At 65.7% G+C, this 56,793-nt stretch carries 44 protein-coding genes; 13 read left to right on the top strand and 31 right to left on the bottom strand.

Translation table 11 applies throughout. The annotated features are described in order from the left end of the window. The first annotated feature begins 224 nt into the window (after nt 1-224). The gene (locus ACMUOY_RS15170) at nt 225-2,039 is read left to right on the top strand and encodes a 3'-5' exonuclease (RefSeq protein WP_413893573.1); all 1,815 of its coding nucleotides are present in this window, start codon (nt 225-227) and stop codon (nt 2,037-2,039) included. A 30-nt stretch (nt 2,040-2,069) separates the two neighbouring features. Beyond that, nucleotides 2,070-4,550, top strand: a complete 2,481-nt coding sequence (locus tag ACMUOY_RS15165; protein ID WP_413893572.1) for an SIR2 family protein — start codon at nt 2,070-2,072, stop codon at nt 4,548-4,550. A 72-nt stretch (nt 4,551-4,622) separates the two neighbouring features. Here ACMUOY_RS15165 and ACMUOY_RS15160 read toward each other — a convergent pair whose 3' ends face one another. Beyond that, nucleotides 4,623-6,455 (bottom strand): glutamine--tRNA ligase/YqeY domain fusion protein, encoded by a 1,833-nt coding sequence (locus ACMUOY_RS15160; protein ID WP_413893571.1) that lies wholly within the window; start codon nt 6,453-6,455, stop codon nt 4,623-4,625. Nucleotides 6,456-6,601: 146 nt separating this feature from the next. On the opposite strand from ACMUOY_RS15160, the gene ACMUOY_RS15155 reads away from it, so the two are divergent. Continuing rightward, the gene (locus tag ACMUOY_RS15155; protein ID WP_413893570.1) at nt 6,602-7,051 is read left to right on the top strand and encodes a hypothetical protein; all 450 of its coding nucleotides are present in this window, start codon (nt 6,602-6,604) and stop codon (nt 7,049-7,051) included. 56 nt (nt 7,052-7,107) lie between these two features. Here ACMUOY_RS15155 and ACMUOY_RS15150 read toward each other — a convergent pair whose 3' ends face one another. The 8 genes from ACMUOY_RS15150 to ACMUOY_RS15115 all read right to left on the bottom strand — a co-directional run bounded on the left by ACMUOY_RS15150 (nt 7,108) and on the right by ACMUOY_RS15115 (nt 13,424). Further along, nucleotides 7,108-7,944: a LytR/AlgR family response regulator transcription factor gene (locus ACMUOY_RS15150; protein WP_413893569.1), complete on the bottom strand. Its 837-nt coding sequence runs from the start codon at nt 7,942-7,944 to the stop codon at nt 7,108-7,110. A gap of 11 nt (nt 7,945-7,955) precedes the next feature. Beyond that, nucleotides 7,956-9,503, bottom strand: coding sequence for a phytoene desaturase family protein (locus tag ACMUOY_RS15145; protein ID WP_413893568.1), 1,548 nt, complete (start codon nt 9,501-9,503; stop codon nt 7,956-7,958). 24 nt (nt 9,504-9,527) lie between these two features. Next, nucleotides 9,528-10,589: a sensor histidine kinase gene (locus ACMUOY_RS15140; RefSeq protein ID WP_413893567.1), complete on the bottom strand. Its 1,062-nt coding sequence runs from the start codon at nt 10,587-10,589 to the stop codon at nt 9,528-9,530. Next, entirely contained in the window at nt 10,586-10,891 is a 306-nt protein-coding gene (locus ACMUOY_RS15135) for a 2TM domain-containing protein (protein WP_413893566.1), read from the bottom strand. The genes ACMUOY_RS15140 and ACMUOY_RS15135 overlap by 4 nt, the downstream gene beginning before the upstream one ends. A gap of 117 nt (nt 10,892-11,008) precedes the next feature. Next, nucleotides 11,009-12,043 (bottom strand): alpha/beta hydrolase family protein, encoded by a 1,035-nt coding sequence (locus ACMUOY_RS15130; RefSeq protein WP_413893565.1) that lies wholly within the window; start codon nt 12,041-12,043, stop codon nt 11,009-11,011. A gap of 13 nt (nt 12,044-12,056) precedes the next feature. Further along, nucleotides 12,057-12,383: a 2TM domain-containing protein gene (locus ACMUOY_RS15125; RefSeq protein WP_413893564.1), complete on the bottom strand. Its 327-nt coding sequence runs from the start codon at nt 12,381-12,383 to the stop codon at nt 12,057-12,059. 48 nt (nt 12,384-12,431) lie between these two features. Then, a complete protein-coding gene (locus tag ACMUOY_RS15120) occupies nt 12,432-12,950 on the bottom strand; it encodes a DUF6622 family protein (protein WP_413893563.1) in 519 nt (172 codons plus the stop codon). A 60-nt stretch (nt 12,951-13,010) separates the two neighbouring features. After that, nucleotides 13,011-13,424, bottom strand: coding sequence for a DUF2306 domain-containing protein (locus tag ACMUOY_RS15115; protein ID WP_413893562.1), 414 nt, complete (start codon nt 13,422-13,424; stop codon nt 13,011-13,013). A gap of 217 nt (nt 13,425-13,641) precedes the next feature. Between ACMUOY_RS15115 and ACMUOY_RS15110 the strand changes: the two genes are divergently transcribed. The 4 genes from ACMUOY_RS15110 to ACMUOY_RS15095 are packed head-to-tail and all read left to right on the top strand — an operon-like array spanning nt 13,642 to nt 18,776. After that, the gene (locus tag ACMUOY_RS15110; protein ID WP_413893561.1) at nt 13,642-15,852 is read left to right on the top strand and encodes an efflux RND transporter periplasmic adaptor subunit; all 2,211 of its coding nucleotides are present in this window, start codon (nt 13,642-13,644) and stop codon (nt 15,850-15,852) included. A gap of 19 nt (nt 15,853-15,871) precedes the next feature. Next, nucleotides 15,872-16,675, top strand: a complete 804-nt coding sequence (locus ACMUOY_RS15105) for an ABC transporter ATP-binding protein (protein WP_413893560.1) — start codon at nt 15,872-15,874, stop codon at nt 16,673-16,675. Further along, nucleotides 16,672-17,904 carry an ABC transporter permease gene (locus tag ACMUOY_RS15100; protein ID WP_413893559.1) on the top strand — a complete coding sequence of 411 codons (1,233 nt, stop codon included), beginning with the start codon at nt 16,672-16,674 and terminating at the stop codon, nt 17,902-17,904. The genes ACMUOY_RS15105 and ACMUOY_RS15100 overlap by 4 nt, the downstream gene beginning before the upstream one ends. A 47-nt stretch (nt 17,905-17,951) precedes the next feature. Continuing rightward, entirely contained in the window at nt 17,952-18,776 is an 825-nt protein-coding gene (locus ACMUOY_RS15095; RefSeq protein WP_413893558.1) for an undecaprenyl-diphosphate phosphatase, read from the top strand. Between the two features lie 29 nt (nt 18,777-18,805). Here ACMUOY_RS15095 and ACMUOY_RS15090 read toward each other — a convergent pair whose 3' ends face one another. Then, entirely contained in the window at nt 18,806-19,612 is an 807-nt protein-coding gene (locus ACMUOY_RS15090; RefSeq protein WP_413893557.1) for an alpha/beta hydrolase, read from the bottom strand. 309 nt (nt 19,613-19,921) lie between these two features. Between ACMUOY_RS15090 and ACMUOY_RS15085 the strand changes: the two genes are divergently transcribed. The 3 genes from ACMUOY_RS15085 (at nt 19,922) to ACMUOY_RS15075 (ending at nt 25,909) form a co-directional block, all read left to right on the top strand. Next, complete coding sequence (locus ACMUOY_RS15085; RefSeq protein ID WP_413893556.1) at nt 19,922-22,507, top strand: OmcA/MtrC family decaheme c-type cytochrome; 2,586 nt, start codon at nt 19,922-19,924, stop codon at nt 22,505-22,507. 113 nt (nt 22,508-22,620) lie between these two features. Next, nucleotides 22,621-23,652 (top strand): DmsE family decaheme c-type cytochrome, encoded by a 1,032-nt coding sequence (locus tag ACMUOY_RS15080; protein ID WP_413893555.1) that lies wholly within the window; start codon nt 22,621-22,623, stop codon nt 23,650-23,652. 16 nt (nt 23,653-23,668) lie between these two features. Beyond that, entirely contained in the window at nt 23,669-25,909 is a 2,241-nt protein-coding gene (locus ACMUOY_RS15075; RefSeq protein ID WP_413893554.1) for an MtrB/PioB family decaheme-associated outer membrane protein, read from the top strand. A 90-nt stretch (nt 25,910-25,999) separates the two neighbouring features. On the opposite strand, the gene ACMUOY_RS15070 is transcribed toward ACMUOY_RS15075, so the two are convergent. From ACMUOY_RS15070 to ACMUOY_RS15060, 3 genes are read right to left on the bottom strand one after another with little or no spacing between them, the layout of a single operon-like run. Next, complete coding sequence (locus ACMUOY_RS15070; RefSeq protein WP_413893553.1) at nt 26,000-26,827, bottom strand: peptidase; 828 nt, start codon at nt 26,825-26,827, stop codon at nt 26,000-26,002. Nucleotides 26,828-26,872: 45 nt separating this feature from the next. Further along, nucleotides 26,873-29,482 (bottom strand): DNA mismatch repair protein MutS, encoded by a 2,610-nt coding sequence (gene mutS, locus ACMUOY_RS15065; protein ID WP_413893552.1) that lies wholly within the window; start codon nt 29,480-29,482, stop codon nt 26,873-26,875. Between the two features lie 10 nt (nt 29,483-29,492). Further along, on the bottom strand, nt 29,493-30,443 hold the full coding sequence (locus ACMUOY_RS15060; RefSeq protein ID WP_413893551.1) for an inositol monophosphatase family protein: 951 nt from the start codon (nt 30,441-30,443) through the stop codon (nt 29,493-29,495). A gap of 135 nt (nt 30,444-30,578) precedes the next feature. Between ACMUOY_RS15060 and ACMUOY_RS15055 the strand changes: the two genes are divergently transcribed. Then, the gene (locus ACMUOY_RS15055) at nt 30,579-31,379 is read left to right on the top strand and encodes an RNA methyltransferase (protein WP_413893550.1); all 801 of its coding nucleotides are present in this window, start codon (nt 30,579-30,581) and stop codon (nt 31,377-31,379) included. 10 nt (nt 31,380-31,389) lie between these two features. After that, nucleotides 31,390-32,163: a serine O-acetyltransferase gene (gene cysE / locus ACMUOY_RS15050; protein ID WP_413893549.1), complete on the top strand. Its 774-nt coding sequence runs from the start codon at nt 31,390-31,392 to the stop codon at nt 32,161-32,163. 30 nt (nt 32,164-32,193) lie between these two features. Here cysE and ACMUOY_RS15045 read toward each other — a convergent pair whose 3' ends face one another. The 3 genes from ACMUOY_RS15045 to yjgA all read right to left on the bottom strand — a co-directional run bounded on the left by ACMUOY_RS15045 (nt 32,194) and on the right by yjgA (nt 34,938). Then, nucleotides 32,194-33,540 (bottom strand): FecR domain-containing protein, encoded by a 1,347-nt coding sequence (locus ACMUOY_RS15045; RefSeq protein WP_413893548.1) that lies wholly within the window; start codon nt 33,538-33,540, stop codon nt 32,194-32,196. 87 nt (nt 33,541-33,627) lie between these two features. Next, nucleotides 33,628-34,218 (bottom strand): molybdopterin adenylyltransferase, encoded by a 591-nt coding sequence (gene mog, locus ACMUOY_RS15040; RefSeq protein ID WP_413893547.1) that lies wholly within the window; start codon nt 34,216-34,218, stop codon nt 33,628-33,630. A 48-nt stretch (nt 34,219-34,266) separates the two neighbouring features. Next, nucleotides 34,267-34,938 (bottom strand): ribosome biogenesis factor YjgA, encoded by a 672-nt coding sequence (yjgA, locus tag ACMUOY_RS15035; RefSeq protein ID WP_413893546.1) that lies wholly within the window; start codon nt 34,936-34,938, stop codon nt 34,267-34,269. 52 nt (nt 34,939-34,990) lie between these two features. On the opposite strand from yjgA, the gene pmbA reads away from it, so the two are divergent. Next, complete coding sequence (pmbA, locus tag ACMUOY_RS15030) at nt 34,991-36,388, top strand: metalloprotease PmbA (RefSeq protein ID WP_413893545.1); 1,398 nt, start codon at nt 34,991-34,993, stop codon at nt 36,386-36,388. Nucleotides 36,389-36,512: 124 nt separating this feature from the next. Here pmbA and ACMUOY_RS15025 read toward each other — a convergent pair whose 3' ends face one another. The 15 genes from ACMUOY_RS15025 to ACMUOY_RS14955 all read right to left on the bottom strand — a co-directional run bounded on the left by ACMUOY_RS15025 (nt 36,513) and on the right by ACMUOY_RS14955 (nt 56,638). Further along, entirely contained in the window at nt 36,513-36,959 is a 447-nt protein-coding gene (locus tag ACMUOY_RS15025) for a GatB/YqeY domain-containing protein (protein ID WP_413893544.1), read from the bottom strand. Between the two features lie 158 nt (nt 36,960-37,117). Further along, nucleotides 37,118-37,330, bottom strand: coding sequence for a 30S ribosomal protein S21 (gene rpsU, locus ACMUOY_RS15020; protein WP_006296472.1), 213 nt, complete (start codon nt 37,328-37,330; stop codon nt 37,118-37,120). A gap of 162 nt (nt 37,331-37,492) precedes the next feature. Then, a complete protein-coding gene (locus ACMUOY_RS15015) occupies nt 37,493-38,752 on the bottom strand; it encodes an NAD(P)/FAD-dependent oxidoreductase (protein ID WP_413893543.1) in 1,260 nt (419 codons plus the stop codon). A 42-nt stretch (nt 38,753-38,794) separates the two neighbouring features. Next, nucleotides 38,795-39,586, bottom strand: a complete 792-nt coding sequence (gene cobA / locus ACMUOY_RS15010) for a uroporphyrinogen-III C-methyltransferase (protein WP_413893542.1) — start codon at nt 39,584-39,586, stop codon at nt 38,795-38,797. Beyond that, nucleotides 39,583-40,488 (bottom strand): DNA-binding protein YbiB, encoded by a 906-nt coding sequence (gene ybiB, locus ACMUOY_RS15005; protein ID WP_413893541.1) that lies wholly within the window; start codon nt 40,486-40,488, stop codon nt 39,583-39,585. Before ybiB ends, cobA begins: the two co-directional genes overlap by 4 nt. Before the next feature lie 69 nt (nt 40,489-40,557). After that, nucleotides 40,558-43,470: a molybdopterin-dependent oxidoreductase gene (locus tag ACMUOY_RS15000; protein WP_413893575.1), complete on the bottom strand. Its 2,913-nt coding sequence runs from the start codon at nt 43,468-43,470 to the stop codon at nt 40,558-40,560. Nucleotides 43,471-43,472: 2 nt separating this feature from the next. After that, nucleotides 43,473-43,859, bottom strand: coding sequence for a nitrite reductase (NAD(P)H) small subunit (nirD, locus tag ACMUOY_RS14995; RefSeq protein WP_413893540.1), 387 nt, complete (start codon nt 43,857-43,859; stop codon nt 43,473-43,475). A 115-nt stretch (nt 43,860-43,974) separates the two neighbouring features. Then, nucleotides 43,975-46,452, bottom strand: coding sequence for an NAD(P)/FAD-dependent oxidoreductase (gene nirB, locus ACMUOY_RS14990; RefSeq protein WP_413893539.1), 2,478 nt, complete (start codon nt 46,450-46,452; stop codon nt 43,975-43,977). Nucleotides 46,453-46,454: 2 nt separating this feature from the next. Further along, nucleotides 46,455-47,291 (bottom strand): ABC transporter ATP-binding protein, encoded by an 837-nt coding sequence (locus ACMUOY_RS14985; RefSeq protein WP_413893538.1) that lies wholly within the window; start codon nt 47,289-47,291, stop codon nt 46,455-46,457. Continuing rightward, entirely contained in the window at nt 47,288-48,262 is a 975-nt protein-coding gene (ntrB, locus tag ACMUOY_RS14980; RefSeq protein ID WP_413893537.1) for a nitrate ABC transporter permease, read from the bottom strand. Before ntrB ends, ACMUOY_RS14985 begins: the two co-directional genes overlap by 4 nt. A gap of 26 nt (nt 48,263-48,288) precedes the next feature. After that, nucleotides 48,289-49,533 carry a CmpA/NrtA family ABC transporter substrate-binding protein gene (locus ACMUOY_RS14975; RefSeq protein ID WP_413893536.1) on the bottom strand — a complete coding sequence of 415 codons (1,245 nt, stop codon included), beginning with the start codon at nt 49,531-49,533 and terminating at the stop codon, nt 48,289-48,291. A gap of 318 nt (nt 49,534-49,851) precedes the next feature. Beyond that, the gene (locus tag ACMUOY_RS14970; RefSeq protein ID WP_413893535.1) at nt 49,852-51,375 is read right to left on the bottom strand and encodes a TolC family protein; all 1,524 of its coding nucleotides are present in this window, start codon (nt 51,373-51,375) and stop codon (nt 49,852-49,854) included. Further along, nucleotides 51,368-54,523, bottom strand: a complete 3,156-nt coding sequence (locus ACMUOY_RS14965; protein WP_413893534.1) for an efflux RND transporter permease subunit — start codon at nt 54,521-54,523, stop codon at nt 51,368-51,370. The genes ACMUOY_RS14970 and ACMUOY_RS14965 overlap by 8 nt, the downstream gene beginning before the upstream one ends. 12 nt (nt 54,524-54,535) lie before the next feature. Beyond that, on the bottom strand, nt 54,536-55,774 hold the full coding sequence (locus ACMUOY_RS14960) for an efflux RND transporter periplasmic adaptor subunit (protein ID WP_413893574.1): 1,239 nt from the start codon (nt 55,772-55,774) through the stop codon (nt 54,536-54,538). A gap of 216 nt (nt 55,775-55,990) precedes the next feature. Beyond that, entirely contained in the window at nt 55,991-56,638 is a 648-nt protein-coding gene (locus tag ACMUOY_RS14955) for an ANTAR domain-containing response regulator (RefSeq protein ID WP_413893533.1), read from the bottom strand. Between the last annotated feature and the right edge of the window lie 155 nt (nt 56,639-56,793).

Genomic DNA, 56,793 nt, shown 5'->3' with positions numbered 1-56,793 from the left:
CAATCCGCTTCAGAAAGCACGCCCTCTCGCCTGACCTCCATCAGAATGTTGCGTGCCACCCGAAACAGAAGAGAACCGAAAAAACTGCCCAACCCCATCGCGAAATGGTCATCAGTCGCTATCAAAGTTGATAGTCCGCGTGGACCCCCGGTCGTGCCTGTTTCAACCCCGTTACGTTTCTTGGCATGATGCGGCCCAGGGAATGACAACAAGAGAGACGGGCGATGGCCACATTGATACCGGCATTGGGGAGTTGCGTTTCGCGCATGACCAGCGGCGAGAGGCGCGTGGCGGAACGGCTGGAGCAAAAGCTCGATGCGGACTACCTGCTCTGGTACGACGTGGCCGTGGGCCCGCGGCACCAGCATCCTGACTTTGTGGTGATGCACCCGCGCCGGGGCATCCTGATCCTGGAGGTGAAGGACTGGCGGCTTTCCACCCTCATCCAGGCCAACCCGCAGACCTGGGACATCCACACCGAAACCGGCCCCAAAACCCTGCCCAGCCCGCTGGAGCAGGCGCGGCAGTACGCGCACCAGGTGGTCCACGCGCTGGAACGCGACCCGCAGCTCGTGCAGCCCGCTGGCCGCCACCAGGGCAAGTTGGCGTTTCCGTGGAGCTACGGCGTGGTGCTGCCCAACATCACCCGCGCGCAGTTTGACAAGGCCGAGCTGCACCACGCGCTGGAGCCGCACCGCGTGGTCTGCCAGGACGAAATGCTCGAATCGGTGGAGCCCGAGGCGCTGCAAAGCCGCCTGTGGGACATGTTCCCCTTCATGATGGGCGGCGTGATGTCGCTGCCGCAGCTGGACCGCGTGCGCTGGATCATGTTTCCCGAGGTGCGCGTGCCCACGCAGGACGCGCTGTTTGACGAAACCGACGCCAACGCCGAGCTGCCCAGCATCATGCGCGTGCTCGACCTGCAGCAAGAGCAGCTGGCGCGCAGCCTGGGCGACGGCCACCGCGTCATCCACGGCGTGGCTGGCTCGGGCAAGACCATGCTGCTGGGCTACCGCGCCGAGCACCTGGCCAAGGCGGCCACCGCGGCCAGCAAGCCCGTGCTCATCCTTTGCTACAACGAACCGCTGGCCCGGCAACTGGCCAGCGTGGTGGCGGCCAAGGGCATTGCCGAGCGCGTGCACGCGGTGCACTTTCACAAGTGGTGCTACGCGCAGCTGAAGGCATACGGGCAGGAGATGCCCGCCAACAACCAGTCCGTCACCGACAAAATGGCCGAGATGGTGCAGCTCGTCATCACCGGCGTGGACCGCCGCCAGATCCCCAGCGGGCAATACCAGGCCGTGCTGATCGACGAGGGCCACGACTTTGCGCCCGAATGGCTGAAGCTGGTGGTGCAGATGGTGGACCCCGCCACCAACAGCCTGCTGGTGCTGTATGACGACGCGCAAAGCATCTACGAGCGTGCGCAGAAGAAGAACTTCAGCTTCAAGAGCGTGGGCATCCAGGCACAGGGGCGCACCACCATCCTCAAGATCAACTACCGCAACACCAGGCAGATCCTGCAGACCGCCAGCCTGGTGGCTGCAGACCTGCTGACCGCCGAAGACCAGGATGACGACGGCGTGCCCCTGCTCAAGCCCGTGAGCTGCGGGCGCGAGGGCGAAGCGCCCATCATCATCCGCCTGCCCACGCTGCGCGAAGAAGCCTGGCAAGTGGCCGACCTGCTGGCCGCCGCGCACCAGGAGGGCCATGCCTGGGGTGACATGGCCGTGCTGTGCCGCCATTACAGCGAGATGGACCTGTGCGCCGACGTGCTGCGCCGCCGGCACCTGCCGCATCAGGTGCGCAAGCGCGCGGGCGACTTTGACCCCGCCGCCGACACCATCAAGATCATGACCCTGCACGCCAGCAAGGGGCTGGAGTTCCCCGTGGTGGCGCTGGTGGGTGCGGGCCACATGCCCGCCGAGGGTGAAGACGAGCGCGAGGAAGCGCGGCTGTTTTATGTGGGGGCTACGCGGGCGACGCAGCGGTTGGTGATTGGGGCGAGTGGGGACGGGAAATTCGCTGCGCGCGTATAGGCAAAACGCAAGCCTTGATCCCGATTTCTAATGGATGATTTCTATATTGCAAATCTTGGAGGAACTATGCCGGTCAGTCTTTTGGAGTTAATTGGCGATATTAATCCGGGGCAGACTGTCCTTGTTTTCGGAGCAGGTGCTTCGGTTCCTTCAGGTGCGCCATCGGTTGCTGATTTGGTGCAGGATATATCTCAGGAATTCAGAATTGAATCCGGTGGGTTGAATTTGCGAGAAATCTCGGGGTTGGCTGAGCAAAAACGCAGTCGGCAGGATGTGATTTCTATTGTGCGTAAGCGTTTTTCCGGCTTGCGTGCTAAGGGTTCAATATTGAACCTGCCTTTGTATGGATGGAAGTCGATATTCACGACAAATTATGATGAGATAGTAGAGGATGCCTATAAGCGTGCCGGACGCTCTATCAAGGTGTTTTCTTCGAATTTTGATTTTACAGTTCAGTCGGATCCAAATGCGGCAAAATTATTCAAGATTCATGGAACGATTGACAAGGATGTTGTGGATGGTAGTCTTTCTCGAATTATAATCACGGATGGAGATTACGATTTAACCGAAGAGTATCGTGAGGTCTTGTATGATCGCTTAAAGGCGGATATATCGCCGGGTGTGCGTGTTTTGATAATTGGTCAATCTTTGGCTGATCAGGATTTAAGAGATGTTATACAGCGAAGTATTGCAATCAACCAAAAAATGCACAATCAAGGAAGGATTGGTTTGCTGTTGTACGAGCGAGATGAAAACAGGGCACAACTCTTGGAGAGTCGAGGTGTGCGGGTCGCTTATGGAGGCCTTGATGATTTCATTGCAGCGTTAGCCTTGAAGGCCCAGGATCATGCCCCTGCTCAATCTCGGTCCGGAGATCTTCTGGATTCGCAGGTCGTACTGCGACCCGGGACTAAGTCAATTGATGACGAGTTGAAGCCCGAGCAGGCTAACGCAAGTGCTGTTTTTAATGGGTGGCCTGCAAACTACAGCGATATCTCGGGCGGTCTTACGTTTGACCGTGTTGTTGCCGGTGAGATTACCGAGTACTATTCTGATTCAGAAAAATTTGTGGCCGTACTTTTAGGTGCGAGTGGAGTCGGAAAGACAACGGCCGCCCGCCAAGTGCTCTTGAAATTGCGTGGGAGAGGATACGATTGTTGGGAGCATAAAGGAGAACACCCGCTAAATGAGAGGGCATGGGTGGAGATTGCAAAACGGCTGAAAATCCAGTCTAAGATGGGCGCGCTCCTAATAGATGACGCGCACACACATTTGTACGAAGTGAATGAGCTGGTTGATCGTTTGGCTTCTGAGGGGTGCACAAACTTCAAGTTGATTTTTACCTCGACGCGCAGTCACTGGGGGCCTCGAGTTAAGACGCCGACCATGTTCTCCATGGGGAGTGAATTTTATATTTCGCAGCTTAGTTCAAAGGAGATCGATAACTTGCTAACTCTGGTGGAGACTGTTCCGGAGTTGCGCTCACTTGTCGAATCAGGTTTTGGCGGCTTTTCTCGGTACGAGAGGCGGCGACGGTTGATAGATCGCTGTGAAGCGGACATGTTTGTTTGTATGAAGAATATTTTCGCCTCGGAAAAATACGATGACATCATCCTGCGGGAATATGGAACCTTATCTGTCGATAATCAGGATATATATCGATATGTTGCTGCAATGGAGTATGCTGGCATTCGTGTGCATCGACAATTGGTGATGCGAATACTGGGATTGCAGGCTAATGCAATATCTGCTTTGCTCTCAGGCCTTGCGGATATCATTACTGAGTATGATGTGAATCCTCGCGAGGGTGTTTATGGATGGCGAGTTCGCCATAATGTAATTGCAGGAATTGTTGCAAAGTATAAATTTTATGATCTTGATAAGTTGATCGAATTGTTTGGACGTGTGATAGATCATATATCGCCTACATTTGATATTGAAATCCGCACCATTCGTGAGTTGTGTAATATCGAATCGGGTTTGTCTGTGATACCGGATAAATCTGTCCAGAATCAGTTGCTGCGGAGAATGATGTCTATAGCTCCGGGGGAGCGTGTGCCTCGACATCGGTTGATAAGGAACTTAATCGATCTCGGGGAGTTTGAGAAGGCTGAGTCTGAAATTAGAATATTTGAAAAGGACTTCGGGAAGGAGGCTCCAACGGCGCGGTACCGAATTCTCCTAATGATAGCTCGTGCGACTGAAACGCCTGGCCTTGCTCAAGAGGATCGCATGGTGATACTGCAACAGGCAAGGGAATTGGCAAGCGGTGCTGTTGTGCGATACGAGACAAATAAGTATGTACTCGGTGCCTACTGTGAGCTTGGCATTGAGACCTTTAAATTGACGGGGTCACATGAGGTATTTGATGAGGCAATGAAATTGCTAAAGAGAGCAGAGTCTCGGGTTGGTGATCCTGATGTAACGAAAATGGTTGTGCGCTATCAGAGGAGAATTTCTGGTCAATCGGTAGTTGATCGGGATTCGACGGGCTTGAGTGGGGGGAAGTAGCTCTTGAGATGAAAAAAAGGCCTGCAATTTGAGTGATTGCAGGCCTCTAATTGGGTGGTGGCTTATTACTTATTACTTCCCCCACGAATCCTTCAACCCCGTCACCCGGTTGAACACCGCCTTGCCCCCCACCCCGTGGTCCTGGCGGTCGGCCACGAAGTAGCCGAAGCGCTCGAACTGGAACTTCTCGTCCGGCCTGGCGGCGGCCAGTGAGGGCTCGACGTAGGCGGTCACCACTTTCAGGCTGTCGGGGTTCAGGCTTTCCAGGAAGTCCTTGCCGCCGGCGTCGGGCTGGACGTCCTTGAACAGGCGGTCGTACAGGCGCACTTCGGCCTGCACGCCGTCGGCCACGCCCACCCAGGTGATGGCGGCCTTGGCTTTCACGCGGTCGGCGCCGGGGGTGCCGCTCTTGGTGTCGGCAATGACCTTGGCGTGCACTTCGGTGACTTTGCCGTCGGCATCCTTGGCGCCCACGCCGGTGCATTCGATGACGTAGCCGCCTTTCAGGCGCACGATGTTGCCGGGGAACAGGCGCTTGTAGCCCTTGGGTGGCACTTCTTCAAAGTCTTCGCGCTCGATCCAAACCTCGCGGCCGATCTTGAACACGCGCTCGGGCGGTGGGGTTTGCCCTTCGGCCAGGGCGCTGTGGGGCAGGGCCGGCTGGATGCAGTCTTCCAGGTAGGCGTCGCTGCCAAAGACTTCGCCCCAGTTGGTCAGCACCAGTTTCACCGGGTCCAGCACGGCCATGCCGCGGTGGGCCTTGTTTTCCAGGTCTTCGCGCAGGCAGCCTTCCAGGGTGCTGTAGTCGATCCAGCTGTCGCTCTTGGTCACGCCGATGCGCTCGGCAAACAGCTGCAGCGCCTCGGGCGTGTAGCCGCGCCGGCGCAGGCCCACGATGGTGGGCATGCGCGGGTCGTCCCAGCCGCTGACCTTCTGGTCGTACACCAGCTGCGCCAGCTTGCGTTTGCTGGTGATCACATAGGTGAGGTTCAGGCGCGCAAATTCGTACTGGCGCGGGTGCGGCTGCGCCAGCAGGCCGCCTTCGCACAGGCGGTCGAGCAGCCAGTCGTAGAACGGGCGCTGGTCTTCAAACTCCAGCGTGCAGATGCTGTGGGTGATCTGCTCCAGCGCGTCTTCGATGGGGTGGGCGTAGGTGTACATCGGGTAGATGCACCATTTGTCGCCGGTGTTGTGGTGGGTAGCCCGGCGGATGCGGTAGATGGCCGGGTCGCGCATGTTGATGTTGGGGCTGGCCATGTCAATCTTCGCGCGCAGCACCATCGCGCCGTCCTCGTAGTGGCCGTCGCGCATGCCGCGGAAGATGCGCAGGTTCTCGGCGGGGCTGCGGGTGCGAAAGGGGCTGTCCACACCGGGCTTGCCGAAGTCGCCGCGGTTGGCGCGCATTTCTTCGGGCGTCTGCTCGTCCACGTAGGCGTGGCCGGCTTCGATGAGGTACTCCGCCGCGCGGTACATGAAGTCGAAGTAGTCGCTGGCCTGGTAGAGGTGGTGCTCGGTCTGGCCGTTGAAGGTGGAATCCCAGCTGAAGCCCAGCCACTGCACCGCGTCGAGAATGGAGTTGACGTATTCGGTGTCTTCCTTCTCGGGGTTGGTGTCGTCAAAGCGCATGTGGCACACGCCGCCGTAGTCGCGCGCCAGGCCAAAGTTCAGGCAGATGCTCTTGGCATGGCCCACGTGCAGGTAGCCGTTGGGCTCGGGCGGAAAACGGGTGCGGATCTTCGCCGGGTCCGGCACGCCCGTGGCCTGGTGGGCGGCGTCGCCCGGGCTGCCGGCCCAGTGGCGGGTGGCATAGGTGCCTTTTTCCAGGTCGTTCTCGATGATCTGGCGCAGGAAGTTGCTGACTTTGGGGGCTTCGGCGGCGGTGTTTTTGTCGGTGGGGGCGCTCATGGGTTCATTTTAGGGGGCGGGGGGCCGGCGTTACATCTGGCAACGGCCTTCACGCAACAGAAGCCAACCAGATCGTAGGGTGCCGCGTTAGACCGGTACGCCCACCTGCCATCCTGTCGGTGGTGCGCAATTTCCAGGAGACTGACATGCGCTTCAACCTTCTTTCTTCCCTTCGCCGCCAGGGCGTCCGCGCCGGCATGATCGCGGCGGTCGGCGTCGCCGCATGGGCGGCCGCCGGCGCAGCCCAGGCGGGCAGCAATGTGTACTGGTCGGTGGGTGTCGCGGCACCCGGCGTGCAAGTGGGCGTGGCCAATGCGCCGGCCGTCTACGGTGGCTCGGTCTATGGGGGCCCCGTCTACGGCGCGCCGGCTTATGTGCAATCGGCGCCGGTCTATGTCCAGCCGGCTCCGGTTTATGCGGCGCCTGCGCCGGTGTACTACCGCCCGCGCGTGGTGGCACCCGTGGTCTACCGCCCGGTGGTGCGGCCGTATGCCTACGGCTATCGCCATCACCAACACGGCCCGCGCCCGGTGCCTTATTACGCCCCCGGCGCCTATGGGGTGGGCCCGGCCGCCACGGTGGGCTATGGTCCCTGAGCGGCGCGCTCGCTGAATAGCCCGCAGCGGGCCCGGTGAATGCCGGGCCGATTGCTTTACATGGCGCGGAACAGGTGGGCGTACAACCGGCTGACGGCCAGGCGCTCGGGCCGCCCGCGCAGGCTCAGGCTCAGCTTTCCGGCCTCGTCGCGGGTCACGGTATCGATCAGGCTGGCCCGCACCACGGTGCCGCGGTGGATCTGCCAGAACACCTGGGGGTCCAGCTGGGCGATCAGCTCCTTCAGCGGGGTGCGGATCAGGTATTCGGCACCGGCGGTGAGCACGCGCAGGTACTTGTCGGCCGCCTCGAAATACAGCACCTCGTCCACCGGCACCATGCGGATGGACGCGCCCAGTGCACCGGGCAGGCTGGCGGCGATCACGCTCAGGCGCGGTGCGGCGCCGCCCCCTTCGGCCGCCAGCAGGCCACGCAGACGCTCCAGCATGGGCTCCATGGCTGCTTCAGTTTCGATAGCTGAAACTGACCGTTTCGCGCTGGCTTTGCGCAATTTTTCCACTGTTTTTTGCAAACGGGCGGCCTGCACGGGCTTGAGCAGGTAGTCCACGGCCTGCGCCTCGAAGGCCTGCACCGCGTATTCGTCGTAGGCGGTGACAAACACCAGCGCCGGAAAGGCACGGTCCGGCGCGTCGGCCGGTGGCCACTGGTCGGCCAGCTCGGCGGCGGCCTCCAGCCCGGACAACCCCGGCATGCGGATGTCGAAAAACAGCACGTCGGGCGCCAGCGCCATCGCCTGCTTCACGGCCGACAAGCCGTCGCCCACGCTGGCCACCACCTTCAGCTCGGGCCAGGCCCGCGCCAGTTCGGCCTGTAGCGCGGCGGCCAGCAGGGGTTCGTCTTCGGCGATCAGGGCGGTGGGGGCGGGTGCGTTCATGCGGCGGGCCTTCAGCGGGACATCTGTTTCCACAGGCGCGGCTCGATCGAGGCCGCGGCCATGAAGCCGCCCATGGCCGCGCCCTGGATGCCCAGGCTGGTCACGTCCTGCCCGCCCAGAAACAGGCCCGGCACCGGCGTGCGCACGTGCAGCGCGGGGTCGAGCAGGCGCTCGGGCGTCATGCGCAGGCCGTACATGGCGCCGCGCGGGGCGTTGGCGTAGGCGGCGTGCGACAGGGGCGTGGCCAGCTCGTGGAACACGATGCGGTCGGCCAGCGCGGGGAACAGGCGTTTGAACTGTGCCAGCAGGCGCTCCTCGATCCACGACTTGGTGGCTTCGTAATCCTCGGGCCGCGCGCCAAGGTGCGAATCCTTCCAGCGCTCGAACACCTCCCAGCCGCAGGGCGCGAGCAGTTCGGCCGTGAAGCCGCCGCTGTGCGCCGGGTCGTTGACCGAGCCGAAGGAGACGAACACCGAGGGCGCGTCGGTGTCGGTGGGGTCGTTCCAGTCCAGCGCGTCGGGCCCGGCCGGGGTTTCGTAGATCCAGTGGTTGGCGCCGTTGATGCCCGCATCGCGGATGTCGCCCTCAAAACCCAGAAACAGCGCCACGTAGGTGCCGCTGGGCTTGAAGGTGGCGATTTCGGCCTGCCAGCCGGGTGCGGCCTCGCGCGGCAGGGCTCGGGCCGTGTTGGCCGCACCCATGGCCGAGACGATGGCCGGCGCGCGCTCGACCTCGCCCGACTGCAGCCGCACGCCGCAGGCGCGCCCGCGCTCCATTTCGATGCCGGCCACGGTGGCCGAGGTGCGCAGCTCGCCGCCGGCGGCCCGGACGGTGGCGCCCAGGCTTTCGGCAAAGCGCTGCGGCCCGCCCACCGGGTACCAGGCGCCGTGGGTGTAGCTGCCCAGCACGGCGGCGTGAAGCATCAGCGGCGCCTCGACCGGGGGCAGGCCGTAGTCGCCGCCGCGCGCGGCCAGCAGCTGGCGCAGGATGGGGTTCTTGATCTCGGCCACGGCCTGCGCCACGGTGGTTTTCGCGGCCTCACGCAGCGCACCGCCGCGCACCCAGCCCATCAGCGTGGCGGCCGGCCTGGGCAGGCCATGCAGGGGGTAGGCTTGCATGGCGGCGCGGGTGGCTTTGCGGAAATCCTGCGCGTAACGCTCCAGCGCGGCAGCTTCTTCCGGAAACAGCGCCTTCAGGCGCGTGATGTTGTCCGACTCCGGTGCGCCAAAGCTGAAGCTGAACTCGCCGCCCGGCTGTGACGGATCGTTCAGGCGCACGGTGTCGAAGTGCTTGGGCAGCGGGGCAAACTGCAGGCTGCCGTCGCCCAGCCAGCCCAGGAGCCGGCCAAAGCTGCCTGCCGCGCCGCTCTGCGGGCCGACACCGCCGATGTAGTGCAGCCCGGTGCCGAAGCGAAAGCCCTGCCGCTCGAAAGTCTGTGTCATGCCGCCCAGCACGAAATGCTGTTCCAGCACCAGCACACGCAGGTCGCAGCGGGCCAGCGCGGCGGCGGCGGTGAGCCCGCCGATGCCGGAGCCGATGACGATGGCATCCCAATCCATGATGAGCGTCCCTGTGGTGGTGTCTTAGGTGGCGGGGTTCGGTGCCGGAAGGTGGATGCGGATCACCGTGCCCTGTCCGGGCGCGGACTGCAGATCCACCTGGCCGCGGCCGTCGTAGGCGGTGGCCACGCGCTCGCGCACCTGCGCCAGGCCGAAGCGGCTGCCACCGGTGGTGGCCGGCGCAGCGGGGTCGAAGCCCGCGCCGGTGTCGGCCACTTCCAGCAGGAGGCCGGCGCCTTCAGCTTGCGCACGCACGGTGATGTGGCCACCGTCCACCTGGGGCTCCAGCCCGTGGCGGATGGCGTTTTCCACCAGCGGCTGCAGCAGCAGCGGCGGAACGGGCACGTCGCGCAGCGCGTCGGGCAGTTCCAGCGTGCTGCCCAGGCGCGGGCCCATGCGGATGGCCATCAGCGCCAGGTAGTCTTCCAGCCGCGCGAACTCGGCCGACAGCGGGTGGGCGGTGGCACGCGAGCCGCTGAGCGTGGCGCGCAGGTAGCGGTTCATGTGGTCCAGCATGATCTGGGCGCGGGGCGGGTCGATGCCGATCAGCGCGCGCAGGTTGGCCAGCGTGTTGAACAGCATGTGCGGCTCCAGCTGCGTCTCCAGCAGCTTCAAGCGCGCTTCGCTGGCCTGGCGGCCGGCCTCCACCATCTTGCGTTCCAGGTAGGCGCTCTTGCTGGCCGCATAGAAGTAGTAGCTGCCGACAACGCCGGCCAGCACGGTGATCAGGATCGAGTTGCGCAGTTCCACCGCACGGTCCACCGGCGGCGCGCCGGCGTACCAGCCAAACGTGCGGCAGCCGAGGTCGGCCAGCGCATTGCCCAGCAGATAGCCCACGGCGATGCCACCGGCCACCAGCAGCGGCCCGGCCACGCCCGAGGGCCAACCGGTTTCCGCCGCTGAGGGAAACAGGTGGCGGCCGAGGTCGATGATCGCCCAGGTGAACAGGCCGATGGCCAGCGAATAGGCCACCGGCGGCGCCCACGGCCGCTCAGGCATGAAGATGACCTGCAGCGTGGCCACCCCCAGGCAGAAGGCCATGACCTGCAGCAGATGCTGCAGCTTGGAGATCAGGTCGATTTTCACGGCGTGCCGCCAGGGCCCTGCTGGCGCTGCAGGCGCTCGCGCTCCTTTTGCACCAGGCGCTCGCGCAGGCCGCCGCCGGTACCCAGCATGAAGACCGAAATGCCGTGCAGCGTCAGGCCCAGGCCCCAGCCCAGCAACGGAAATACCGACCACGGGCGGCTGCCGAAGCCGTAGTGCGACATCCCGAAAAACACCAGATTGACCAGCACATAGACCGTGGCGTGTACGTACCAGCCGAGTTTGGCGCCGGCGCGTTTGCGTGCCAGCCGTTCGAGTTGTTCGGGGGAGAGGGGAGAGGTCATGGTGGGCTTCTTGGAAGGGTGCGGATGATTCTAGGCGGCCAGCAGGGCAACGAGGAGAAAGAGCGTGCTCAGCATGATCGTGGCCTTGCGGTCGGCCTTGTAATCGGTTGTGAGTCGTCAGGGCAGCAGATGCAGGCGGAAGAACGAGGCGATCTGGCGGTCGACCTCGGGAAGCTGGCTGCGGCTGAAGCCCGGCGGATCGGCGAGCAGCTGGCCTTCCACTTCGCCCAGCACGGCGGCTGGCGGCAGCGGCGACAAGAGGATGCTGTGGCCGCCATCCGGCAGGTGGGCGATCCACACACATGGGGTGCACGCGCGCAGCACGGCATCGCTGTGCCAGCGCGGCATGAGCCAGCGGTCGCGGCCGGCGGTGACCAGGCCCAGCGGGATGCGCGGCTGGGCCAGCGATGCCGGGTCGAAGTCGGCCGCAGCTGGTACGCCGGCCACCGCGGCGGCGATGCGCGGGTCATGGTGTTCGACCAGCGTCTCGTCGTCGAAGCGCTGGCGCAGCACGCCCATGGCCACTGACGTCTTCATGCCATCGAAAAGGCCGCCGTTCAGCAAGGTGAACGTGCCGACGCAGGCATTGAAGTCCTCGGAGATGTGGGCCTCACAGTGCCGCAGAAAGCGCGCGGATGACCAGCGGCCGCCGGCCAGGCTCAGCGCCGTGTGGCCGCCGGCGGACTGGCCCACGACCCCCACCTTGTTCAGGTCCAGCAGCGGCGCAAACCGTGCGTCCCGCGCCACCGCATCGATGGCGCGCGAGACCTCCGCGGGCCGCTGTTTCCAGCTTTCGGGGCCGGGTGCGGAGGTGTCCTTGTAGTTGTCGCCGCGGTGCTCGGGCAGGGCGACCATGAAGCCGGCGTCGACCAGCGCCTGCGCCAGGTCGGTGTGGACCCAGGGGGCGCCGCCGGAGCCGTGAGACAAGACGATCAGGCGCCGGTTGCCGGCGATGGCCCGGCCATTCCAGGCCACGCTGGGGTTGAACGGCCCGCGCGCCACGGGGGCGGCCGGGCTGTCGGACGCATAGAACACCGTCACCGGGCCGTCGCCCTTCAGGCCGGGCAATTCCGTCAGACCCATGCTGGCGTGGGCCAGGGTGCCGAGCAGCGCCAGGATGGTGGCGAGGCAGGAGCGAAGGCGGGCGTGCATCATGAATTCCGGTTTACCAGGGGTCGCGCTGGCTGGACAGGCGGGCCCGCTCCTGGTCGATCAGCCGTTGCTGCAGCCCGCCGCCGCCCAGTGACAGCCACACACCGAGGCCGTGCAGCAGCAGACCCAGGCCCCAGCCCAGCGCGGGGAATATGGCCCAGTTGCGCCCGGTACTGAACGAGACCAGCATCAGCACGGTGTTGACGGCCAGGTAGACCATCGCGTGCACATACCAGCCCATGCGGGCACCGGCGCGCCGGCGGGCGGTGGCTTCCAGGGACGCATCGTCGCCGACAAGGACAGTGCGCGAGGGCAGGGCGGAAGCGTGAAGGTGTGACATGACGAAGCTCCTTTCAAAGAATGGGGAAGAACTGGTGCGGTGGATCGATCAGGCCGGGTTGGCCAGGAGTTGGCGCTCCTGCGCCATGGCCAGGCGCCACAGGCGGGCGGCACGGGCCGCGAACACGCCGCTGAAGGCGCCGTACAGCGCGCTGACCGGTAGCGCAAAACTCATGTCGTTCGCCTGCACAAGGTGCATCCCCAGCGCAACGCCGACCGCGTACTTGGTGAAGAAGATGCCCATCATCAGCGCCAGCGGCACGGCGCTGCCGGGCACGGTGAAGCGGCGGCTGGTCGCGTCATAAACCGTGCCGGCGGGTACGGGACGGTTGAACAGGATCAGGAGCACGGCAACCGCACCGGCCATCCAGGCGAACAGGGCGGTCGGCACAGCGGAGAAGGCGGACACCGTGCCGTAGAACGAGAAGGCGGCCATGCCGACGGCCAGCAGGGTGATGCGCGACAGCCCGAGCCGACGGGTCAGCAGCTGGTTGAGGCCGAGCCAGAGCAGGGCGGCGAACAGGGCGAAGACCCACTTCGGGGTGTTGGCGAGGATCTGGAGCAACATGAGGATTCCTTTGAGGGGTTGACGGGGTGGTTTAGGACAGGCGAGCGGGTGCTGGCGGATTCAGGTCAGACCCAGCCACTGGCCCCAGACCAGCTGGCCGAGGTAGCGCGAGGGCAGCAGGGTGAAGACGCCGGCGCCGATGCAGGCCTGGAAATACAGCCTCTGCATGGTCTTGCGATGGCCAACGATGTTCTTTTTGGCCAGAAACCAGAAGGCGCCGAACAGGCCAAAGAGCGTGACCGGCACCAGCAAGTGGATCGGGGTGTAGCCGGCGAGGTTGGGCAGGCTGAAATCGCGGATGAACAGCGCCGAGATGGCCGTGGCCAGCATCAGCGTGACCCAGGCGTAGCCGAAGGCTCGGTGCAGGCGGGGCCGCTGGGCGGCGCCCTTGCGCGCCCACAGGGCGATGGGGCCGGTGACCAGCGCGCCCAAGGCAGCGGTCATGTGGATGGCGATGACGGGGGTGAGTTGCATGGTGGGCTCCGGTTGGGTGTTCATTGGGGCGATGGGCGAACTGTGCCGGCCGCCGCGGCTTGCGGCCATCGGGATGCGACGAAATGCGCCGAGGCGGCGCGAAATGCGGGAAACGGGCGCCAGTTGACCGGATGGCGGCCGCGGATTTGCCGGTTCTTTACACAGACTGTCCCCGTGGGCCATGGCGCAGGGAGGCAGCTTTCCTACAATCGTTGGCATGAAAAAGACTTACCTGATCGCCGGCGCGGTGGCGCTGGCGCTGGCGGGCGGCGGCGCCTGGTGGTGGACCCAGCGCGACAGTGCGGCGGACGTGCAGTACCGCACCGGCAAGATCGAGCGCGGGTCCCTTCTGGCCACCGTGTCGGCCAGTGGCGCGGTGAATCCGGTGACCCAGGTCTCGGTGGGCACGCAGGTGTCGGGCCAGATCAAGGAGCTTTACGTCGATTTCAACTCGCTCGTCAAGGCGGGCCAGCTGATCGCAGTGATCGATCCGGAGACCTTCGAGTACCGCGTGCGCTCGGCCCAGGCCGACGTGGATGCCGCGCGGGCTGCGGTGATGACGGCGCAGGCCAACGCGCTGGCCAGCCGCGCCAGCATCTCCCGCGCGCAAGTCGACCTGAACGAGGCCCAGCGCGACTTCGATCGCAAGCAGAGCCTGGTGGAGAAGCAGTTCATCGCCCAGAGCGAGGCCGACAAGGCGCGCGCCCTGGTCAACACCACCACGGAGTCGCTCAAGCTGGCGCAGGCGCAGGCCGGCGTGACCGAGGCCCAGATCAAGACCGCCCAGGCCAACGTGGCCCAGCGCGAGGCGGCGCTGGCCCAGGCCCGGGTGGACTTGCAGCGCACCCGCATCACCTCTCCGGTGGACGGCATCGTGATCAAGCGCGCCATCGAAAAGGGCCAGACGGTGGCCGCCAGCCTGCAGGCGCCAGAGCTGTTCGTGATCGCCCAGAACCTCAGCGACATGCAGGTGGACGCCAGCATCGACGAGTCGGATGTGGGCCGCATCCGCACCGGGCAGAAGGCCTCCTTCACGGTGGATGCGTTTCCGGGCCAGACCTTCGAGGGCTCGGTGCGCCAGGTGCGCAAGGCGGCGCAGAACGTCGCCAACGTGGTGACCTATGTCGCGGTGGTGGGTTTTTCCAACGTGGGCGATCGCCTGGTGCCCGGCATGACGGCCAATGTGCGCATCGTGACCGAGTCGCGGGAGAACGTGCTGAAGGTGCCCAACGCAGCGCTGCGGGTGCGCATCGCCGGGGTGGAGCCGGCGGCGCCCGCCCAGGGCGCGGCATCGGGCGCCTCGGCACCCGCGTCGACCAGCACCGGCAGCGCCGGCGGCTGGACCTGGTTCAGCCAGGCTGTGGCCCAGCCGGCTGGTGGTGGCGGCGGTTTTGCGGCACTGCGCGAGCGCCTGGTGAGCGAGCTGCAGCTCGATGCCGACCAACAGGCCAGGCTTGACGCGATCAGCGCCGAACTGCGGCCGAAGTTCATGGCCCTGCGCGATCTGCCCGAAGAGGAGCGTGCGGCGGCCCGGGAGAAGGTCAGCGCCGAGATGCGCAGCAAGATCACCGCCATGCTGACGCCGGCACAGAAGAGCAAATACGAGGCCCTGCAGGCCCAAGCCGCCTCGTCCGGTCCTCGTCCGGCCGCGCAGGCCCCTTCGGCGAGCGCGGCAGTCGCTTCAAAAAATATAGCTAATAGTGACCAATCGGCGCTGGGAAGTGGCAAAAAAGATCCAAAAAATGCGCCTGTAGCGGCTGGAACGCCTCCCGTCAGCGCCGCCAGCGCCCCGGCAACGGGCTCGCAGGCCCCTGCCGCGCCGCTCGCGGCTGGCACGGTGCCTGCGGCGCCGGCAGCTCCCATGGCCGCCGCCCCCGCCCCCGGCGCGAACGCAGCCAGTCCGGGTGCTGGCGCGGCGCCGCCCGCTCCCGCCGCACCGGGCGCCCCCGGCGCCAATGCGGCCACCGAGTTCCGCAACCGACTGGTCGCCGAGCTGGCCCTGACGCCAGCCCAGGTGGAGAAGGTCGATGCCATTTATGCCGAGTCCAGGCCGAAATTCGCCACGCTGCGCGACCTGCCGGCCGAGGAGCGGCCCAAGGCCCGCGACCGCATCATGGCCGACATCCGCGCCCGCATCGGCGATGTGCTGACCCCCGAGCAGAAGCCGAAATATGCCGCGCTGGTGGCGCAGGCCGCCAGTCGGCAGAACACGCGCGGACGCATCTACCTGCTGGGCGAGGACGGCAAGCCCGTGGCCTACAACGTGCGCCTGGGCATCACCGATGGCACCAGCACCGAGCTGATCGTGCCGGCAGGTTCGCCCGAGGCCACCGTGCTGAAGGAAGGCGCCGTGGTCATCACCGGCACGGTCACGCCGGGGTCCGCGCAGCCGAAGCCGGCCACGACCGGCCCGCGCATGCCGTTCTGAGCACAGCGAATTGCACGCCATGCCCGACGCCACGCCGCCACCGAACGCCCTCGCGAAGCCCGCTGCGGGCACCCCGCTGATCGAGGCGCGCGACCTGGTCAAGACCTACACCATGGGCGACATGACGGTGCATGCGCTGCGGGGCGTCTCGCTGGACATCGACGCCGGCGATTTCGTGGCCATCATGGGGGCATCCGGCTCGGGCAAATCGACGCTGATGAACATCCTGGGTTGCCTGGATCTGCCCACCTCCGGCGAATACCGGCTGGCTGGCGAGGAGGTGGAGGGGTTGGCGCAGGACCAGCTGGCCTCCATCCGCAACCGCCGCATCGGATTCGTCTTCCAGCAGTTCAACCTGTTGCCGCGCACCAGCGCGCTGGAAAACGTGGAGCTGCCGATGGTCTATGCCGGCCTGAAATCGGCCCAGCGTCGCGCCATGGCGATGGCGGCATTGGAGCGCGTGGGCCTGGGCGAGCGCGCCGGCCACACCCCGTCCGAGCTTTCGGGCGGGCAGCAGCAGCGCGTGGCCATTGCGCGGGCGCTGGTGAACAACCCGCCGCTGATCCTGGCCGACGAGCCGACGGGCGCGCTCGACACCCGGACCAGCGAAGACATCATGACGCTGCTGACCGAGCTCAATTCGCAGGGCATGACCGTGGTGATCGTTACGCACGAGAGCGACATCGCCGCCTGGGCGCGGCGCAAGCTGGTGTTTCGCGACGGCCAGATCGTCGAGGACGTGCGGCAGCCGGGCCATCGCGGCGGGATCGCGGAGAAATTGGAGTCTGACCCCAATTTATGGGCTCAGGGAGCCGCGCCATGAATTTCTTCGCCCCCTTCCGCATTGCCCTGCGCGCGCTGGCTGCCAACACCCTGCGCTCCATCCTCACCATGCTGGGCATCATCATCGGCGTGGCGGCGGTCATCACCATGATCGCTGTGGGCAGCGGCGCCACCCAGCGCGTGCAGGAGCAGATGAAGGGCCTGGGCTCCAACATCATGCTGGTCATCCCCGGCGGCATCACGGCCGGGGGCGTGCGCCTGGGTGCGCAGACCGGCCAGGGCCTGACCGAGGAAGACGCGCTGGCCATCGCCCGGGAGGTGCCCGAGGTGCAGGTGGCCGCGCCGAGCTCACGCACCGGCGCGCAGGTGGTGGCGGGCAACACCAACTGGAGCACCTCGATCTTTGGGACCACCAACGACTACCTCGAAGCGCGCGAATGGGCGCTGTCGGACGGGCGGGCTTTCGACGCCGCCGACATCCAGGGATCGGCCAAGGTGGCCATCATCGGCCAGACCGTGGCGCGCGAGCTGTTCGGAGATGTGGATCCGCTGGACCAGGTGATCCGGGTCAAGAAGATCCCTGTCACCGTCATCGGCGTGCTGTCCAAGAAAGGGCAGAACTCGATGGGGCAGGACCAGGACGACGTCGTCATCGTGCCGATCTCCACCTACCGCAACCGCATCCAGGGCGGTACCGGCGGCAAGCTCAAGCGCATCGGCTCCATCAGCGTCAAGGTGCGTGAGGGCCATAGCATGAAGGCCGCCGAAGAGGGCATCAAGGAGCTGCTGCGCCAGCGCTTCAAGGTGCAGCCGGGCGCGGAAGACCCGTTTGCCATCCGCAACCTGACCGAGATCCTGCAGGCACAGGAGGCGTCCAGCCGCATCATGACGCTGCTGCTGGCTGCCGTGGCCGGAATCAGCCTGGTGATCGGCGGCATCGGCATCATGAACATCATGCTGGTCAGCGTGACCGAGCGCACCCGTGAGATCGGCCTGCGCATGGCGGTGGGCGCACGGGGCCGTGACATCCTGGCGCAATTCCTGATCGAAGCGGTCACGCTGAGCCTGATCGGCGGCGCCATCGGCGTGTTGCTGGGCGCCATCGCAACCTGGAGCGTCGGGCAGTTTGCCGGCTGGCAGGTCAGCATGAGCGTGAGCTCGATCTTCCTGGCGGCGGGGTTCTCGGCCTTTGTCGGCGTGTTCTTCGGTTTCTATCCTGCACACCGGGCCTCCAGGCTGTTGCCGATCCAGGCGCTGCGCTACGAGTGAGTATCGTCACCGGGCGGCGATAATCCCCGCTCTTTTCAGGAGCGCGCGTGGATATTGTTCTGCTGGTCAAAGCTGCCGTGATGGGTGTGGTCGAGGGCTTGACCGAATTCCTGCCGATTTCATCCACGGGCCACCTGATCCTGGCGGGCGCGCTGTTGGGCTTCGACGACGAGAAGGCCAAGGTCTTCGACATCGCGATCCAGACCGGCGCCATCCTGGCGGTGATCATCGTGTACTGGAAGAAGATCCACGACACGATCGTGGCCCTGCCCACCAGCCGGCAGGCGCAGCGCTTCACGGTCAATGTGCTGATCGCTTTCATTCCCGCGGTCATTCTCGGGCTGCTGTTCGGCAAGGCGATCAAGGCGCACCTGTTCACACCGGTCGTGGTGGCCAGCACTTTCATCATCGGAGGCTTCATCATCCTGTGGGCCGAGAAGCGCCCGCAAAGCGCCGCGCGGATCCAGAACCTCGACAGCATGACGCCGCTGGATGCCCTCAAGGTCGGGCTGGTGCAGTGCCTGGCCATGATCCCCGGAACCAGCCGCAGCGGCGCCACCATCATTGGCGGCATGCTGCTGGGCCTGTCCCGGCGCGCGGCCACCGACTTCTCGTTTTTCCTGGCGATTCCCACGCTGATCGGCGCCGGCGCCTACAGCCTGTACAAGGAGCGCGCGCTGCTCTCGATGGCCGACCTGCCGCTGTTTGGTGTCGGCCTGCTGTTTTCGTTCGTGAGTGCCTGGATCTGCGTGCGCTGGCTTCTAGGCTACATCTCGACCCACAACTTCGTGCCCTTTGCCTGGTACCGCATCGCCTTCGGGCTGGTGGTGCTGGGCACGGCTTGGAGCGGCCTGGTGAGCTGGGCCCCCTGACAGGGTGCCAATCTTTCAGGGGCGCGGGCTCAGCGCGCTTCGAAGCCGCGCAGCGAGGCCTCGATGGCCGCCGCCGTGGCCAGCGGCTTCTCCATCGGAAAGAGGTGGCTGCCGTCGAGCATCATGACGCGGCCCTTGACCAGTTTTTCGGTCAGGCCCATGCCCACCTGCTGCATTTCCAGCGACTGGATGCCACCAATGAAGGCCACCGGGCATTTCAGCGGGTGGCGCCGGATCAGCCGGTCCAGGTTGTCGGGCAGGGTGTTGTAAATCTGCGTCTCTACCTCGCGATCGAAGGCCAGCACGCGCTTGCCCCCGTCGTCGCGCATGCCATGGTTCACATAGTCGGCCAGCACCTGCGGATCCCAGCGCGCAAAGGCCTTTTTGTGGCGGAAATGTTCCAGCGCCGCTTCGCGATCCGGCCAGCTGTTGCGCCGGGCCCGGCTGACGCGCCCCGGTGACACCGAACCGACCAGTTGCGTGCGCTTCATCACCGCCATGGTGGAGGCGCGCCAGCCTCCCAGGATGGGGGAATCAACCAGCAACACGCCACGGGCCAGTTCGGGATGGCGGGCGGCGGCCATCAGGCTCAGGAAGCCGCCCAGCGAGTGGCCGACCAGAAAGGCGGGCTCGCCTGCCTTGTCCACCTCGCGACGGGTGAAATCGGCCAGTTGCTGCACGAGGTGCGGCCAGTTGTCCGTGACCGGGTAGGCGGGGTCATGGCCGAACCTTTCGACGGCTTTTACCGTGAAGCCGCGTTGGCGCAGGCTCTTGAACAGCACACGGTAGGTGCTGGCGGGAAAGCTGTTGGCATGGGAAAACACGATCAGGGGCATGTTGTCAATCCATTCGGTTCAGGCGTTCTTGAAAAGCAACAACTTTTACGTTGGGGGGGGCTCCATTGATTTTTCTCAATGAATTTGGAAATGGCCTGTTTTAAGCGTAACCTTGCAACCCGTAAGGTTTAAGCTTCCGTCCCAAGTGTAAATGGCGTGGTTCTGGCGTTCAGGTGGTGGCAGATCGGTCACCACCCCGTGTGGAACGAGGGCCAGGTGCACACAGGCAGGCTTTGACTTTCGACGACAGGCATGTTTCGGGTTTCGGCAGGTGCCCCGGGTTCATCCGGGTAAAAAGGAGAAAAAGTGATGATCTCATTGACCCGGTGGGGCTCGGCAGCGCTGGTAGCGTTCGCCATGGCCGGTTGCGGTGGTGATGGCGGCGGCGATGCGCCGGTAACGCCTCCAACGGCTTCCGTCAAGGAACAGATCAGCGCGGCCGCCGCCGTGCCGGCGAATGACACGGCGAGCAATTCGTCGTCGGCGTTCACCGTCGTGCAGGGCGCCGGCGTAACCGCTGTGACGGTTCCCGCTTCGGCGAGCCCGACGACGGCTGCTAGTCTGACCAAGGTCAATTTCTCCGTTTTCTCCGATGGCAAGGTCGTCAGCAACCTGGCCACGTCGAACGTCAGTTTTGCCATCGCGAAACTGGTCCCCGGCACCAATGGAAATCCGGACCAGTGGGTGAACTACATCTACCGGACGGAGTCGACCTCCACCGCGCCCAACAACGTGGGCAACGGCCCGAACAGTACGCCGGCCATGGCCACCGCGACCCAAGCCACGACGGACGCCAAGATGAGCACCACGACCCTGGCTTCTCTGGGTCTGGCGTCGCAGCTGGTTTACAACGCCGACGGGTACTACTCCTATGTCTTCGCGACCGATATCAGGGATCCGAAAAAGACGAATGGCGTCGTATTCGAGCCAGACCGCACCCACCGGGTCGTCATTCAGCTGAGCTACAAGAACGCGTCCGGTGAAACAGTCCTGGTGAATCCCTACATCGACTTCACGGTGGATGCCGCCGGCAAATCGGTGTTCGTCACCGATCCCTCCAAGACCCGCAAGATGGCCGATGTGACGTCCTGCAATGGTTGCCACGACAAGCTGGCGCTGCATGGCGGCGGCCGGGTGGATACGCAGTACTGCGTGATGTGCCACAACCCGGGCACCGTGGACGCCAACAGCGGGAACAACCTCAATATGGCCACGATGATCCACAAGATCCACGCGGGCAAGCTGCTGGCGAATCCGGCTACGCTTGGTGGCGAGGACTACGTGATCTGGGGCTACAACGCCAGCAAACATGACTACGCCGAAGTCGGTTTCCCGCAGGACCTGCGCAATTGTGCCAAGTGCCACACGGCCTCCAATCCGAACACGCCGCAGGGCGACAACTGGAAGACCAAGGTGTCCAAAGAGGCCTGCCTGACCTGCCACGCCAGCAAGCCCGGCTCTGCCTGGAACACCGCACACACGACCTATGTCGGTGGCGGCAATCCGCTGGCCATGACCAACGCCCAGTGCGTGGCCTGCCACAACCCGACGTCCAACCCGACGCTGTCGCCGGAGCGCGTGCACTGGAACCAGAACGAAGAGAACGCGGCCAAGTACAAGATGAACATTGAGGACGTCACCTACACGCAGTCCGCGACCCCGAATGGCACGAGCACCGTGACGGTCAAGTACTTCGTGTCCGATCCGACCAATAGCAACAAGGCGTACGACCTGACGGTATCTGCGACCGGAACGGCGTGCTCCGGTTCTGGCGCCAGCATCAGCTGCAATACCACCACGACGTTTGGCAACCTGCGCTTTTACCTGGCCTATCAGAACATGGCCGGTCAGTACCAGGCGGTGACCGAGTTCTCGGCCTACAACAATGGTGGTAATAGTGCCAACGCCTATGCCTACAAAGGCACCAACGATGGCACGAACCACTACACGGTCGCCATTACCATTCCGGCCAATACCACGTATACGGTTGCACCATTTGGAACGGCGCGGGTGGTCAGCATTGGCCAGATCAAGGAAGTGAAGCTGCAGGCCAAGTCGGCAGCGGATCCGCGGCCGCCGGTGGTTCCGACCACGCTGATCAACACAGTCATGCAACACACCTACAAGGATGTGGTGCTGGGCAACGGAAGCCTGCAGCCGCGCCGGGTGATCGTGTCGAACGACAAGTGCAACGTCTGCCACGGGGCGCTGGGAACGACGGCCGGCTCTAACACGCCGGGCATGGACAACGCGTTCCACAGCGGCGCCCGCAACACGGTGGAATCCTGCGTGGTCTGCCATGATCCGAACCGGTCTTCTTCCAGCAACATGATGACCAACGGACTGACGCTCAATGGCGGCCTGTATGAGCCCTACCAGTTCAAGCGCATGATCCATGGCATCCATGGCAATTCGAAGCGGCTCTATCCGTTCACCCATGCCAACAAGGTGGTTGGAGCGTTCTGCAACCCGGCCAATCCGCTGTCGAAGGCGCCCATCTGTGATCCGAACCTGGTGCTGGCCAGTGGTGTGGAGAACTACGGTGCTGAAGTCGCGTATCCGCAGGTCGGCCTGAACTGTGACGCCTGCCACGTCAATGGTTCCTGGAAGCAGGATCTCGGCACGCTCGGTTCTGTGGTCTTCAAGCCGACGGTCGTCGGTGGCACCGCCACCACGTCGGATCCGAATGCCTGGCTCGTGATTTCGCCGAAGGCGGCGACCTGCACGGCCTGCCACGATTCGAGCAATGCCATCGGCCACGTGACCAGCTTCGGCGGGTCCGCGTTCGGTGACAAGAGCCAGGCTCAAGTGGGTGCGCTGCCCCGTGAGACCTGCAACGATTGCCACTCGCCGGGCGGCTTCAAGGGTGTGGACATCGTCCACGGCCAGAAGTAAGTTCAGGCATGGTCCGAATCACGGGAGGGCTTTTGCGGGCCCTCCCGTTTTTTCGTGACGGGTCTCAGTGACGGAGTTCGGTCAGAGGTCGTTCTAATTACCAGGGGTTTGGAATGCGAATCAAGCGTTTGTGGGTCATTGCTGGGCTTTGCCTGCTGGGGCTGGCCGGGCCTGTTTCCGCGGTCACCGCGCGAGACGCATCGGCAGAGTGCGTGAGTTGTCACGACGAGGAAGACCTGCCGGACAACAGCCAGGGTCCTCATGCCCCGTTCACCCGCAAGCCGCCGATGGCGGCGGCGGCCCAGCAACTGGCGCAACGGTCCATGGGCGACGCGACCAATGAACGCACGCCCACCTGCATCACCTGCCACGGACCCAGTCCGACCCACGTCAAGAAGCCCGAGGGCGTGAAGGACCGGCCGGCGCCGGATCGAATTTATGGCAAGAAGACCACGCTGAGCGCCGAGCAGCGCAGTGCCGTCTGCCAGGATTGCCACCAGAAGGGCCCCAAGCAGATGCTCTGGACCGGCAGCCGGCACCAGAATGAAGACCTGGCCTGCAACAGCTGCCACAAGGTCCATACCAACAAGGACAAGGTGTTCTCCAAGGTCGAGCAGGCCGATGTGTGCTTCACCTGTCACAAGGCACAGCGCACCCAGATCAACCTGATTTCCCGCCACCCGATCCCCGAGGGCAAGATGACCTGCTCCGACTGCCACAACGTGCACGGATCGGTCGGGCCTGCACTCGCGAAGAAGGACAGCACGAACGAGACCTGCTACACCTGCCACGCCGGCAAGCGCGGGCCGTTCGTGAACCAGCATGAGCCAGTGGCTGAGAACTGCGCCACTTGTCACAACCCGCACGGCAGCGTGATCCCGGGGATGCTGGTGTCACGGCCGCCGATGCTGTGCCAGTCCTGCCACACGCCGCACGTGGCCGGTGGCGTCGGCGCCTTGGGTGGACAACCCGGCGTCTATACCAAGGCCCCTGGCCAGGTCCAGCCCTTGATCACCAACACCACCAGTGGCAAGAACGTGGTGCAACTGTGGCAGGGCCGCAGCTGCATGAACTGCCACACGCAAGTGCATGGCTCCAACAATCCGTCGGCAACCAACCCGACGCCGCAGCTGCTGACGCGGTGAACCCGGGAGAGCAATGATGACAATTTCAGATTCCTCGTTCAACTTCCGGCGCACGGTCATTGCGATGGCGGTGTTTGCCTTCATGGCTTCAGCCTTCGCGCAGGCCACCGACGAAAAGGCCAAGGAGGCCGCCAAGCCCGAACCCGGTGAAGTCAAGACCACGCAGTCGTCGGTCACCCTGGGCCTGGGCGGGGTCGGCGGTGGCGCCGGCAATCGATCGATTTACAACCAGTACAACGCACTCGGCCTGAACAACAACAACCCCTCGGCCGGCATCCTGGGTTTCGACTACAGCGTGCGCGACCCGGAGGCGATGACGCTGTTCAAGTTCCGCGGTGCCAATCTGCTGGACGATTCCCGCGAACTGGGGCTGAGCCTGACCGAGCCCGGCGAGTGGCGACTCAAGGCCTCCTATGGGGAACTGGTCCACACCAACCCCTATACGATCAACACCGGGGTGGTGGGGGCGGGTTCCACGGCACCGCAGGTGGTGTATCTGCCCGGCGGGGTGGGCAGCGGATACAACACCCACCTGCAAACCAAGCGCTCCAATGTGGGTCTGGGCTTCAGCAAGTGGATCGACAACGCGCTGCAGATTGAGGTGGATTTCAAGACCGAGAAGCAGGATGGTTCGCGACCCTTTGGCATCGGCATGAACTGCCCGTCGCCGGTCGCCCCAGGCTGTCAGGGCACCACGGGCATCGCAGCAGGCTGGGCCACACTGATGCTGCCGCAGGCGGTCAACTCGAACACGAGCCAGATCGACGCCCGGGTGAACTACTCGATGGACAAGCTGCGACTGAGCGTGGCGTACTACGGCTCGTTCTTCCAGAACAACAATCCGACGCTCAACCCGTCGGTTCCGGGCAGTCTGAACAATCCGCTGGGGACGCTCTTGCCGTTGAGCGCCGGATTGCAGCCGCTGCTGAACTTGCCGGTGGCACAGGAGCCCGACAACCGGTTCAACCAGCTGTCGCTGACGGGCACCTACGACCTGGCCGAAAAGACCCGGGCGTCCTTCAAGCTGTCGTATGCGAACACCACGCAGAACCAGAACTTTGCTGCGTCGGGGCTGAGTGGCGCGCCGGCAGGAGTGACCAGCCTGGGCGGCAACGTCAACACCACGCTGGCATGGCTGGGAATCACCTCGCGGCCGATCCCGAAGCTCACGCTGCAGGCCGACATTCGTTACGCGGACCGCGACGACAAGACGCCCGTCGCGCCCTACGTCATGGCGGGCTCTTCGGTCTATACCAACCAGCAGCTGCCCGAACAGAAGGTCTCCGGCAAGCTGCAGGCGATCTACCAGTTCTCCAGGGAGTACCGGGGCACGATCGGGGCCGACTATGTCGGCATCGACCGCGGGATCTACACGCCCACGAGCCGGGCCGGTGGCATCAGTGCATTGCGCCAGAACACCGACGAGACCGGCCTGTACGCAGAGCTTCACAAGGTGATGTCGGAGACCTTCACCGGATCGATCCGCCTCTCCGGCAGCCAGCGCGATGGCTCCAACTGGCTGAAGCCGAATCCCGGCGCGGGCGTGACCGAGGTTTCCGATCCGTCCACCGCATTCAGCTCTTCGGCGATCTTCTCGCCCACGCTGGCCGACCGGCGGCAGGAAAAGATCAAGCTCTATGGCAACTGGCAGCCTGATGAAAAGCTGGCCCTGCAATTCACTGCCGAAGGCGGCACCAACAAATACACCATGCCAACCGCGTATGCCTTGCAGAACACGCGCTTGAGCCTTTACAGCGTCGATGGCACCTACGCGATTTCGGACAACTGGAACCTCACCGCGTACGCCTCCTGGGGACAACAGACCCAGAACCAGGCGCGCCCCGCCGGCTCCGTCATGGCATTCGAGACCACCAACACCTCCGCAGGCCTGGGCGTGACCGGCAAGCCCACCAGCAAGCTGGAAGTGGGCGGAACGCTGTCGTACGTCAACGAAAAGAGCGTGTATGCCCAGTCGCTGGAAACCTATGCCGGCGCCGACAGCGCCGCGCTGCTGGCCGCCACTGGCGGCTTGCCGAGCATCACGTTCCGCCAGACGGCGCTGAAGCTCTTTGGCAAGTACGACCTGGACAAGAACAGCGTCATCGGCGCCAACCTGGTTTACGCCCGCGTGCTGTCAAACGACTGGGCCTGGGGCTGGAATGGAACGCCCTATACGTATGGCGACAACACCACGATGAGCCTCAACCAGAACCAGTCGATGACCTACGTCGGCGTGACCTACACGTACAAGTTCTGACGCCCAAATCCGTCCGACGCAAAAAGGCCCGAAGCCAGCCAAGGCGTCGGGCCATTTTTTTGAGGCGCACCGGGCGTGTCCGGCGCGGCCTCAGATCAGCTTTTCCTTGGGTGAGGTGATCTTCTTCAGCGGCTTGTTGCGCGCCGACGCCACCATCAGCGGCACCTCGGTGGCGCCTCCGTCCCAGGTCGGGTCCTCGATGCTGTCGAACACCTCGCGCAGCTTCTGGCCCCAGCTGCCGTGCAGCATCTGGAAGTAGGGGTTCTGGTCGTCGATGCACATCACGCGGTCGGTATGGAACTTGTCCGCCTCATAGACCACCATGTCCAGCGGCAAGCCCACCGACAGGTTGGACTTGAGCGTGGAGTCCATCGACACCAGCGCGCACTTTGCGGCTTCGTCCAGCGGGGTGTCCGGCGTGATCACCCGGTCGAGCACGGGCTTGCCGTATTTGGATTCGCCGACCTGGAAGTAGGGTGTCTCCGGCGTGGCTTCGATGAAGTTGCCCGGCGAATAAACCTGGAACAGGCGCATGGCTTCGCCCTGAATCTGGCCACCGAAGATCAGGGACACATTGAACTCCACCCCCGAGGCCTTGAGTGAGGCCGCATCCCTGTCGTACACATGGCGCACGGCGGCTCCCAGCACGCGGGCGGCGTCGAACATGCTCTTGGCATTCCAGATCGTGATGGGGTCTCCGCCTTCGTGATCCTTGATCTGCTCGACCTGCAGGATTTCGCGCACAGACTGCGAAATGCTCAGGTTGCCCGCCGACAGCAGCACCATGAAGCGGTCGCCCGGCTTTTCATAGACGATCATCTTGCGGAACGTGCTGATCTGGTCGAGGCCGGCGTTGGTGCGCGAGTCGGAGAGAAACACCAGGCCGGCGTTGAGTTTGATGGCGACGCAGTAGGTCATGGCTTCTTGATCCTTGATGCTTGGGATGGGTGTGAGGCGCAGCCCTCAGGGGCTGAGCTTTTTCAGTGCGTAGAGGATGTCCAGCGCCTCGCGCGGGCTCAGGGCATCCGGGTTGATGTCCGACAGGCGGGCCTCGACGGCGCTGGGTGGGTGTGCTGCGGACTCGGGCGGTGCCGCGAACAGATCCACCTGGGATCGGCTTGCACTGGCGCCGGACTCCAGCGCTGCCAGGGCGTGGCGCGCATGGTTCAGCACAGGTGCTGGCATGCCTGCCAGCCGGGCGACCTGGATGCCGTAGCTGCGGCTGGCCGGACCGGCCTGGATTTCGTGCAGGAACACGATATCGCCCCCGGCCTCCGCCGCGCTCACGTGCACGTTGACGGCCGCGTGGTGGCTTGCCGGAAATTCGGTGAGCTCGAAGTAGTGCGTGGCAAACAGCGTGAAGGCCTGCGTCTTGTCGTGCAGCTGGGCCGCAATGCCACTGGCCAGCGCGAGGCCGTCGAAGGTGGAGGTGCCGCGGCCCACCTCGTCCATCAGCACCAGGCTCTGCGGTGTGGCGCTGTGCAGGATCTGCGCGGCCTCGGTCATCTCCAGCATGAAGGTGGATTGCGCGTTGGCCAGGTCGTCGGCCGCGCCGATGCGGGTGTGGATGGCGTCGATCGGTCCGAGGCGGCAGGCCGTGGCGGGTACGTAGGAGCCCATGCTGGCCAAAAGCACGATCAGTGCCACCTGGCGCATGTAGGTGCTCTTGCCGCCCATGTTGGGGCCGGTGATGATCTGCATGCGCTGGCGCGGCCCCAGCGACGTGTCGTTGGCGATGAAGGCGCCGCCGGAGAGTTCGGCCAGCCGCGCCTCGACCACGGGGTGGCGACCCGCGCGAATCTCGATACAGGGCTCGCGGACGAACTGCGGTGCGCACCAGTTCAGTGTCAGAGAACGCTCGGCCAGCGCGCACAGGGCGTCCAGCGCCGCGACCGCGCGGGCGAGCTGGGTGAGTGCCGGCACGAAGGCCTGCAGGCGGTCCAGCAACTGTTCGAACAACCACTTCTCGCGCGCGAGCGCACGTTCCTGTGCGCTCAGGGCCTTGTCTTCGAACGCCTTGAGCTCGGGTGTGATGAAGCGCTCGGCGTTTTTCAGGGTCTGGCGGCGGCGGTAGTCGTCGGGCACCTTGTCCAGCTGCCCCTGGGTGACCTCGATGTAGAAGCCGTGCACCTTGTTGAACTGCACGCGCAGGTTGGCGATGCCGGTGCGGGCTTTTTCGCGGGTCTCCAGGTCGAGCAGGAAGCTGTCGCAATTGGTCTGGATGGCGCGCAGTTCGTCCAGCTCGGTATCCAACCCGGCGGCGATCACACCGCCGTCGCGCACCAGGGCGGCCGGTTCTTCGAGCAGCGAGCCCGCCAGGAGGTCCGCGCAGCCCGGTGGCGGGGTCAAATCGCGGGAAATATCGGTCAAAAAGGCACCATCCCATCGTGGAATGGCCATGACGTGCTCTGCTTTTTGTAGTGTCTGGCGCAGCGCCACCAGCTCGCGGGGGCGCGCCTGGCGCAGCGCGATGCGCGCGGTGATGCGCTCCACATCGGCGCTGCCCTTGAGTTGCGCGCGCAAGGTATGCCAGGGGCCGGCGCCGCGGTCGCCGCGCAGGGTGGTGATGGCGTCCAGCCGGGCGATGGCCTGGGTGCGGTCGCGAGCGGGCTCCAGAAGCCAGCGCTTGAGGGTGCGGCTGCCCATGCCGGTCATGCAGGTGTCGAGCAGCGAAAACAGCGTCGGTGAGTCCTCGCCGCGCAGGGTCTGCACCAGCTCGAGGTTGCGCCGGGTCGTCGCCGGCAGGTCGATCAGTGCATCGCTGTGCTGCACCCGCAATTGCTGCACGTGCGACAGCGCGCGACCCTGCGTGTGCTCAGCGTAGGCCAGCAACGCGGCGGCGGCGCCATGGGCGTGCGCCAGATCCGCGGCGTTCCAGGCGTCCAGACTCGCGGCGCGCAATTGCTCGAGCAGCTTGCGCTGGCCCAGCGCGCCGTCGAACTGCCATTCAGGCCGCTGGCTCAAAGTGAGGTTGCGGTTGACCGCCTTCAGCGCTATCAGTCGCTGCTCGAAGGTGGGCGTGACATCGGCGCTGTAGATCAGCTCGCTGGGGTTGATGCGAGCCAGCCAGTCGTCGAGTTCGTCAGGCGCGCATTCCGACAGGTTCAGCTCGCCCTGGGTCACGCTCAGCCAGGCCAGCCCGCAGGCGTTGCGCGGGGCCTGGTGCACCGCCAGCAGGATGGACTCGGTCTTGTCCGACAGCAGTTCGCTGTCCGTCAGGGTGCCGGGTGTCACGACGCGCACCACCTTGCGCTCGACCGGGCCCTTGCTGGTGGCCACATCGCCGACCTGCTCGCAGATTGCCACCGACTCGCCGTGCTTGATCAGGCGTGCGAGGTAGCCTTCCATCGAATGGAAGGGAACCCCGGCCATCACCACCGGCTGGCCGGCCGACTGGCCGCGGCGGGTCAGGGTGATGTCCAGCAGGTGCGAGGCTTTTTCGGCGTCGGCGAAGAACAGCTCGTAGAAGTCGCCCATGCGGTAGAACACGAGCGTGTCCGGGTGTTCCGCCTTGATGGCCAGGTACTGGGCCATCATGGGGGTGTGGGCGCTCAGATCGAGCGTGGCTGCCATGGCGCGAGGGTCAGAACGGGGCGTCGTCGTCCTTGGCCAGGCTGCCCGACTCGGCAGTGTCAGGGCCTTCTTCATCCCGCAGCTCGCTGGCTCCGTCGGCTGCAGAGGCCGGTGCAGCGGCCTCGCGCACGGCCGCTTTGTCGCCGGCACTGGCGAACTTGCTGTATTTGCCCAGGATGCTGACCAGCTGGCCGTAGACGCGGGGTGTGCCCGCCAGGCATTCCTTCTGCTCCAGGAAGTCGGCCTCGCCAGTGAAATTTCCGACCAGGCCGCCGGCTTCGGTGACCAGCAGGGAGCCGGCCGCCACATCCCAGGGCTGGAGGCCGGTTTCGAAGAAGCCGTCGGCATAGCCAGCGGCCACGTAGGCCAGGTCCAGCGCGGCCGCACCCGGGCGGCGCAGGCCGGCCGTGCGCTGCATGACGTCGCCCATCATCTGCAGGTACGCATTGAAGTTGTCGCCCTTGCGAAACGGAAAACCCGTGGAGATCAGGCACTCCTGCAGCCGCGTGCGCTTGCTGACCCGGATGCGGCGCTCATTCAGGTAGGCGCCGCGGCCCTTGGTGGCCGTGAAGAGGTCGTTGCGGCTGGGGTCGTAGATGACGGCCTGCTCGACCTTGCCGCGCACGGCCAGCGCAATGCTGACGCAATAGACGGGGAAGCCGTGGATGAAGTTGGTGGTGCCGTCCAGCGGATCGATGATCCAGACGCAATCCGCATCCTTGGCTCCATGCTGGCTGCCCGATTCCTCGGCCAGGATCCCGTGGTCGGGATAGGCGGTGAGCAGGGTTTCGATGATCGCCTTTTCGCTGGCGTGGTCGACTTCGGTGACGAAGTCGTTGACCTGCTTCTGCGAGATACGGACCGCTTCGACGTCAAGCGCGGCGCGGTTGATGATCGAACCGGCGGACCGGGCGGCCTTGACGGCCACGTTGAGCATGGGGTGCAGGTTGGGGGACGACATGAATTGTTAACCTTGCGGGACAGAGCGTGGGTTCTGTCCTCAGCGGATTGAAGAGCTGGGGACCATCCCGGCGATGCGGGCGGCGACAATAGGGCGATTTTACCCGCCCGGCCCACCTGACGCCCCGTTCACGCCATGCAAACGCGATTTGTCCTGATCCAGACCAGCCACGCCGGCAACGTGGGGGCGGCAGCCCGCGCCATGAAGGTCATGGGTTTTGACGACCTGGTGCTTGTGGCGCCGCGCTGGGCCAACGTGCTGCGGCGCGAAGAGACGATCCAGCGCGCTAGCGGGGCGCTGGATGTGCTGGAAAAGGCCCGCATCGTCGCCACGCTGGACGAGGCGCTCGACGGCATGACGCACCTGTGCGCGACCGCGATGACGCCGCGCGATTTCGGCCCGCCCACGGTGGCGCCACGCCCGCACTTCGAGTCGCTCGCATCGCAAGCCCGCGCCGGCGCGCCAGGGCAGGGCGTAGCCTTCTTGTTCGGCTCGGAGCGGTTCGGCATGCAGAACGAAGACGTGTACCGGTGCCATGTCGCCCTGAGCATTCCCACCCATCCGTCCTTTGGCTCGCTCAACCTCGGTGCAGCCATCCAGGTGATTGCCTATGAGTGGCGCCTGGCCCTGGGGGCCTATCCGGTGCAGGCCGCCACCGCGGCGCCGCAGGCGGCGGATGCGCAACAGGTTGCCGGACTGCTGGCGCACTGGGAGCAGTCGCTCGTCGACATCGGCTTTCTCGATCCGGCGGCACCCAAGAAGCTGATGCCGCGGCTGAACCAGCTGTTCAACCGGGCTGGCCTGGCGCAGGAAGAAGTCCACATCCTGCGTGGTATTGCCCGGGCGATGAGCCTCACCGCAGCGCGGGCGCACGAGCCAGCCGCCACGGCCGCTGACAAGTCCGTACCGGGCGAGGTGGCGGGCGCCCCGCGATAGACTTGCGCCCATGTTTTCCCGCCTTCGCTCCGATATTCAGTGCATCCTGGACCGTGACCCGGCCGCGCGCAGCACCTGGGAGGTGCTGACCTGTTATCCCGGCCTGCATGCCTTGCTGCTGCACCGGCCGGCGCACTGGTTCTGGACGCACGGTCTCAAATGGCTGGGGCGTTTTACCTCGCACGTGTCCCGTTGGCTCACCGGCATCGAAATCCACCCGGGGGCGGTGATCGGGGAGCGGGTGTTCTTCGACCACGCAATGGGCGTGGTGGTGGGCGAGACGGCCGAGATCGGTGACGGCTGCACGATCTACCAGGGCGTGACGCTCGGCGGTACTTCGCTCTACAAGGGCACCAAGCGCCACCCGACGCTGGGCCGCAATGTCGTGGTGAGTGCGGGCGCCAAGGTGCTGGGGGGCTTTCTGGTGGGCGACGGCGCCAAGATCGGCAGCAACGCAGTGGTGATCAAGCCGGTGCCTGCAGGGGCCACTGCGGTGGGCATCCCGGCTCGCATCATCCCTTCGAAGGCGGGTGAAAGCGCCGATGTGACGCCGACCCAGGAAAAGTTCTCGGCCTACGGCATCACGCTCGAAGACGATCCGCTGTCGCAGGCCATGAAGGGCTTGATCGACAACGCCGCTTCCCATGAGCACCAGATTGCCTTGCTGTGGCACGCCATCGAGACCTTGTCGGCCAATCGGCCAGCCGGAGAGTGCGTGCCGGACGAGGCGGCGCTGACCGAGCATTTCGAGGCCTCGCGGCTCAACGACCTCGTTGGCAAGTAGGGCGGAGTATCCGGGACCGATAAGTCTGGCTCATGGGCCCACGCCCTTGAGGGCCGATGGAACGTCGATCGCCGTGGTTCCCCAGTCAACCGGAATTTCGAAGCGATAGGTCTTGCTGCGGGCCAGCGTTGGGCCCTTGGCCGCGACTCGAATGAAATACCGTCCGGGTCTCATTTCGCCAAAATTGAACGGTCCTGCAAGGCTCTTGGATTGACGGATCATGTGCATCATGTCCGGGTCTGTAGCGATTTCCGCACTGTAGCTTTCTGCTTGGACGGCCTTACCATCGGAAAACGTCCGGCTCCAGTTCATCCAGGTTTCACCGCCAATAAAGCTGAGCAGTGAATCCGTGACCAGCAAATAATCTGCGAGGACAAGTTGTCGTTGCGCGTCAAATCCTTCAATCGTTGCGGCATCAATTCCGCGCGCACGCAGATACCAGACGCCGCTCGTGAAGCTTGACAAATCAGCGGTCGATGCCGTAACCACTTGGTCGTGCACAATCCGGTTGAACTGCGAATCGCTGGCAACCTGAACGCGAAAAGCGGCTGCCCCCGCCAAGGTCGGCATTGCCCAAGTCCTTGCCTCCAGATTTGTGAGGTTCAAGGTGTCGGCACCCAGATCCGGCGCGGGCAACAGCGGTACGACCTTCACTTCTTTCCTGGCCGGATCAATCACCGCCCCGGTACCCTTGGGAAGATCCGCGCCACTTTGCTGGGCGGTGTTGTCGGCACGGACCTGGCCTTCCAGTACTTCAGCGCGAGCGCTCGGACTGGCCCCATTTTCCTGTGCGACACGGAAACGGGTGCCACGCACACCGACGGTGGTGGTGGGCGTCTGGATCTGCAGCGGCGTCGCGCGCAGGCCCAGCTTGCTCGCGAGGGTCTCCACGGCCCCCTGGCTCAGGCGGATGATCCCGGAAAACCACTTGGTGGTGCCGCTCGCATTTGCATCGCGCAGGACGTATTCCCGGCTGGCGATGACCTCCGCCAGGCTGGCGGGCAAGAGCTGGATGCGGGATCCGTCGGACATTTCGATCACGGCCGAACTGTCGGCACCCGTCTGCAGGCGAGTGCCTTCCCCGACAGTGCTGCCCACGACCGCGGTGGCCGACCCCTGTTGTACGCTGCCCTGCACGCTGACAACCCTGCCACTGACCGGCGCGTACTTGAGCAGGCGTAGGGGGATGTTCAGGGTCTGACCCGGGCGGATGACATCGGGGTCCGGCAGGGCGTTGAGCCGCGCGATTTCCGCCCATGCGTCGGGGCGCACCAGCATCTCTCGGGACAGGACGATCAGTTTGTCGCCGGGCTGGACGGTATAGGCCAGGCTGGGCTCCACGGCTTGGGCGCCCAGCGCCAGGCACAAGGCCAGCATGGCCGCCCCGATGGGAAGGAGTCCTGCTTCCCGACGGGTGGCAGCGCAGGGGTGGGTGCAGCGAATCGGGCTCATGCTTGTCTTGCTTCAGGTGGTCGGACGAATGGCGCTTTTAGGTCGGAAAGCTTTGCATACCTCATCGCGGGTTTCAAGATAGGGGCCGCCGATCAGGTCGACGCAATACGGCACCGCCGCGAAGATGCCGTTGACGATCGATGCCCCCGAGGCGTCTTTTAACCCTTCCAGTGTTTCCTGGATCGATTTGGGCTGACCCGGCAGGTTGATGATGAGACTTTTGTCACGGATGACGGCGCATTGGCGCGACAGAATGGCCGTGGGCACGAATCGCAGGCTGGTCTGCCGCATCTGTTCGCCGAAGCCCGGCATTTCCTTGTGGGCGACGGCCATCGTGGCTTCGGGGGTGACGTCGCGCAAGGCCGGGCCGGTGCCCCCGGTGGTCAAGACCAGTGCGCAGCCGGCGTCCACCAGCTCGATCAGGGTGGCGCTGATGCGGGCCTGCTCGTCCGGGATCAGCCGCGGCTCGAACCGGACCGGGTTCTTCAGCGCGCGGGTCAGCCAGTCCTGCAAGGCGGGCAAGCCCTTGTCTTCGTAGACGCCGCTGGAGGCGCGGTCGCTGACGGAGACGATGCCGATGGTGACAGGGTCAAAAGAGCTCATGGTGCGAATCGCGAAATGGATGGGTGACGAAGGGAAGGATCCTCGACGTCAGCCGGGCCCGGCCGGACTCCCGGTACCGTGGGCGAAGGGTTCGCCGGTCGAGTCGACGCTGCCGAGCTGCTCACGCACCAGCTGAAAGATCTCGCGGTAGGCGCGTCCCTGGCGCGGGGCCAGCCCGTGTGAGACGGCGGCCTTGTCCGGCGCCGGAGCGTCCTTGCGTGCCTGGCGGATCAGTGCGCGCAGCTGCTGGGCGTCGGTGCCCGCAAACCGCTGCACCCAGTCGCCGAAGGCATCGTCCTCGGCGATCAGGCGGTCGCGCCACTGTTCGGCCCGGTGCAGGGCCAGCGTCAGCTGGGCCGAGCCCTGGTGTTGCTCCTGCAGGGCGGCGCGCACGGCCGCCAGGGTGTCGGGTTCGAGCTGGCGCATCAACTTGCCGACGAACTGCATCTGGCGCCGTTTGCCCTCGAAATTCGTGATGCGGCGGGCATCGGCCAGCGCGTCGCGAAGCTTCTCGGGCACGTCGAGGCCGTTCATCAGGTCGGCGCGCAGCGTCAGCAGTTCCTCGCCGAGCTTTTGCAGTTCGGTGCTCTCGCGTTTGAGCTCGGTCCGGCTGGCTTCGCTGGTGCCCTTGAGCTCGCGCTTGAGCTCGAGGTCGAGTTCGCTGCCTTCGGCAACGAACTCGCCGCGGACGTAATAGCCTTTTTTGGGTTTGCGGGACATGGGCGAGCCGGGTCGGCGGATAGAGGGGACGGCAAGTATCATAGCCGCCACCATGAACAAACTCCCCTCCCACGCAGCGTCCCCTGCAGCCGGCCATCCCGAGCAGGGCTTCAGCTACAGCCGCGCTTTTTTTGAAGATCTGGTCGATGCCGCGCTGGCCCACGCCAGGCGCATGGGGGCTACCGACGCGGGTGCGGAGGCTTCCGAGGGCTGCGGACTGAGCGTCAGCGTGCGCAAGGGCCAACTGGAAAGCGTCGAGCGCAACCGCGACAAGTCCCTGGGCGTCACGGTCTACGTCGGACATCGCCGCGGAAATGCGAGCACCTCCGATTTTTCACCCGCCGCGGTCGAGCAGACGGTGCGCGCGGCCTTCGACATTGCCCGCTTCACCGCCGAGGATCCGATGGCGGGTCTGCCGGACGCTGACGATATTGCCAACGATCACCGTGACCTCGACCTGTTTCATCCCTGGAGCCTGAGCAGCGAACAGGCGGCACAGCTGGCGCTGGCGTGCGAGGATGCCGCCCTGCAGACCAGTCGAAAGATCACGAACAGCGAAGGCGCGGGGGTTTCAGCCCAGCAAAGCCACTTCTTCAGTGCGCACACGCACGGGTTTCGCGGCGGCTACGCCAGCTCGCGCCACAGCCTGTCGGTGGCACCGATCGCCGGCAAGGGCTCAGGCATGCAGCGCGATGCCTGGTACAGCTCGATGCGCTCGCCCGACGAGCTGGCCTCACCGGCTGCCGTGGGCCGCTACGCCGCCGAGCGCGCTCTGAGCCGGCTGAAGAGCCGCAGGATTCCCACCACCGAATGCCCGGTGCTGTTCGAGTCCCCGCTGGCAGCCGGGCTGCTGGGCGGCTTCGTGCAGGCGGTCAGTGGCGGCGCGCTGTACCGCAAGAGCACGTTCCTGGTCGATTCCCTCGGCAAGACGGTTTTCCCACGGCACATCGATATCGCGGAGGACCCGTTCGTCCTGCGTGGCAAGGGCAGTTCGCCTTTCGATGACGAAGGCGTCCGTGTCCAAGCCCGCAGCGTGGTCAAGGGCGGACGTGTCGAAGGCTATTTCCTGAGTTCCTACTCGGCGCGCAAGCTCGGCATGAAGACCACGGGCAATTCCGGCGGCTCGCACAACCTGACGATGACGTCGCGGCACACGCAAGCGGGCGACGACCTGGACGCCATGCTCAGAAAGCTGGGCACCGGCCTGTTCGTGATCGAGTTGATGGGGCAGGGCGTGAACTACGTGACGGGCGACTATTCCCGCGGCGCCAGCGGATTCTGGGTCGAGAACGGCAAAATCGCCTTTCCGGTGCAGGAAATCACCATCGCCGGCAATCTGAAAACCATGTTCAAGGGCATCGAAGCGGTGGGGGCCGATGCCTACAACTACGGCGCCAAGTCGGTCGGATCGATCCTCATCAACCGGATGAAGGTGGCGGGGAGCTCGTAGAGCCTACCGCGCTGGCACTCGGTGTGCAACGCTGGCCTTGCCGGGCCTGGCCTGGCCTGGCCTGTCCTGGCCCGGGCCTGTGGCCCCTGAGCTTTGACCTTTTCCTGGCTGCCTGAACCGCCTCTCAGCCCGCCAGGGCGGCTTTCACCGCCGCGCTGACCTGGCCCATGTCGGCCTTGCCGGCCAAGCGGGTCTTCACGGCACCCATGACTTTGCCCATGTCGCCAGGGCCGCTGGCGCCCAGCTCCGCCACGATGGCCTTGACCTCGGCGGCGACCTCTTCGGCCGACAGGCGTGCCGGCAGGTAGGCTTGCAGCACGGTCAGTTCGGCGGCTTCCTTGTCCGCCAGGTCCTGGCGACCGGCCTGGGTGAACGCCGCGATCGAATCCTTGCGCTGCTTGATCAGCTTGTCGACGATGGCGACGACGGCGACGTCGTCCAGCGTGATGCGTTCGTCCACTTCCTTTTGCTTGCACGCGGAAAGTAGCAGGCGGATGGTGCCCAGACGCTCGCTGTCCTTGGCGCGCATCGCGGTCTTCATGTCTTCGGTGATCTGATCCTTGAGGCTCATGGCGGGCTCCGGTCGTGGGGATTGGGATAGGGCGAGATGCACCGGCCGGGCCCTTGCCGGGGCCGACGGGCCGGGAAATGAAAAAACCCGCGCCTGGCGTCCCGAGCGCGGGTCTGGCGTGCATCCGGGGGCCGAGGCCCCTGGCGGCAACGCTGCGATCAGTACAGTTTCTTGGGCAGCTGCATCGAGCGGATGCGCTTGTAGTTGCGCTTGACGGCAGCGGCCTTCTTGCGCTTGCGCTCGGCGGTCGGCTTTTCGTAGAACTCGCGGGCGCGCAGGTCGGTCAGCAGGCCCAGTTTTTCGATGGTGCGCTTGAAGCGGCGCAGAGCCACGTCAAAAGGCTCGTTTTCTTTAACACGGATCGTCGTCATTAGGTGAAGATTTCCAAAATGTGCAGAAAGAGGGTGGCCGGGAAGATCGGGCCCGGACGCCGTAACTGCGATGTGCCCCGTCTGTAACTAGTATTGGCCGACAGGGCATTGCCAGCAAAGCCTAACATTATAGCGGCTTCGTGGCCGATCTGTCCCGTTGACCTAGGCCGAGGGGCGCAGCCTCGCCGCGAGGGCCTGGGCGCAGGCATGGCCGCTGGCCCAGGCCCACTGGAAGTTGTAGCCGCCCAGCCAGCCCGTCACGTCGACCACCTCGCCGATGAAATACAGCCCCGGCTGCTTCGATTCCATCGTTTGCGAGGACAGGTCGCGCGTGTCGACCCCGCCCAGCGTGACCTCGGCTTTGCGGTAGCCCTCGGTGCCGGTGGGCGTGAGTTCCCATCGCGCCAGGCGCTCCGCCAACTGGGCCAAGGCCTTGTCGGAGGCCTCGGCGATCGGGCGCTGCCAGGCAGATTCCTGCTGCACCCAGGTATCGGCCAGTCGGGATGGCACCAGCAGGGCCAGCTCGTTGGCGATGCGCTTGCGCGAGTTCGCCTTGGCGCGCGCCAGGGCCGCCGGCAGGTCGGTGTCGGGGGCCAGGTTCAGCCGGATCGGCGTGCCCTCCCGCCAGTAGCTGGAGATCTGCAGCACCGCCGGGCCCGATAGGCCGCGGTGGGTGAACAGCAGGTCTTCGAGGAACTCGCCCCGGGCCTTTTTGGTGCCCGTCTCGATGCGCACCGGCAGCGACAGCCCTGACAGCTGGGCATAGGGCGCCCAGGCCTGCTCGTCAAAAGTCAGCGGCACCAGGCCCGGGCGCGTCTCGACCAGGCGCAGCCCAAACTGCTTGGCCACGCGGTAGCCGAAATCGGTGGCGCCGATCTTCGGGATGGACAGCCCGCCCGTGGCGACGACCACGGCGGCACATTCGACCGTGCCCCGGTCGCTCTCTATTTGATAGCTTGATGTGACCGTTTCACGCTGGGATGTGGCAGAAAATCCTATATTTTTCACGCTGCAAGGCTGCCAGCGGTCCACGTGACCGCCGAGGGCCCCGGCACCACACTCGGCCAGCAGCATCTGGATCAGGTCGTCGGCCGAGCGGTCACAGAACAGTTGGCCCTTGTGCTTTTCATGGAAGGCGATGCCGTGGCGCTGCACCAGCGTGACGAAGTCCTGCGGCGTGTAGCGCGACAGCGCCGATCGGCAGAAATGCGGGTTGTCGCCGAGGAAGTGCTTGTGCGGCGCGGCCGGATCGACGTCGCGGTTGGTGAAATTGCAGCGACCGCCGCCGGAGATGCGGATCTTCTCGGCCACCCGCTCGCTGTGGTCGAGCACCAGCACCCGCAGGCCCAGCTGGCCGGCCACCCCGGCACAAAACAGGCCGGCCGCACCGGCGCCCATCACCACCACGTCGTACGAATGCATGGCCCGCAGTGTATGCGCCGGCCCAGGGCGGGCCGCCGGGCGTCAGGCGATGCGGCGCAATGCCTCGGGGGCCCTCGCAGCCGCGACGCCGCGCACCACATCGCCCACCACGATCACGCAAGGGCTTGTGAGCTGGTCGCGCTCGATCGTGCTGTGCAGCTGGCCCAGGCTTGTCAGTGCGTGGCGCTGGTCGGGCAGGCTGACGTGCTGGATCACGGCCACCGGGGTCGATGCCGGCAGGCCGGTGAGCAGCTCTTCCTGGATGTGCGCGGAGCCCCGCACCCCCATGTAGATCACCAGTGTCAGCCGCGCATCGCGCGCGGTGGCGGCAATGGCGCGCCAGTCAGTGTCGCTGTCGCCCGGGCGCACATGGCCCGTGATGAAAAGCACGCCGTGGGCATGCTCGCGGTGCGTCAGCGGTGCGCCCAGCGACGTGATGCCGGCCAGCCCGGCCGTGATGCCGTTGATGACCTGCACCGTGATGCCCTGCGCACGCAGGTGCTCCACCTCCTCGCCGCCGCGGCCGAAGATGAATGGGTCGCCGCCTTTGAGCCGCACCACGGTTTCGCCTTCGCGCGCGGCCATGACCATGAGCTTCTCGATGAAGGCCTGCGGAGTGCTCTTGCACCCGCCGCGCTTGCCGACGTGGATCACCCGCGCCCCGGGCGGCGCCAGCGCCACGATGGCAGGACTGACGAGGTCGTCGACCAGCAGCACGGTGGCTGCGGCGATCGCCTTGACCGCCTTGATGGTGAGCAGTTCAGGATCCCCGGGGCCCGCGCCCACCAGGCTCACGGTTCCGACGTTGCGCAGGGTTGTCTCGATGTTTTTCATGATGAACCGGTCTCACGCAAGATGTGTTCCAGCTGTGTCTCGATCGAAGCGGGCACCGGCAGGCGGCCGGCGAGGATGTCGCGCACATACGCGGCGGTGCTGGCGGCGTCGATGGCAGTGGGCAGCTCGGGCAGGCGGGCCAGACTGCCAGTCTGGGCTTCCTGCACAGGCACCCGCAGGCCCAGGCGGAAGGCGTCCATCTGCGGCGTGCGGCGCGGGTCGGCCACGGGCTCGCCCTCGGTGCCCCGCAGCAGCAAGGCATTGGCGCCGGTGAGCTCGAAGGTGGCGGCCATCGACACCGCGTATTCGGGATGGGTGTAGCTGCCGACGATCAGGCTGGGGCCGTCCACGGGATTCATGAGCTTGACGAGGCTGTGCGCCGGATTGCGAAGGCCCACCACGCGGCGTACATCCAGCAGGCGCGCCAGGCCGGGGCACAGAACGGCGGTCGGAACAAACGCCACGGTGCCCGGCGCGATCGGACCGACGTGGGTCTGCGGCGGCACGCCCAGCGCCGCCAGCACGTCCGACGCGCACACCCGTGAGGACTCGGTGGCGGTGCCATGCACGAGCACCGGCAGGCCCTCGCGCGCCAGCAGCAGCGCCAGCAACGGCGTCAGCACGGGCAGTTTGCGCGCCCCGTTGTAGCTGGGCAGCACCACCACGGGGCGGCTGGCAGCCGGCACCCGGTGCATCCGTGCGTGCGTGGCGTCCAGAAAACCGGCCATCTCGGCGGGCGTTTCACCCTTGATGCGCATGGCCAGGCAGAAGGCCCCGACCTCCAGGTCACTCACCGTGCCATCGAGCACCTGGCCGAACAGGTCGGCGGCCTGCTCCCGCGTGAGGGCGCGTGCGCCGTCCTTGCCGCGGCCGATTTCCTTGATGTACTGGCTGATTCCCATGGCGCAATTGTCTTTCAGTCGGCATGACTTTCGGCTATAGGGCCAATGAAGTCCGGGCCCCGAGGCGGTTCAGGCCGCCGCCGCCGTGGCGGCCGTTGCGCGAACCAGCCGCTTGAGTTCCGGGATGCACGAGCCGCAGTTGGTGCCGCATTTCAGGCTGGCCTGCAGGGCGGCCAGCCGGGAGTCGTCGCTGCCACGGCAGTCGGCCAGGCAGCCGGAGATGGCGATATCGGTCACGTTGAAGCAGGTGCACACCTGCCTGCCGCGCTGTTTCGCGGCATCGGCCACTTCCACCGGTGCTTTCGAGCCGGGCACCAACAGCAGCCGACCGTACGACTGCGCCGGCAGGCTGTCCTGCAGCAGGGTCTTGATCCAGGCTTCGGCGCTGGTGTCGCCAGCGAGCAGGAACCCGTCGAGACGCGCCGCACTGCCCGTGCGCACCAGCTTCATCGTGCGGCGCTGACCCTTTGTTGGGTCGGCGTATTGCAGGGCCTCGTCACCGGCCAGGCCGAGCCAGCGCTCGATCCGGCTGAGCAGGGCTGGGTCGGGCGCGTAGTCGGCGGCCGCGCGAAACAGCAGGCCGGTGCGCGTCGCGTCGGGCGGGGCGTCCACCGGCGCGGGGCTGGAAAAGGGCACACAGGACGCAAAGCTGAACTGCGGCATCAGTGCGCGCAAGGCCTCGCGCGCGGCGAGCGCCTCGCCCTCGGGCAGCCAGGCCACGCCCAGCAGCGACCAGGGCAGTTCGGCCTTCAGGATCTTCACCGCCGCGTGCTTGAGTTCGGGCTGCTTGGACACCGGGCAAAAGGCCGGGATGGTCAGCGCGTTGACGCCGGCCAGCGGCTCGCCGCTGCTGCCGCGTCCGCTCAGGTACTCGGGCCCCCAGTGCATGGCGATGAAGGCCTGGCTCGGCGCCACCTCGCCGCAGGCCTGCACGGGCAGCACGATGGAGCCGCGCCGGCTGGTGACGTGCACCAGGTCGCCGTCCTTTAGGCCCCGGCGCGCCATGTCCTGAGGGTGCAGCTGCACCGCGGGCTCAGCGACATGGCCGAACAGGCGGCCCAGCGTGCCGGTTCGCGTCATGCCGTGCCAGTGGTCGCGCAGGCGCCCGGTGGTCAGTGAAAACGGGTAGCGCGCGTCGCGCGGTTCGGCGACGCTCTCGTAGGCCGCGGCCGCGAAGCGCGCCCGGCCGTCGGCGGTCGGGAAAACGCCGTCTTCATACAGGCGCGCACGCCCGGCGGACTCGCCTTGCTTCAGCGGCCATTGCTGCGGCGCGGCGTCCAGCATGGCGTAACTCAGGCCGGAGATGTCCAGGTCCCGCCCCCGGGTGGATTCGCGGTGTTCGTTCCAGAGGGATTCGGGGGTGCTGTAGGGAAACAGGCCTTTGACGGGCAGCGCCGGTCCGGGCCTGTCCTGGGCCCCATCGAAGGGCTCGGCGACAGGCGCAGGGCGAGCCGACAACAGCCGCTCCAGCCGCCGCGCGAAGTCCACCGCGATCTGCCAGTCATGGCGGGGCGCGTCAGCGCTGCCTTCGGCCTTGGGCGGGGCGACGGCGGCGCGCACCCGGCTGATGCGTCGCTCGCTGTTGGTGACGGTGCCCTCTTTCTCGCCCCAGGTCGTGGCGGGCAGCAACAGGTCGGCATAGTCACAGGTGGCTGCCGTGGCGAAGGCCTCCTGCACCACCACGAACTCGGCGCGCTGCAGTGCGCGGCGCACGGTGGCCTGGTCGGGCAGGCTCTGGGCCGGGTTGGTGCAAGTGATCCACAAGGCCTTGATTTCGCCATCGGCGGCAGCCTGGAACATCTCGACAGCGGTCTTGCCGGGCTTGTCCGGAACGCTCGGCACGCCCCACAGCGCGGCGACCTCGGCGCGGTGCGCCGGGTTCGCGAGGTCGCGGTGGCCGCTGAGCAGGTTGGCCATGCCGCCGACCTCGCGGCCGCCCATGGCGTTGGGCTGGCCGGTCAGCGAGAAGGGTCCGGCGCCGGGCTTGCCGATCTGCCCGGTGGCCAGGTGCAGGTTGATCAGCGCGGCGTTCTTGGCCGTGCCGCTGCTGGACTGGTTCAGGCCCTGGCAGTACAGGCTTAAGGTCGGTCCGCGCTGGTGGGAATGGCCATCCATGCCGGCAAACCAGCGTGCGGCGGTCAACAGATCCTCCTTGGCGATGCCGCAGGTCTGCGCCACGCGCTCGGGCGTGCAGTCGCGCACGATGGCCTTGAGGCCGTCGAAGCCACCGGTGTGCGCCGCGATGAAAGCGGCGTCGGTCCAGCCTTCCCACAGCATGATGTGCAGCAGGCCGTGAAACAGCATCACGTCGGTGCCGGGCAACACGGGCAGGTGGAGGTCGGCCACGCCGGCGGTGTCGGTGCGGCGCGGATCGGTCACGATGATCTTCAACGCCGGCCTGGCCTGCTTCGCGTCTTCGATGCGGCGAAACAGCACCGGGTGCGCAAACGCCGTGTTGCTGCCGACGATGAACAGGCACCGCGCGTGATTGACGTCGTCGTAGCAGGCCGGGGGCGCGTCGGCGCCCAACGTGAGCTTGTAGCCGGCCACCGCGCTGCTCATGCACAGGCGCGAGTTGCTGTCGATATTGTTGGTGCCGATCAGGCCTTTGGCCAGCTTGTTGAAGGCGTAGTAGTCCTCGGTCAGCAGCTGGCCGCTGATGTAGAAACCCACGGCGTCGGGCCCGTGCGCCTGGATGATGCGGGCGAACCGGGTGCTGGCTTCGTCCAGCGCCGCGTCCCACGGGATGGCGTGCGGTGCCGCGCCGCGCTGCACGCGCCGCATCGGCTGCAGCAGGCGGGTCTGGCGAGTGACCGCCTGCGTGGCCGTGAGGTGAAGCGTCGAGCCCTTGGTGCACAGCCGCCCGAAGTTGGCCGGATGCTCCGGGTCGCCGCGCACCCCGGTGATCTGGTCGCCCGACGATTCGATGACCACGCCGCAGCCCACACCGCAGTAGGGACAGGTGGATCGGGTTTCCTTCAAGCTCATGCGCAGGAGACAGTTCTTCTGGCCGGGCCCGCGACCGGTCGCGTCAGGTCGGTGGCATGGCCGGCCAGCTCGGCCGCGTTCAGCGACACCAGGCCGCCTTCCACCTTCACCGCGAAGCGCGGCGTGCAGCCTTCGTCGGGTTCCTTCGCGCAGCCGCTGTCCAGGCCGATGGTCCAGTTGTGCAGCGGGCAGGCCACGCTGGTGCCGAACACGATGCCCTGCGACAGCGGGCCGCCCTTGTGCGGGCAGCGGTCGAGCAAGGCGAAGACTTCATCCCGGTCGTTGCGGAACACCGCCACATCCAGACCCGAGTCACGCGCCACGCGGCGTGAACCCAGAACCGGGATATCGTCCACGCGGCAGATCACTTTCCATTCGTTCATGGTGTACTCCGTATTTGATAGCAAACTAGGTCCATTCGACGATGGAACAGTGCCAATTTCTCGTGAGACTCAGGCCTTGAGGGCCGAAAACAGGCCGGTGACGCGGTCCATCGCCTCAGGCCGTCACGGGCTCGAACTGCCGGGTGTCGACGGCGGCCTTGTCGAACTCGAACCAGGGATCGGGCTCGCCGTCGAGCGCGAACTGCAGGCGCTCCCACAGCGCCTTGCGGCCTTCGGCATCCTCCAGGATCTTTCGCTTCACATAGTCCATGCCGACGCGGTTCAGGTAGTGCACGGTGCGCTCCAGGTACCAGCCTTCCTCGCGGTAGAGCTGCATGAAGGCGCCGGTGTACTCCAGCACTTCGTCGGCGGTCTTGAGCTTGGTGAAGAAGTGCGCGACCTCGGTCTTGATGCCGCCGTTACCGCCGATGTGCATCTCCCAGCCGCTGTCCACACCGATGATGCCGACGTCCTTGATGCCGGCCTCGGCGCAGTTGCGCGGGCAGCCCGAGACGGCGAACTTCACCTTGTGCGGCGCGTACATGCGCCACATCGCGCGCTCCAGGTCCTTGCCCATCTGCGTGCTGTCCTGCGTGCCCATGCGGCACCATTCGCTGCCCACGCACGTCTTCACCGTGCGCAACGCCTTGGCGTAGGCATGGCCGCTGGGCATGCCGATGTCTTTCCAGACGTTGACCAGGTCTTCCTTCTTCACGCCGAGCAGGTCGATGCGCTGCCCGCCCGTGACCTTGACGGTCGGGATCTTGTACTTGTCCACCGCGTCGGCGATGCGGCGCAATTCGCTGGCCGTGGTCTCGCCGCCCCACATGCGCGGGATCACGCTGTAGGTGCCGTCTTTCTGGATGTTGGCGTGGCTGCGCTCGTTGATAAAGCGGCTCTGTGGGTCGTCCTTCGCCTCCTTGGGCCAGCTGCTGATCAGGTAGTAGTTGACGGCCGGGCGGCAGCTGGCGCAGCCGTTGGGCGTCTTCCATTCCATGAACCTGAAGACATCGGAGATCGTGAGCAGCTTGTTCGCCGTGATTGCCTCGCGCACCGCCTGGTGGCCATGGTCGGTGCAGCCGCACATCGGCTTCATCTTGGCGGTGGCCGAGTAGTCGCCGCCGGCGGTGGCCATCAGCAGTTGCTCCACCAGCCCGGTGCAGGAGCCGCAGGAGGCACTGGCCTTGGTGTGCTTGCGCACCTCGTCCAGGGTGAACAGGCCCTTTTCCTTGATGGTCTTGCAGATCCTGCCCTTGGTCACGCCGTTGCAGCCGCAGACCTCGTCGCTGTCCGCCATCGCGGCGGCCTTGTTGTGGCCTTCATGGCCGGCGTCGCCGATGTTGGATTCGCCGAACATCAGCTTGTCGCGGATGTCGCCGATCGGCCGGCCTTCGCGCAGCAGCTTGAAGTACCAGCTACCGTCCACCGTGTCGCCATACAGGCAGGCGCCGATGAGCTTGTCGTCCTTGATCACGAGCTTCTTGTAGACGCCGGCAAACGGGTCGCTCAGGACGATCTGCTCGGTGCCTTCGCCGCCCTGGAATTCCCCGGCGGAAAACAGGTCAATGCCCGTGACCTTGAGCTTGGTGGAGGTGAGCGAGCCGGTGTAGCGCCCGATGCCGAACTGCGCCAGATGATTGGCCGCGACCTTGGCCTGCTCGAACAGCGGCGCCACCAGCCCGTAGGCGATGCCGCGGTGGGCCGCGCATTCCCCCACGGCGTAGATGCGCGCGTCGGTCACGGTCTGCAGGGTGTCGCTGACGACGATGCCACGGTTCACGTGCAGGCGCATGGTCTCCGCCAGTGCGGTGTTGGGGCGGATGCCCACGGCCATGACGACGAGGTCGGTCGGGATCTCGGAGCCGTCTTTGAACTGCAGCGCCATCACGCGCCCCGCCTTGCCGCCGTCGGCGTCGCCGATCAGCGCCTGCGTCTGACCACCCAGCACGAAGCGCAGGCCGCGTTCTTCCAGAGACTTCTGCAGCAGCTTGCCCGCGACCTCGTCGAGCTGGCGCTCCATCAGCGTGGGCATGACATGCACCACGCTGACCTGCATGCCGCGCTTCATCAGGCCGTTGGCCGCTTCCAGCCCGAGCAGGCCGCCGCCGATGACCACGGCGCGTTGGTATTTTTCGCTCGCTTCGATCATCGCGTGGGTGTCGGCGATGTCCCGGTAGGCGATCACGCCCTCCAGGTCCTTGCCCGGGATCGGCAGGATGAACGGGTTGGAGCCCGCGGCCAGCAGCAGGCGGTCGTACTCGGCGCTCATCGTCTCGCCGGCGGCGTTCGCGGCGTGCACCACGCGGCGCACACGGTCCACGTGGGTGACGGTCCAGCCGGCGTGCAGCGTGATGCCGTGCTCCCGGTACCAGGCCCAGTCGTTGAGCACGATTTCGTCCAGCGTCTGTTCGCCGGCAAGCACCGGCGACAGCAGGATGCGGTTGTAGTTGGGGTGGGGTTCGGCGCCGAAGACGGTGATGTCGTACAGGTCGGGCGCGATCTTCAGCAGCTCTTCGAGCGTGCGCACGCCAGCCATGCCGTTGCCGACCATGACCAGCTTCATTCGCTCCTTGGGGTTGGTCCGCATGTCCATGGTCAGGCCGCCTTTTCCACATGCGCCTGGCGCGTGTAAAGGAAGTCGATCACGGCTTTGCGGTAGCCCAGGTAGCGCGGGTCGTCGGCCAGCGCCACCCGGCTGCGCGGGCGGGGCAGGTCGACCTGTAGCACCTCGCCGATGGTGGCCGCGGGGCCGTTGGTCATCATGACGATCTTGTCGGACAGCAGCACCGCCTCGTCGACGTCGTGCGTGACCATCACCACGGTGCTGTGGGTGCGCGCCACGATGTCGAGCAGTTCGTCCTGCAGCTTGGCGCGGGTCAGGGCGTCGAGCGCACCGAAGGGCTCGTCCATCAGCAGCACCTTGGGCTCCATCGACAGCGCCCGGGCAATGCCCACGCGCTGTTTCATGCCGCCCGAGATCTCGCCAGGGCGTTTCTGCGCGGCGGCACTCAGGCCGACCAGCGCCAGCGCGGCGTCGGTGCGGGCCTTGAGCTGCGCCTTGTTCTCGGACGGGGCCCCGGTGGTTTTGGAGCCGGCGCCAAACACGCGCTCCACCGCGAGGTAGACGTTCTCGAAGCAGGTCAGCCAGGGCAGCAGCGAGTGGTTCTGGAACACCACCGCCCGCTCAGGGCCGGGGCCAGCGATCTCGCGGTTGGCGCACAGCAGCACGCCCTGGGTCGGCGTGGTCAGCCCCGCGATCAGGTTCAGCAGCGTGGATTTGCCGCAGCCCGAGTGGCCGATCAGCGCGACGAACTCGCCCTTGGCCACGGTGAGGTGGATTTCGCGCAGGGCGGGGAACATCCCTTTACGGGTCTTGAAGGTCTGCTCGACGCCGGAGATTTCGATGAATTTGGTGGTCAGGGAATCGTTCATGATTTGACCTCTTCGAACGTGAACGCGGTGGCGATCTTGATCAGGGCGTATTCGAGAATCAGCCCGACGATGCCGATCACGAAGATCGCGATGATGATGTTCTTGACGTTGAGGTTGTTCCACTCGTCCCACACCCAGAAGCCGATGCCCACGCCGCCGGTCAGCATCTCGGCGGCCACGATCACCAGCCAGGCCGTGCCCACCGCCAGGCGCACGCCGGTCAGCATGTAGGGCAGCACCGAGGGGAACAGGATCTTGGTGAGGATCTTCCACTCGGACAGGTTCAGCACGCGGGCCACGTTCATGTAGTCCTGCGGCACGCGCTGCACGCCCACGGCGGTGTTGATGATCATCGGCCAGATCGAGCAGATGAAGATGGTCCAGATGGCGGCCGGATTCGCCCCCTTGAACACCAGCAGGCCGATCGGCAGCCAGGCCAGCGGCGACACCGGGCGCAGCAGGCTGATCAGCGGGTTGAACATGCGGCTCAGGAACTCGAAGCGGCCGATGGCAAAGCCGGCCGGAATGCCGACCGCTGCCGCCAGGCCAAAGCCCAGCGCCACGCGCTCCAGCGACATCAGCACGTTCCAGCCCACGCCCTGGTCGTTCGGACCCTTGCGGTAGAACGGGTCGGCGAATATCACCAGCGCCTGTTTCCAGGTCTCCAGCGGGCTGGGGATGCTGCTGCTGGTCGAAATCGAGACGATGGCCCAGATGCCGATCAGCAGGACCAGGCCCATCACCGGCGGCAGCACGGCGGTCCAGAAATCGCGCGATTTCCCGCTCCAGTGGTTGCCGGGGGCCGTGGTGGCCTTGAGCTCGTCATTTTTCAAGATTTTTTCCATGCTTCCCAGCGTCGAATGGTCCTTGTCAGCTATTGATTTCAGAGCGTTGTGAGGCTGCGGCGACGAGGACGACGGTGCGGTGAGGGTGGGGGCGTCGAAGGGCCCGTGGAAGACGGCACTGACCATGGTGTTTCTCCTGGAGTGAGGGCCGTTCAGGCCTTGACCTTGAACGAATCGGCGTATTTCTTCGGGTCTTTCCCGTCCCAGACCACGCCGTCCATCAGCTTGCTGGTGCGCATCGCGTCCTTGGGCACGGGCGCCTTTGCGGCGGCGGCGGCCTGCTTGTAAATATCGATCTGGTTGACCTGTTTCGCGACGGCGAGGTAGTCGGGGTGCTCCTTGAGCAGGCCCCAGCGCTTGTGCTGCGTGAGGAACCACATGCCGTCGCTCAGGTAGGGCAAGGTCACCGCGCCTTCGTTGTAGAACTTCATGTGGTTGGGGTCGTCCCAGGTCTTGCCCATGCCGTTCTGGTAACGCCCGAGGATGCGCTGGTTGATGGCGTCCACGCTGGTGTTGACGAAGCTCTTGTCGGCGATCGTCTCGGCCATCTTGTTCTTGTTGGCCAGGCTGGAATCGATCCAGCGGCCGGCCTCGATGATCGCGGCGGTCACGGCGCGGCAGGTGTTGGGGTACTTCTTGACGAACTCGCCGGTGGTGCCCAGCACCTTCTCGGGGTGGTCCTTCCAGATGTCCTGGGTGGTGGTGGCGGTGACACCGATGCCGTCGATGATGGCGCGGTGGTTCCAGGGCTCGCCCACGCAGTAGCCGTCCATGTTGCCCACGCGCATGTTGGCCACCATCTGGGGCGGCGGCACGGTGATGACCTTGGCGCCCTGCATCGGGTCGATGCCGTTGGCCGCCATCCAGTAGTACAGCCACATGGCGTGCGTGCCGGTCGGGAAGGTCTGGGCGAAGGTGTATTCGCGCTTCTCGACCGCCATCAGCTTGGCCAAGCCGGCGCCGTCAACCGCGCCCTTGTCGGCCAGCTTCTTCGACAGCGTAATGGCCTGGCCGTTGTTGTTGAGCGTCATCAGCACGGCCATGTCCTTCTTGGGGCCACCGATGCCGACGTGGACCCCATAGACCAGGCCGTACAGCACATGGGCGAAGTCGAGTTCGCCGTTGACCAGCTTGTCGCGCACGCCAGCCCAACTGGCTTCCTTCGTCGGAATGATCTTGACGCCGTATTTCTGGTCAATGCCCAGCACCGAGGCCATGACCACGCTGGCGCAGTCGGTCAGCGGGATGAAGCCGATCTTGACTTCCTTCTTCTCGGGGGCGTCGGAGCCCTGGGCGTAGACGGCGGCGCGCAGCGCGGGGTTGATGCCCACGGCCCCCACCGCGGCGGTGTGCAGCACGGCGCGGCGGCTGAGGCTGGTTTTCAGAAAGTCGGTCATGGCAATACTCCTTGAAGACAAGACAGAAAGCAAAAAAGGCGTCCTCACCGTGCGCAGGGCTTGCGGGAAGCCGCGCGCAGGTGGGGACGCCTTTGTCCGGGTTTGACCGGTTCAGCCCGCCGTTGGACTGCTCCGGTCAGATGACCATCATTGGTCGTGGACAGAGTTACGCAAACGTCGTGCCAGCCTCATGCCACCGGATTGACTTCAATAGATATAGCAAACAATGACCATTTGACGATGGGAATGAGCCTGTTTTGTGCAACTTGAGGCGCACGCACCGGCTTTGTGCGCTGCACCATCGTGGCGAGCCGGCGCTCAGGCCGGCGGGACCGCCGCACCGCCGCCAAGCACCTTGTACAGCGTGACCTGGTTCTGCCAGTACGCCAGGCGTACCTGCGCCAGCGCCTGCTGCAGCAGGAACAGCGAGCGCTGGGAGTCCAGCACCTCCAGGTAGCTGGACACCCCGTTGCGGTAGCGCAGGTCGGCCAGGCGGAAGCGGTCGGTCTCGGCATCCACCTGGGCCTGCTGCGCCGCCAGCTGGGCTCCCAGGGTGGCACGCCCGGCCAGCGCGTCGGCCACTTCCCGGAACGCGCTCTGGATCGCCTTTTCATACTGCGCCACCGCGATGTCGCGCCCGGCCTGGCTGGAGGCCAGATTGGCCTCATTGCGTCCGGCATCAAAGATCGGCTGCAGCACCTGGCCGGCCAGGGTGCCGCCCCAGAAGCCGTTTTCGAACAGATTCGTCAGCCCGGTGCTGGCCGTGCCGTAGGCGGCGGTCAGCGTGATGCGCGGAAAGAAGGCGGCGCGCGCCGCGCCGATGTTGGCGTTGGCGGCAATCAGCTGCTGCTCGGCCTGGCGGATGTCCGGGCGGCGGGTCAAAAGGTCAGACGGCAGGCCGGCGGGCACCTCACTGAATATGGCCCCCACGCTCGTCACCTTGTGTACGTCGCTGCCCCCCGAGGGGGCTGGCCTTGCTTGGGGCGGCCCGGCGCTGCGGCCGTCTGCTATGGACGCGGGAGCCGGAGCGGGCACCAGCAGGGCAGGGGGCAGGGGCTGGCCGACCAGCAGGGTGAGGGCGTTCAGGTCCTGCGCGCGCAGGCGTTGCTGTTGCTGCAGGGCGGCCAGGGCGCCGGCGGTCAGGGATTCGGCCTGGCGCACGTCCAACGCCGACGAGGCCCCGTTGTCCAGCCGCAACCGGGTCAGGCGCAGGGAATCTTCGCGCGTCTTCAAGGTGCTCAGGGTGATCGCGAGCAACTCGTCGTTGGTCTGCAGGTTCAGCCAGGTGTTGGCCACGGCCGCGATCAGGCTGGCCTGCACGGCACGGCGCGCGTCCTCGCTGGCCAGGTACTGCGCCAGCGCCGCATCCTTCAGGCTGGCCACGCGGCCGAACAGGTCCAGCTCCCAGCCGGTGAACGACAGTCCGGCGGTGTAGGCGCTGTTGGTGCCGCCGCTGCCGTCGGTCTTGGGTTGCACGGCGCCGGTGGCGCCCAGGTTCACCGTGGGGAACTGGTCGGCACGCCGGATCTGCCAGGTGGCTCGGGCCTGCTCGATGTTGAGCACCGCCACGCGAAGGTCGCGGTTGTTCACCAGCGCGAGCCGGATCAGCTCGCGCAGGGAGGCATCGCCCACGAAATCGGCCCAGGGCAGTTCGCTGGCCGACCGCGTGGCGGAAGCAGGGGCGGCGGGTGCCGGCGCCGGCCAGTCGGCAGCCACGGGCGCGGCGGGGCGCTCGTAGGTGGGAGTCAGCGAGCAGCCGGCCATCACGGCTGCCACGGCCAGCGCCGGCAGGGTGCGTGCGAAGGGGGAACGCGCTTGGCGTGGTGTTGCGGGCTTAGTCATCGGAATGCACCCCCATGTGCGCGGCCTGCTCGGCGTGCACCTGCTGCTGTCGCGGGCTGTCCTTGAACAGGCCGCGCACCACCACGAAGAAGATCGGCACGAACAACACCGCCAGCGCGGTGCCGCTCAGGATGCCGCCGATCACGCCGGTGCCGATGGCACGCTGGCTGGCCGAGCCGGCACCCGTGGAAATGGCCAGCGGCAGCACGCCGAGCGTGAACGCCATCGAGGTCATGACGATCGGCCGAAACCGCAGGTGGGCGGCAGCCAGTGCCGCCTCGATCACGCCCTTGCCCTGCGCCTGCAGGTCCTTGGCAAACTCGATGATCAGGATGGCGTTCTTCGCGGACAGGCCGATGATGGTGATCAGGCCCACCTGGAAGTAGATGTCGTTCGCGTAGCCGCGCGTCAGCGTGGCCAGCAGCACGCCCAGCACGCCCAGCGGCACCACCAGGATCACCGCCAGCGGGATGCTCCAGCTCTCGTACAAAGCGGCCAGGCACAGGAACACCGACAGGATGGCAAAGGCGTACAGCACGATGGCCTGCGAGCCGGCAATTTTTTCCTCGCGCGACAGGCCGGTCCATTCGAAGCCGAATCCCTGCGGCAGCTGCGTCGCCAGCCGTTCCATCTCCATCATGGCCGCGCCGGTGCTCTGGCCGGGCGCCGCACTGCCGCTGATGCGCATCGACGGGTAGCCGTTGTAGCGCACGGTCTGCATCGGGCCGGTGATCCAACGGGTGCTGGCGAAGGCCGACAGCGGCACCGCCTGCCCCTTGTTGTTGGCCACGCTCAGGCGCAGCAGGTCGTCCGGCTGCATGCGCGCCGGCGCGTCGGCCTGCACCACCACGCGCTGCAGCCGCCCGGCGCTGGGGAAGTCGTTCACGTACGCCGAGCCCAGCGCGGTGGAGATGACGGCGTTGATGGCGTCGAAACTCACGCCCAGCGCGTTGGCCTTGTCGCGGTCGATGTCGAGCTGCAGCTGCGGCGCATCTTCAAGGCCGTCCGGGCGCACCTGCGTCAGGATCGGGCTCTTGGAGGCGGCGCCGAGCAGTTGGTTGCGGGCCGCCAGAAGGGCGTCGCGCCCCAGGCCGGCACGGTCCTGCAGCCGGAAGGCGAAGCCCGATGACGAGCCCAGCTCGGGAATGGACGGCGGGCTCAGCGGAAAGATGAACGCGTCGCGGATGCCGCTCAGGCCGCCGAACGCGCGACCTGCCAAGTCCTGCGCCGATGTGCCCGGCGCCTTGCGCTCATGCCAGTCCTTGAGGGTCACGAAGGCCAGTGCCGCGTTCTGGCCCTGGCCGGAAAAGCTGAAGCCCAGCACACTCACCATGCTTTGCACCTCGGGCTGCTTGAGCATGAAGCCTTCGACCTGCTGCATCACGTCCAGCGCGCGCGCCTGCGTGGCCCCTGGCGGAAGCTGTACGTTGACCAGCAGGGTGCCCTGGTCCTCGTTGGGCAGGAAGGATGTGGGCAAGCGCAGGTAGACCACCGCGGCACCGGCCACGATGGCGACATAGATCACCAGGTAGCGCGCCGCGCGCGGCAGGATGCGCGCCACCACCCCCTCATACCCCTTGGCGGTGCGCGAAAAGCCGCGGTTGAACCAGCCGAAGAAGCCGGTCTTGGCGTGGTGGTGGCCGGCTTCGACCGGCTTGAGCAGCGTGGCGCACAGGGCGGGGGTCAGCGACAGCGCCATGAAGGCCGAGAACGCGATCGACACCCCCATCACCGCCGCGAACTGGCGGTAGATGTTGCCCACTGAACCGCTGAAGAAGGCCAGCGGCACGAACACGGAGATCAGCACCACCGTCACGCCGATGATGGCGCCCGAGATCTGGCCCATGGCCTTGCGTGTGGCCTCAAGAGGCGGCAGGCCTTCCTCGCTCATGATGCGCTCGACGTTTTCCACGACCACAATGGCATCGTCCACCACGATGCCGATCACCAGCACCATGCCGAACATGGTCAGCACGTTGATCGAAAAGCCCATGGCCAGCAGCGTGGCGAAGGTGCCCAGCAGCGCCACCGGCACCACCAGCGTCGGGATGATGGTGTAGCGCCAGTCCTGCAGGAACAGGAACATCACCAGGAACACCAGCGCCACGGCTTCGAGCAGGGTCTCGGCCACCTGGCGGATGGAGATGTCGACGAAGCGAGAGCTGTCGTAGGGAATGGCCCACTTCATCCCCTTGGGGAAGAAGCGCTCCAGCTCGGTCATTTTGGTGCGCACCGCCTTCGCGGTGGCCATGGCATTGCCGGTGGGCGCCAGCTGCACGCCGATGCCCGTGGAGGGCTTGCCATTCAGCCGCGCCGAGGTGGCGTAGGTCTGCGCGCCGAGTTCGATGCGCGCCACATCCTTCAGGCGCACGGTGGAGCCGTCGGCATTGGCGCGCAGCACCACCTGGCCAAACTGCTCCACGCTGGCGAGCTGGCCATTGACGACCACGGTGGCCGCGATGCCCTGGCCGGCCACGTTGGGCAGGGCGCCGATCTCGCCCGCCGACACCTGCGCGTTCTGCGCGCGGATGGCGGCGGTCACTTCGGCGGCGGAGAGGTTCAGCCCGAGCAGCCTGGCCGGGTCGATCCAGATGCGCATGGCGCGCTCGGTGCCGAACAGCTGCGCCTGGCCCACGCCGGGCAGGCGCTGGATTTCGGGCAGCACGCTGCGGGCGGCGAAGTCGCCCAGCGCCACCGGGTCCCAGGCCGGGTCGTCCGACGACAGGATGGCGAACAGCAGGAAGTTGCTGCGGGCCTTTTCAACGCGCACACCCTGCTGGGTGACGGCCGAGGGCAGGCGCGGCGCAGCGCGGGACAGGCGATTCTGCACATCCACCTGGGCCAGGTCGGCATTGGTGCCGGGCTGGAAGCTCAGCGTGATCTGGCCGGTGCCATTGGCCTGGGCCACGGCCTCCATGTAGATCAGGCCGGGCGAGCCGTTCATTTCCTGTTCGATCACCGACAGCACGCTGTCTTCCAGCGTCCGGGCCGACGCGCCGGGATAGGCCGTCGAAATCACGATCGACGGGGGGGCCACCGGCGGGTACTGCGCAATCGGCAACTGCGTGATGGAGACCGCGCCCATCACCATGATGAACAGGGCGATGACCCAGGCAAAGATGGGCCGGTCGATGAAGAATTTCGCCATGGCGCGGGGTCCTCAGCGCGCCACGCCGGAGGCGGCGGATGCGGGTGCGGAGGCGGGCCCGGCTGCGGCGCTGGCCGCCGAGGCAGCAGGCGCGGGCACTGGCGGCTTGCTGCCTGGGGCCACCCACGGCACGGGCTTGACCGGCACATCGCCGCGCAGCTTCTGGAAGCCGTCCACCATCACCTGTTCGCCGGCCTTCAGACCGTCCAGGACGACCCATTGGCCACCCTGCTGGCTGCCGACCTTGACCGGTCGTGGCTTGACCTTGCCGTCGAAGCCGACCACCATGACCGAGTCGCCCTGCGGCGAGCGGGTGACGGCTTGCTGGGGCAGCGCGATGGCATTGCCGGCCTGGGCCTGCTCCAGCCGCACGCGCACGTACAAACCGGGCAACAGGGCACCTTTCGGGTTGGGCAATTCCGCACGCAGCATGATCTGGCCGGTGGTGGCGTCCACCGTCAGGTCGGAGAACAGCAGCTTGCCGGGCAGGGGGTATTCGCTGCCGTCATCGAGCAGCACCCGGACGCTGGCGGCCTGGCCACCGGCGCGCTTGAACTGGCCGCTTTCCAGTGCGCGGCGCAGTGCGATGACTTCGCCAGCCGACTGCGTGAAGTTCACGTACAGCGGGTTGATCTGCTGGATCACCGCCAGCGGTGTGGCTTCGCCCTGGCCGACCAGTGCGCCCTCGGTCACCAGTGAGCGGCCGATGCGCCCGGAAATCGGCGCCGTCACGCTGGCGTAGGCCAGGTTGATGCGCGCCGTCTGAACCGCCGCCTTGCCGGTGGCGACATCGGCCTCGGCCTGTTTCTGCGCAGCCTGGGCATTGACGAATTCCTGCTGGCTGACGGCCTGCGCTTCCACCAGCGGTTTGTAGCGCTCGGCCTGCGCGCGGGCCTGCATCAGGTTGGCCTCGGCCCGCGCCAGGCTGGCCTGCGCGCTGGCGTAGGTGGCCTGATAGGGGCTCGCGTCGATCTCAAACAGCGCTTGGCCAGCCTTCACGTCGCTGCCTTCACGGAACAATTGCTTCTGAAGGATGCCTGCGGCGCGCGCGCGGACCTGGGCGACACGCGAGGCCTCCAGTCGGCCGGGCAGTTCGGTAAACAGGCCGATGTCGCCGGGCGCCACGGTGACCACACCGACCTCGGCCAGCGGCATGCCACCGGGCGGGCCGGCTGGCGGCGCGGCGCCGGGGCCACAGGCCGCCAGCAGGGCGCTCAGGCCCATTGCCATTCCGAAGGTGGCGGCCCGCATACATTGGCGTTGCGGCGGAAGGTCGCAGGGGCTTTCGTACTGGATCGGTGGGCGTGGCGAGCTGGTGGGCATGTGAAAGTCCAGGCTGTGGGCGACAAGCCGGGAGGCGCCGCCGGGGAGAAACAAAAGCCGCAAGTATGCAGACAGTTTGTTGCGCGTGCGCAAAGTGGGCCGATGCGCGCGCTGCGGTCATCGACCCGAGGCTTCGCGTGAGCGTCAGCCCAGCAGATCGGCCATGTCGAGCATGCGCTGCGCGACCTCGGCCAGCTTCAGTCCCTTGTCCATCGCGGCTTTGCGCAGCTTTTCATAGGCTGCCTGCTCGCTCAGTCCCTGGCGCTGCATCAGCAGGCCTTTGGCGCGGTCGATGAGCTTGCGGTCCTTGAGTTCGGCGCTCAGTTCGTCGACCTCGCTGCGCGCCTGCGCCAGCTCCTGGCGCAATGCCTGCTCGTGCTGGAAGCGTGCCAGGGCCACGTCCAGGATGGGGCGGATGCGTTCGGGGGCCAGCCCGGCCACGATGTAAGCCGACACGCCAGCGGCCACGGCGTCTTTCACATGGGTGGTGTCGCTGTCATTGGTGAACATGACGATGGGCCGCGGGGCGTCGCGCGTGGCCATCACCACATGCTCCAGCGCGTCACGGGCCTCACTTTCGGCGTCCACGATCACGAGATCGGGCCGCAGCTGGGTCAGCCGCTCGGTCAGAAAGACGTCGCCCGGCAAAGTGGCCACGAGGTTGAAGCCGCTTTCCAGCAGGCCGATGCGCAGGCTGCGCGAGCGCCCGGCCTGCGCCAAGGCGTCGTCGTCATGGGGATCGGCGACATCCAGGTCCGGAGCAACGACGACAATTCGCAAAGCTTCGTTCATGGGTGAATCGTGAGCAAGAAATACGCCAAAGGCCCCATCATCGGTGCTCAGCCGGGGAGAGAACTGGAGGGCTTCACCTATTGATCTTCTCTAAAAACATGACAACCAATTTGCATCTCACGCGTTATGTCTTCAGGATCATTGCTGGAGAATGT

Origin of the sequence: Candidatus Skiveiella danica, assembly GCF_022705245.1 — a bacterium.
GTDB lineage: Bacteria > Pseudomonadota > Gammaproteobacteria > Burkholderiales > Burkholderiaceae_C > Skiveiella > Skiveiella danica.
The sequence above is the reverse complement of the archived record's forward strand: the minus strand, read 5'-3'. Positions and strand labels throughout refer to the sequence as shown.

Coding starts and splice junctions, on each gene's coding strand:
- ACMUOY_RS15090 (WP_413893557.1), bottom strand. CDS start 19,612: ATGCCCCTGATCGTGTTTTCCCATGCCAACAGCTTTCCCGCCAGCACC.
- ACMUOY_RS15170 (WP_413893573.1), top strand. CDS start 225: ATGGCCACATTGATACCGGCATTGGGGAGTTGCGTTTCGCGCATGACC.
- ACMUOY_RS15120 (WP_413893563.1), bottom strand. CDS start 12,950: ATGTTGCTCCAGATCCTCGCCAACACCCCGAAGTGGGTCTTCGCCCTG.
- ACMUOY_RS15025 (WP_413893544.1), bottom strand. CDS start 36,959: ATGAGCCTCAAGGATCAGATCACCGAAGACATGAAGACCGCGATGCGC.
- ACMUOY_RS15085 (WP_413893556.1), top strand. CDS start 19,922: ATGATCTCATTGACCCGGTGGGGCTCGGCAGCGCTGGTAGCGTTCGCC.
- ybiB (WP_413893541.1), bottom strand. CDS start 40,488: ATGGGAATCAGCCAGTACATCAAGGAAATCGGCCGCGGCAAGGACGGC.
- ACMUOY_RS15015 (WP_413893543.1), bottom strand. CDS start 38,752: ATGCATTCGTACGACGTGGTGGTGATGGGCGCCGGTGCGGCCGGCCTG.
- ntrB (WP_413893537.1), bottom strand. CDS start 48,262: ATGGTCAGTGCCGTCTTCCACGGGCCCTTCGACGCCCCCACCCTCACC.
- ACMUOY_RS15130 (WP_413893565.1), bottom strand. CDS start 12,043: ATGCACGCCCGCCTTCGCTCCTGCCTCGCCACCATCCTGGCGCTGCTC.
- ACMUOY_RS15165 (WP_413893572.1), top strand. CDS start 2,070: ATGGATGATTTCTATATTGCAAATCTTGGAGGAACTATGCCGGTCAGT.
- ACMUOY_RS15045 (WP_413893548.1), bottom strand. CDS start 33,540: ATGCTGGCCTTGTGCCTGGCGCTGGGCGCCCAAGCCGTGGAGCCCAGC.
- ACMUOY_RS15105 (WP_413893560.1), top strand. CDS start 15,872: ATGCCCGACGCCACGCCGCCACCGAACGCCCTCGCGAAGCCCGCTGCG.
- ACMUOY_RS15110 (WP_413893561.1), top strand. CDS start 13,642: ATGAAAAAGACTTACCTGATCGCCGGCGCGGTGGCGCTGGCGCTGGCG.
- ACMUOY_RS15150 (WP_413893569.1), bottom strand. CDS start 7,944: ATGAACGCACCCGCCCCCACCGCCCTGATCGCCGAAGACGAACCCCTG.
- ACMUOY_RS14985 (WP_413893538.1), bottom strand. CDS start 47,291: ATGAACGATTCCCTGACCACCAAATTCATCGAAATCTCCGGCGTCGAG.
- ACMUOY_RS14955 (WP_413893533.1), bottom strand. CDS start 56,638: ATGAACGAAGCTTTGCGAATTGTCGTCGTTGCTCCGGACCTGGATGTC.
- ACMUOY_RS15115 (WP_413893562.1), bottom strand. CDS start 13,424: ATGCAACTCACCCCCGTCATCGCCATCCACATGACCGCTGCCTTGGGC.
- ACMUOY_RS14970 (WP_413893535.1), bottom strand. CDS start 51,375: ATGACTAAGCCCGCAACACCACGCCAAGCGCGTTCCCCCTTCGCACGC.
- ACMUOY_RS14965 (WP_413893534.1), bottom strand. CDS start 54,523: ATGGCGAAATTCTTCATCGACCGGCCCATCTTTGCCTGGGTCATCGCC.
- pmbA (WP_413893545.1), top strand. CDS start 34,991: ATGAACAAACTCCCCTCCCACGCAGCGTCCCCTGCAGCCGGCCATCCC.
- yjgA (WP_413893546.1), bottom strand. CDS start 34,938: ATGTCCCGCAAACCCAAAAAAGGCTATTACGTCCGCGGCGAGTTCGTT.
- ACMUOY_RS15145 (WP_413893568.1), bottom strand. CDS start 9,503: ATGGATTGGGATGCCATCGTCATCGGCTCCGGCATCGGCGGGCTCACC.
- ACMUOY_RS14960 (WP_413893574.1), bottom strand. CDS start 55,774: ATGCGGGCCGCCACCTTCGGAATGGCAATGGGCCTGAGCGCCCTGCTG.
- nirD (WP_413893540.1), bottom strand. CDS start 43,859: ATGAACGAATGGAAAGTGATCTGCCGCGTGGACGATATCCCGGTTCTG.
- ACMUOY_RS15100 (WP_413893559.1), top strand. CDS start 16,672: ATGAATTTCTTCGCCCCCTTCCGCATTGCCCTGCGCGCGCTGGCTGCC.
- ACMUOY_RS15125 (WP_413893564.1), bottom strand. CDS start 12,383: ATGTCACACCTTCACGCTTCCGCCCTGCCCTCGCGCACTGTCCTTGTC.
- rpsU (WP_006296472.1), bottom strand. CDS start 37,330: ATGACGACGATCCGTGTTAAAGAAAACGAGCCTTTTGACGTGGCTCTG.
- ACMUOY_RS15080 (WP_413893555.1), top strand. CDS start 22,621: ATGCGAATCAAGCGTTTGTGGGTCATTGCTGGGCTTTGCCTGCTGGGG.
- ACMUOY_RS15075 (WP_413893554.1), top strand. CDS start 23,669: ATGACAATTTCAGATTCCTCGTTCAACTTCCGGCGCACGGTCATTGCG.
- ACMUOY_RS15135 (WP_413893566.1), bottom strand. CDS start 10,891: ATGACCTCTCCCCTCTCCCCCGAACAACTCGAACGGCTGGCACGCAAA.
- mog (WP_413893547.1), bottom strand. CDS start 34,218: ATGAGCTCTTTTGACCCTGTCACCATCGGCATCGTCTCCGTCAGCGAC.
- nirB (WP_413893539.1), bottom strand. CDS start 46,452: ATGGACATGCGGACCAACCCCAAGGAGCGAATGAAGCTGGTCATGGTC.
- cobA (WP_413893542.1), bottom strand. CDS start 39,586: ATGAAAAACATCGAGACAACCCTGCGCAACGTCGGAACCGTGAGCCTG.
- ACMUOY_RS15160 (WP_413893571.1), bottom strand. CDS start 6,455: ATGAGCGCCCCCACCGACAAAAACACCGCCGCCGAAGCCCCCAAAGTC.
- ACMUOY_RS15060 (WP_413893551.1), bottom strand. CDS start 30,443: ATGTCGTCCCCCAACCTGCACCCCATGCTCAACGTGGCCGTCAAGGCC.
- ACMUOY_RS14975 (WP_413893536.1), bottom strand. CDS start 49,533: ATGACCGACTTTCTGAAAACCAGCCTCAGCCGCCGCGCCGTGCTGCAC.
- ACMUOY_RS15070 (WP_413893553.1), bottom strand. CDS start 26,827: ATGACCTACTGCGTCGCCATCAAACTCAACGCCGGCCTGGTGTTTCTC.
- ACMUOY_RS15155 (WP_413893570.1), top strand. CDS start 6,602: ATGCGCTTCAACCTTCTTTCTTCCCTTCGCCGCCAGGGCGTCCGCGCC.
- cysE (WP_413893549.1), top strand. CDS start 31,390: ATGTTTTCCCGCCTTCGCTCCGATATTCAGTGCATCCTGGACCGTGAC.
- ACMUOY_RS15055 (WP_413893550.1), top strand. CDS start 30,579: ATGCAAACGCGATTTGTCCTGATCCAGACCAGCCACGCCGGCAACGTG.
- mutS (WP_413893552.1), bottom strand. CDS start 29,482: ATGGCAGCCACGCTCGATCTGAGCGCCCACACCCCCATGATGGCCCAG.